This is a genomic window from Acinetobacter sp. YH12132 (assembly GCF_013418645.1).
GTDB classification, from domain to species: Bacteria; Pseudomonadota; Gammaproteobacteria; order Pseudomonadales; family Moraxellaceae; genus Acinetobacter; species Acinetobacter indicus.
Genome location: NZ_VPBR01000001.1, coordinates 1 through 57,671, shown reverse-complemented (window position 1 = coordinate 57,671; position 57,671 = coordinate 1). Strand labels below are relative to the sequence as shown.

At 46.1% G+C, this 57,671-nt stretch carries 46 protein-coding genes (1 of these 46 running past the window's edge); 28 read left to right on the top strand and 18 right to left on the bottom strand.

All coding sequences use genetic code 11. The features are described from left to right. The 6 genes from rpoD to FTU67_RS00200 form a co-directional block, all read left to right on the top strand. Positions 1-1,862, top strand: the 3' portion of a protein-coding gene (gene rpoD, locus FTU67_RS00225; RefSeq protein WP_180006803.1) for an RNA polymerase sigma factor RpoD. It extends 31 nt beyond the left edge of the window; the window shows 1,862 of its 1,893 coding nt (coding positions 32-1,893); its start codon lies off the left edge, out of view; the stop codon is at positions 1,860-1,862. Positions 1,863-1,961: 99 nt separating this feature from the next. Continuing rightward, entirely contained in the window at positions 1,962-2,249 is a 288-nt protein-coding gene (locus tag FTU67_RS00220; RefSeq protein WP_005176130.1) for a YbeD family protein, read from the top strand. 140 nt (positions 2,250-2,389) lie between these two features. Then, positions 2,390-3,049 carry a lipoyl(octanoyl) transferase LipB gene (gene lipB / locus FTU67_RS00215; protein WP_180006804.1) on the top strand — a complete coding sequence of 220 codons (660 nt, stop codon included), beginning with the start codon at positions 2,390-2,392 and terminating at the stop codon, positions 3,047-3,049. 81 nt (positions 3,050-3,130) lie between these two features. Then, complete coding sequence (locus FTU67_RS00210) at positions 3,131-3,664, top strand: hypothetical protein (protein WP_160241544.1); 534 nt, start codon at positions 3,131-3,133, stop codon at positions 3,662-3,664. A gap of 1 nt (position 3,665) precedes the next feature. Next, positions 3,666-4,850, top strand: a complete 1,185-nt coding sequence (locus FTU67_RS00205) for an iron-containing alcohol dehydrogenase (protein WP_005176121.1) — start codon at positions 3,666-3,668, stop codon at positions 4,848-4,850. Positions 4,851-5,120: 270 nt separating this feature from the next. Beyond that, the gene (locus FTU67_RS00200; RefSeq protein WP_005176119.1) at positions 5,121-6,518 is read left to right on the top strand and encodes an APC family permease; all 1,398 of its coding nucleotides are present in this window, start codon (positions 5,121-5,123) and stop codon (positions 6,516-6,518) included. Positions 6,519-6,674: 156 nt separating this feature from the next. On the opposite strand, the gene FTU67_RS00195 is transcribed toward FTU67_RS00200, so the two are convergent. The 7 genes from FTU67_RS00195 to rplU form a co-directional block, all read right to left on the bottom strand. Next, a complete protein-coding gene (locus tag FTU67_RS00195) occupies positions 6,675-7,154 on the bottom strand; it encodes a tRNA (cytidine(34)-2'-O)-methyltransferase (protein ID WP_005176117.1) in 480 nt (159 codons plus the stop codon). Positions 7,155-7,452: 298 nt separating this feature from the next. Further along, the gene (gene cysG / locus FTU67_RS00190; protein WP_180006805.1) at positions 7,453-8,835 is read right to left on the bottom strand and encodes a siroheme synthase CysG; all 1,383 of its coding nucleotides are present in this window, start codon (positions 8,833-8,835) and stop codon (positions 7,453-7,455) included. A gap of 81 nt (positions 8,836-8,916) precedes the next feature. After that, positions 8,917-10,188 (bottom strand): serine--tRNA ligase, encoded by a 1,272-nt coding sequence (serS, locus tag FTU67_RS00185; RefSeq protein WP_016659896.1) that lies wholly within the window; start codon positions 10,186-10,188, stop codon positions 8,917-8,919. Positions 10,189-10,307: 119 nt separating this feature from the next. Further along, positions 10,308-11,150, bottom strand: a complete 843-nt coding sequence (locus FTU67_RS00180) for an RsiV family protein (protein ID WP_180061304.1) — start codon at positions 11,148-11,150, stop codon at positions 10,308-10,310. Positions 11,151-11,732: 582 nt separating this feature from the next. Next, positions 11,733-12,425, bottom strand: a complete 693-nt coding sequence (gene lolA / locus FTU67_RS00175) for an outer membrane lipoprotein chaperone LolA (protein WP_005176107.1) — start codon at positions 12,423-12,425, stop codon at positions 11,733-11,735. Positions 12,426-12,643: 218 nt separating this feature from the next. Then, positions 12,644-12,895, bottom strand: coding sequence for a 50S ribosomal protein L27 (gene rpmA / locus FTU67_RS00170; protein ID WP_005176106.1), 252 nt, complete (start codon positions 12,893-12,895; stop codon positions 12,644-12,646). Positions 12,896-12,914: 19 nt separating this feature from the next. Further along, positions 12,915-13,226, bottom strand: coding sequence for a 50S ribosomal protein L21 (rplU, locus tag FTU67_RS00165; protein WP_005176105.1), 312 nt, complete (start codon positions 13,224-13,226; stop codon positions 12,915-12,917). Between the two features lie 445 nt (positions 13,227-13,671). On the opposite strand from rplU, the gene sdsA reads away from it, so the two are divergent. The 6 genes from sdsA to adeK all read left to right on the top strand — a co-directional run bounded on the left by sdsA (position 13,672) and on the right by adeK (position 23,431). Continuing rightward, positions 13,672-14,649 carry an All-trans-nonaprenyl-diphosphate synthase gene (gene sdsA, locus FTU67_RS00160; RefSeq protein WP_104472144.1) on the top strand — a complete coding sequence of 326 codons (978 nt, stop codon included), beginning with the start codon at positions 13,672-13,674 and terminating at the stop codon, positions 14,647-14,649. Positions 14,650-14,667: 18 nt separating this feature from the next. Next, positions 14,668-16,719, top strand: a complete 2,052-nt coding sequence (locus FTU67_RS00155; RefSeq protein ID WP_160241549.1) for a site-specific recombinase — start codon at positions 14,668-14,670, stop codon at positions 16,717-16,719. Positions 16,720-16,871: 152 nt separating this feature from the next. Further along, complete coding sequence (locus FTU67_RS00150; RefSeq protein ID WP_005176089.1) at positions 16,872-17,486, top strand: phosphatase PAP2 family protein; 615 nt, start codon at positions 16,872-16,874, stop codon at positions 17,484-17,486. A gap of 29 nt (positions 17,487-17,515) precedes the next feature. Next, entirely contained in the window at positions 17,516-18,781 is a 1,266-nt protein-coding gene (locus tag FTU67_RS00145) for an efflux RND transporter periplasmic adaptor subunit (protein WP_005176086.1), read from the top strand. A 13-nt stretch (positions 18,782-18,794) separates the two neighbouring features. Beyond that, a complete protein-coding gene (locus FTU67_RS00140; protein ID WP_016659891.1) occupies positions 18,795-21,974 on the top strand; it encodes an efflux RND transporter permease subunit in 3,180 nt (1,059 codons plus the stop codon). After that, complete coding sequence (adeK, locus tag FTU67_RS00135; protein ID WP_005176082.1) at positions 21,974-23,431, top strand: multidrug efflux RND transporter AdeIJK outer membrane channel subunit AdeK; 1,458 nt, start codon at positions 21,974-21,976, stop codon at positions 23,429-23,431. The genes FTU67_RS00140 and adeK overlap by 1 nt, the downstream gene beginning before the upstream one ends. Positions 23,432-23,457: 26 nt before the next feature. Here adeK and FTU67_RS00130 read toward each other — a convergent pair whose 3' ends face one another. Beyond that, a complete protein-coding gene (locus FTU67_RS00130; RefSeq protein ID WP_034597392.1) occupies positions 23,458-23,730 on the bottom strand; it encodes a hypothetical protein in 273 nt (90 codons plus the stop codon). Between the two features lie 3 nt (positions 23,731-23,733). Here FTU67_RS00130 and FTU67_RS00125 point away from each other — a divergent pair, with 3 nt between their 5' ends. Together FTU67_RS00125 and FTU67_RS00120 are read left to right on the top strand one after the other, a co-directional pair. Next, positions 23,734-24,090, top strand: a complete 357-nt coding sequence (locus tag FTU67_RS00125) for a YbjQ family protein (protein ID WP_005176080.1) — start codon at positions 23,734-23,736, stop codon at positions 24,088-24,090. Positions 24,091-24,093: 3 nt separating this feature from the next. Then, a complete protein-coding gene (locus FTU67_RS00120) occupies positions 24,094-24,528 on the top strand; it encodes a YbjQ family protein (protein ID WP_005176078.1) in 435 nt (144 codons plus the stop codon). A 47-nt stretch (positions 24,529-24,575) separates the two neighbouring features. On the opposite strand, the gene FTU67_RS00115 is transcribed toward FTU67_RS00120, so the two are convergent. Together FTU67_RS00115 and FTU67_RS00110 are read right to left on the bottom strand one after the other, a co-directional pair. Continuing rightward, on the bottom strand, positions 24,576-25,379 hold the full coding sequence (locus FTU67_RS00115; RefSeq protein WP_160241550.1) for an SDR family NAD(P)-dependent oxidoreductase: 804 nt from the start codon (positions 25,377-25,379) through the stop codon (positions 24,576-24,578). 20 nt (positions 25,380-25,399) lie between these two features. After that, on the bottom strand, positions 25,400-26,095 hold the full coding sequence (locus FTU67_RS00110) for a hypothetical protein (RefSeq protein WP_005176074.1): 696 nt from the start codon (positions 26,093-26,095) through the stop codon (positions 25,400-25,402). Between the two features lie 183 nt (positions 26,096-26,278). On the opposite strand from FTU67_RS00110, the gene FTU67_RS00105 reads away from it, so the two are divergent. After that, positions 26,279-29,173: a valine--tRNA ligase gene (locus tag FTU67_RS00105; protein ID WP_180006807.1), complete on the top strand. Its 2,895-nt coding sequence runs from the start codon at positions 26,279-26,281 to the stop codon at positions 29,171-29,173. Between the two features lie 49 nt (positions 29,174-29,222). Here FTU67_RS00105 and herA read toward each other — a convergent pair whose 3' ends face one another. From herA to FTU67_RS00090, 3 genes are all read right to left on the bottom strand, one after another. Beyond that, on the bottom strand, positions 29,223-30,971 hold the full coding sequence (gene herA, locus FTU67_RS00100; protein ID WP_180061303.1) for an anti-phage-associated helicase HerA: 1,749 nt from the start codon (positions 30,969-30,971) through the stop codon (positions 29,223-29,225). Further along, entirely contained in the window at positions 30,964-32,199 is a 1,236-nt protein-coding gene (locus tag FTU67_RS00095; RefSeq protein ID WP_045795824.1) for a DUF4297 family anti-phage-associated protein, read from the bottom strand. The genes herA and FTU67_RS00095 overlap by 8 nt, the downstream gene beginning before the upstream one ends. A gap of 99 nt (positions 32,200-32,298) precedes the next feature. Continuing rightward, a complete protein-coding gene (locus tag FTU67_RS00090; protein ID WP_180006840.1) occupies positions 32,299-33,330 on the bottom strand; it encodes a molecular chaperone DnaJ in 1,032 nt (343 codons plus the stop codon). A gap of 255 nt (positions 33,331-33,585) precedes the next feature. On the opposite strand from FTU67_RS00090, the gene FTU67_RS00085 reads away from it, so the two are divergent. The 5 genes from FTU67_RS00085 to FTU67_RS00065 all read left to right on the top strand — a co-directional run bounded on the left by FTU67_RS00085 (position 33,586) and on the right by FTU67_RS00065 (position 37,799). After that, on the top strand, positions 33,586-34,263 hold the full coding sequence (locus FTU67_RS00085) for a DUF421 domain-containing protein (RefSeq protein WP_160243482.1): 678 nt from the start codon (positions 33,586-33,588) through the stop codon (positions 34,261-34,263). Between the two features lie 361 nt (positions 34,264-34,624). After that, positions 34,625-35,569: a transporter substrate-binding domain-containing protein gene (locus tag FTU67_RS00080; protein ID WP_005176051.1), complete on the top strand. Its 945-nt coding sequence runs from the start codon at positions 34,625-34,627 to the stop codon at positions 35,567-35,569. Positions 35,570-35,632: 63 nt separating this feature from the next. Next, the gene (locus FTU67_RS00075) at positions 35,633-36,376 is read left to right on the top strand and encodes an amino acid ABC transporter permease (protein WP_005176049.1); all 744 of its coding nucleotides are present in this window, start codon (positions 35,633-35,635) and stop codon (positions 36,374-36,376) included. Next, positions 36,376-37,059, top strand: a complete 684-nt coding sequence (locus FTU67_RS00070; protein ID WP_005176046.1) for an ABC transporter permease subunit — start codon at positions 36,376-36,378, stop codon at positions 37,057-37,059. Before FTU67_RS00075 ends, FTU67_RS00070 begins: the two co-directional genes overlap by 1 nt. A gap of 14 nt (positions 37,060-37,073) precedes the next feature. Then, on the top strand, positions 37,074-37,799 hold the full coding sequence (locus tag FTU67_RS00065; protein ID WP_171249308.1) for an amino acid ABC transporter ATP-binding protein: 726 nt from the start codon (positions 37,074-37,076) through the stop codon (positions 37,797-37,799). Positions 37,800-37,864: 65 nt separating this feature from the next. Here FTU67_RS00065 and FTU67_RS00060 read toward each other — a convergent pair whose 3' ends face one another. After that, positions 37,865-38,602 (bottom strand): carbonic anhydrase, encoded by a 738-nt coding sequence (locus FTU67_RS00060; protein ID WP_180006841.1) that lies wholly within the window; start codon positions 38,600-38,602, stop codon positions 37,865-37,867. 920 nt (positions 38,603-39,522) lie between these two features. Next, positions 39,523-40,779 (bottom strand): MFS transporter, encoded by a 1,257-nt coding sequence (locus FTU67_RS00055; protein WP_180006842.1) that lies wholly within the window; start codon positions 40,777-40,779, stop codon positions 39,523-39,525. A gap of 154 nt (positions 40,780-40,933) precedes the next feature. Here FTU67_RS00055 and FTU67_RS00050 point away from each other — a divergent pair, with 154 nt between their 5' ends. The 5 genes from FTU67_RS00050 (at position 40,934) to putP (ending at position 45,695) form a co-directional block, all read left to right on the top strand. Next, positions 40,934-41,560 carry a 1-acyl-sn-glycerol-3-phosphate acyltransferase gene (locus FTU67_RS00050; protein ID WP_005176034.1) on the top strand — a complete coding sequence of 209 codons (627 nt, stop codon included), beginning with the start codon at positions 40,934-40,936 and terminating at the stop codon, positions 41,558-41,560. Between the two features lie 63 nt (positions 41,561-41,623). Then, entirely contained in the window at positions 41,624-42,541 is a 918-nt protein-coding gene (locus FTU67_RS00045) for a patatin-like phospholipase family protein (RefSeq protein ID WP_005176032.1), read from the top strand. A gap of 110 nt (positions 42,542-42,651) precedes the next feature. Beyond that, positions 42,652-43,131, top strand: a complete 480-nt coding sequence (locus FTU67_RS00040) for an NfeD family protein (RefSeq protein ID WP_005176030.1) — start codon at positions 42,652-42,654, stop codon at positions 43,129-43,131. Positions 43,132-43,141: 10 nt separating this feature from the next. Then, positions 43,142-43,996 carry an SPFH domain-containing protein gene (locus FTU67_RS00035; protein ID WP_005176027.1) on the top strand — a complete coding sequence of 285 codons (855 nt, stop codon included), beginning with the start codon at positions 43,142-43,144 and terminating at the stop codon, positions 43,994-43,996. Between the two features lie 205 nt (positions 43,997-44,201). Continuing rightward, positions 44,202-45,695: a sodium/proline symporter PutP gene (putP, locus tag FTU67_RS00030; RefSeq protein WP_075167564.1), complete on the top strand. Its 1,494-nt coding sequence runs from the start codon at positions 44,202-44,204 to the stop codon at positions 45,693-45,695. A 207-nt stretch (positions 45,696-45,902) separates the two neighbouring features. Here the strand turns inward: putP and bfmS are convergent, their stop codons facing one another. Both bfmS and bfmR read right to left on the bottom strand, forming a co-directional pair. Continuing rightward, on the bottom strand, positions 45,903-47,558 hold the full coding sequence (gene bfmS / locus FTU67_RS00025; protein ID WP_163146073.1) for a sensor histidine kinase BfmS: 1,656 nt from the start codon (positions 47,556-47,558) through the stop codon (positions 45,903-45,905). A 33-nt stretch (positions 47,559-47,591) separates the two neighbouring features. Then, positions 47,592-48,308: a response regulator transcription factor BfmR gene (gene bfmR / locus FTU67_RS00020; RefSeq protein ID WP_005176018.1), complete on the bottom strand. Its 717-nt coding sequence runs from the start codon at positions 48,306-48,308 to the stop codon at positions 47,592-47,594. Positions 48,309-48,903: 595 nt separating this feature from the next. Between bfmR and FTU67_RS00015 the strand changes: the two genes are divergently transcribed. The 3 genes from FTU67_RS00015 (at position 48,904) to FTU67_RS00010 (ending at position 53,443) form a co-directional block, all read left to right on the top strand. Continuing rightward, on the top strand, positions 48,904-51,738 hold the full coding sequence (locus FTU67_RS00015; RefSeq protein ID WP_016659875.1) for a ribonucleoside-diphosphate reductase subunit alpha: 2,835 nt from the start codon (positions 48,904-48,906) through the stop codon (positions 51,736-51,738). Positions 51,739-51,886: 148 nt separating this feature from the next. Further along, the gene (locus FTU67_RS14155) at positions 51,887-52,018 is read left to right on the top strand and encodes a preprotein translocase subunit YajC (RefSeq protein WP_081407111.1); all 132 of its coding nucleotides are present in this window, start codon (positions 51,887-51,889) and stop codon (positions 52,016-52,018) included. A gap of 141 nt (positions 52,019-52,159) precedes the next feature. Next, positions 52,160-53,443 (top strand): ribonucleotide-diphosphate reductase subunit beta, encoded by a 1,284-nt coding sequence (locus FTU67_RS00010; protein ID WP_180056927.1) that lies wholly within the window; start codon positions 52,160-52,162, stop codon positions 53,441-53,443. Between the two features lie 83 nt (positions 53,444-53,526). On the opposite strand, the gene FTU67_RS00005 is transcribed toward FTU67_RS00010, so the two are convergent. Beyond that, positions 53,527-57,671 (bottom strand): BapA/Bap/LapF family large adhesin (locus tag FTU67_RS00005; RefSeq protein WP_180061302.1); only part of this gene is annotated, 4,145 nt, incomplete at its 5' end.

Here is a 57,671-nt window from a genome sequence, read left to right as displayed (position 1 = left end):
TAGCGGCTCTGATTAGCCGAGGCAAAGAGCAAGGTTACCTAACTTATGCCGAGGTTAACGATCATCTCCCAGACTCAATCACGGAAAGCGAACAGATTGAAGACATCATCCAGATGCTTCAGGACGTGGGCATTCCTGTGCATGAACGTGCACCTGAATCTGATGATGCGATGTTCGAAGACACCACAGAAGCTGCAGATGAAGTCGCTGAAGAAGAAGCAGCGGCAGTACTGGCTTCTGTAGAAAATGAGCCTGGCCGTACCACGGACCCTGTGCGTATGTATATGCGTGAAATGGGGACCGTTGAGCTGTTAACGCGAGAAGGCGAAATTAGTATCGCGAAACGTATTGAAGAAGGCATCCGTGATGTGCTGCATTCAATTGCGTACTGGCCAAATGCCGTTGAAGTGGTTCTACAAGAATACAAAGATTATGAAAATGGCGAACGCCGCCTGGCCGATCTGCTTTCAGGTTACTTAGATCCTGAAACCGATGAAGAAATTCCGGAAGTGCTGGAAGATGAAGCCGTGCTCGACGATGAAGAAGAATCGAGCAGCAAGAGCACCAAAACCAAAGATGTCAAACTTGATGACGACGATGAAGAAGAAGAGTCAGAATCGGATGATGATTCTGAAGCGGATTCTGGTCCGGACCCTGAAATTGCCAAAGTACGTTTTGCCGAGCTGACTGAAGCCTGGAAAAACGCCAAAGACGTCATTGCAAAGCATGGCCGTAACAGCAAAGAAGCGGAAGCTGCGTTACAGGCTCTGGCCAGCGTGTTCATGATGTTCAAATTTGCGCCGCGCCTGTTTGATATTATTTCAGAAATGATTCGTGGCACGCATGACCAGATTCGTGCAGCAGAACGTGAAGTAATGCGTTATGCGGTACGTCGTGGCCGTATGGACCGTACCCAGTTCCGTACGACTTTCCCGGGTCAGGAATCTAATCCGGCATGGTTAGACGAACAGATTGCCAAAGCTCCTGCAGAGATGAAAGGCTACCTGGAAAAAGTGCGTCCTGACGTACTGGCCTTCCAGCAAAAAATTGCCGACATCGAAAAAGAGTTGGGTCTGAATGTTAAAGACATTAAAGACATTGCCAAACGTATGGCGGTGGGTGAAGCCAAAGCACGTCGCGCCAAGAAAGAAATGGTCGAAGCCAACTTGCGTCTGGTGATCTCGATTGCCAAGAAATACACCAACCGCGGCTTGCAGTTCCTGGATCTGATTCAGGAAGGTAACATCGGTCTGATGAAAGCGGTAGACAAGTTTGAATACCGTCGTGGTTACAAGTTCTCGACTTATGCGACTTGGTGGATTCGTCAGGCGATCACACGTTCGATTGCCGATCAGGCACGTACCATCCGTATTCCGGTACACATGATTGAAACCATTAACAAGATTAACCGTGTTTCTCGTCAGTTGCTGCAGGAAATGGGCCGCGAACCGACACCGGAAGAACTCGGTGAACGTCTGGAAATGGACGAAGTGAAGGTACGTAAAGTCCTGAAAATTGCCAAAGAGCCAATTTCCATGGAAACGCCAATTGGTGATGATGAAGATTCGCATTTGGGTGACTTCATTGAAGACAGCAACATCACCTCTCCGGTCGATGCTGCAACTTCAGAAGGCTTAAAAGAAGCGACACGTGAAGTGCTGGAAAACCTGACTGAACGTGAAGCCAAAGTCCTGAAAATGCGTTTTGGTATTGATATGCCAACCGATCATACTCTGGAAGAAGTCGGTAAGCAGTTTGATGTGACCCGTGAACGGATCCGTCAGATTGAAGCCAAAGCCTTACGTAAATTACGTCACCCTTCCCGCTCTGAACACCTGCGTTCATTCCTGGAAAACGACTAAGTCAGCAGCGGCTTGAATTGGGATCAATCCATCCCCATTTAAGTAGCAATGCCAAAACGCCTGCGCCTTGCAGGCGTTTTTCAATCTTTTGAGGTAATTATGATTGACCGCACTCCCTCTCGTGAATTACAAGAGCATCTTTGGGTTTTTCCGATGGATTACCCGATTAAACTGATTGGTCTGGCCGGTGCAGAGCTGCGTCAAGCGGTGAACGATATTTTCGTGAAACACTTCCCGGACTTTGATGGCGACAAAATGACCGTGACCCCGTCGCGTACCGGTAAATACCACTCGATTACCGCACAGCTGCGTTTCGAGGAGCTGGAACAGGTGCATGCGGTCTATGCCGATTTAGCTGCCTGCCCGCTGATTAAAACCGCGCTTTAAGTTTCAAAAAAAACACGCTTCATGCGTGTTTTTTTATGGCGTACCGTGCAACCGCAGTAATTTAAAGCAGGCACACTCCTATTCCTATTCTGAATCATTATAATTCACATCAGCAGATTTCATTTTTAAGGACGCAGCCTGTGACCGATGCGCTTCAAAAACCGACCCTCATTATTCGCCAGTATTCGCAATTAACACCGTATCAAGACCGCTTTTTAGAGATGAAGCAGTTGACTGAACAGCGTGATGCCAATACCCCCGATGAGCTCTGGATTTTGCAGCATCATGAGGTGCTGACCCAAGGTCAGGCCGGCAAGGCAGAACATATTCTGATTCCCAGCCATATTCCGGTGGTACAAACCGACCGTGGTGGACAGGTGACCTGGCATGGTCCGGGCCAGCTGGTGGCGTATTTCCTGTTTGACCTGAACCGTTTGGGCTGGAATGTCCGCACGCTGGTATCGTATGCCGAAAACCTGATGATTGCGCTGCTCAAAAAATATGGTATTGAAGCTTATGCCAAAGCAGATGCGCCGGGTGTCTATGTCGCGGAGCGTAAAATTGGCTCATTGGGCTTTAAAATCCGCAAAGGCCGTAGTTACCATGGACTAGCGCTGAATATTGACTGTGATTTGAGTGGTTTTCAAACCATTAACCCCTGTGGGTATGCCGGTCTGGAAATGGTGCGCATTCAGGATTTAGTCCAAGACTATCCATCGTTTGAAACTTTATGCCGAGATATCATTGAAACTTTAGAGCACAGTGGTTACTTTAGTGAGGTTCAAACCATTCAAGCCTAAATGACTTTACTTTTGAATAAGAAATAAATTAGAGTATTTACTCTAAACCCAATAATAGATGTTAACAAAGGGACTCAGCGAGTGATTTCAAGCAAAACCGTGAAGCCCGCTTTGCAACAGGCCTATGTCAAACTCATGATGGATGTGATTGGCAGAGGTCTGGTGATGGCAAGCCAGGTCGATCAAGAAATAAAACAGGAAGTTGCAAAGTTTCCCGCAAATTTTATCCTGTCCATGAAAGTGTTTCCCAATGGACCTGCGTTCATTGCCCGGGTGACTGAAGATCATCAGCTCGAACTGCTGCCTGAACTGGATGGCAAACCCGATCTGGTCATTACCTTCAAGCATCTGACCCATGCCTTTTTGGTGTTCTCGTTTCAGGAAAGTACGGCACAGGCCTTTGCCCATGACCGCATGATTGCCGATGGTGACCTGTCTTATGCCATTCGTCTGGTGCGTTGCCTGAACAAAATGGAAGCCCTGATTTTGCCTAAACTGCTGGCAGAGCTGGCCGTCAAACAATACCCATCCGAACTTAACTTAAAAGAAAAACTCAGCGGAGCTGCCCATATTTACCTGAAAGTGGCTCAGTCCTATTTCCAACGGAGTGCATAACATGGCGAAGCCTTATTACGAATTTTTTTGTCCAGTCAAAGTCATTGCCGGCAATGCCGCACTGGAACACATTCCGTTTGAATTGGTGACTTTAGGTGCGAAACGCCCGCTGATCATTACCGACAAAGGCGTCCGTGGTAACAACCTGCTGGCCCCGGTTGAAGCGGCTTTTGAATCGACCGATGCTGAAATTGGCTATATTTTTGATGATGTACCACAGGATTCAAGTCTGGACACGGTACGTAAAGCGGCGCAGCTGTATCGTGACCACAACTGTGATGCCATTATTGCTGTCGGCGGCGGTTCGGTGATTGACACCTCTAAAGCTACCAATATTCTGGTGACGGAAGGCGGCGATGACCTGCTGAAATATTCCGGTGCGCACAATCTGCCAAAACCATTAAAGCCCTTCTTCGTGATTCCGACCACTTCAGGCACCGGTTCAGAAGTCACCATGGTCGCGGTGGTGTCAGATACTGAAAAGAATGTCAAAATGCCATTCGCCTCTTATTACCTGATGCCGCATGCCGCGATTCTGGACCCGCGCATGACCCAGACCCTGCCACCGCATTTAACGGCAATGACAGCTATGGATGCCATGACCCATGCGGTTGAAGCTTATAGCTGCATGGCCTCGAATCCGATTTCGGATGCCTATGCCACCGCCGCAATCAAGAAAATCAGCAATAACCTGTTTAAAGTGCTGGACAATCCAAGCGATGCCTATGGCCGTCTGGAACTGGCACAGGCCTCGACCATGGCTGGTATTGCCTTCTCCAATTCGATGGTGGGTCTGGTACATTCCCTCGGTCATGCCTTAGGTGCAGTGGCGCATCTGCCGCATGGACTGTGCATGAACCTGTTCTTACCCTATGTGCTGGAATACAACAAAGATGTCAATGGCGACAAAATTGCCGAACTGCTGCTGCCATTGGCCGGCCCGGATATTTATGCCCAGACTCCGGCGCATCTGCGTGCCGATAAAGCCATTGCTACCCTGCTGACCATGCGCGACCGTCTGTATGCCATGACCAAATTGCCACGCACCTTGAGTGAAACCGGCAAGGTTACAGAAGCGCAGCTGGATGAAGTGGCCGAAAAAGCCCTGAACGATGGCTCGATCATTTACAACCCGAAAGAAGCCAGTCTGGAAGATTTGAAATCTATCTTAAAAAAGGCTTGGTAATTTCCAGCAAATAGGCGAATATAGCCAAAATTTCTAGAAGCCTGATGTTTTTTTAAACATCAGGCTTTTACTATACCCAAGAAAAAGTTCTTATTTATTCAGATGATTGGCATATTTTCTGCTAAAAATTTCTGAAAAAGTTACTGACAAAAGCAACCATTTTGGAGTAGATTGGCGGACTTTTGTTTTATTGATAGGGGGGATCGTTCGTCTCAAACGATCCTTAGGAACATGACTGATCCTTGATCAACGATTAAGAGGATAACGCCGTTGACAAATATCTCTGGGACTCAATCGGCAGCTAAACTGCAAAAAACGCTAGGGCTCTGGCACATCATTATTATTGGTTTAGCATATATTCAACCAATGACCTTATTTGACACTTTCGGTTTAGTATCGGAAGAAAGTCATTTTCATGTACCCACCTCGTATATTTTTGCCTTGGTTGCAATCTTGCTGACCTCGTTAAGCTATGGTCACATGATTCGCCGCTACCCATCTTCGGGTTCTGCCTATACTTATGCGCAGAAATCCATTCACCCCAATGTTGGCTTTATGGTGGGCTGGTCATCCTGGCTCGACTACCTGCTGTCGCCAATGGTGAATATTATTCTGGCCGTGATTTATCTGGAAGCGCTGTTCCCGGATGTTAATCATTGGGTCTGGGTCATTGTACTGACCGCGTTTATGACCGGCATCAACCTGCGTGGTGCGCGTTTTGTCGCCAACTTCAACAGTCTGATTGTATTTATCCAGCTTCTGGTCATCGCGATCTTTACCTGGATGGTATTTACCAAACTGCAGGCCGGTTTTAATGCCGATGGCCCGATTAGTGCCGAACAGCGTTATCAGCTCTGGAGCCTGGAACCGTTCTGGAATGAGCTGACCTCAGTCGGTGCGCTGATTACCGGTGCTACCTTACTGTGCTTCTCCTTCACCGGTTTTGACTCCTTAAGCTCGCTGGCAGAAGAAACAAAAGATACCGAAAAGACCCTGCCAAAAGCGATTTTCCTGACTGCGTTAATTGCCGGGATCATCTTTATTGTCAGCACCTACTTCATGCAGATTTACTTCCCGAATGAACCGGGCAGCTACTTCAAGAATATTGCTGAAACTCAGCCAGAAATTCTGATGCTGGTGGGTGGTTCACTGTTCCAGTCCTATGTACTGACCTTCGCAATTGTAACGGTGATGGCTTCGGGTATTTCTGCACATGCCGGTGTATCCCGTTTGATGTACGTGATGGGCCGTGATGGCGTGATTAACAAGAAAATCTTTGGTCATATCAGCCCACGTAACTTCACACCGTCTTATAACATTCTGATTGTCGGTGCGGTGGCCTTAACTGCAGGCTTTATGGATCTGGATTTCGTGATTTCCCTGATCAGCTTTGGTGCCCTGACTGCATTCAGTTTCGTCAATCTGTCAGTCATTTCACGCTATGCGCTGCGTGATGGACGTACCCGCAACGTTAAAGATATTCTGAACTTTGTGGTGGTGCCGCTTTGTGGTTTTATCGCGGTGTTTGCACTGTGGCTTGAGGTTGATGAAACATCATTGAAATATGGTTTATGGTGGGCAATGGCCGGTATTTTATACCTGGGTTATAAAACCAAAGGCTTTAAACACCCTGCGCCACAACACAATGAATTTGACGATAAACTCTAAGTTTAAGTCATTTAAAAAGGTGCTTCGGCACCTTTTTTTGTTTCTACGTTTCAGGTCAAGTTTTGACGGCTTGATCCTGCTCACTGAAAAAATAAATAGCGATAAAAAAACCAAGATCAGTGATCTTGGTTTTTTTATTCTTCGCAATGATCTGCCCTAGCTTAAAGGCTGGAAACCCTGCTGACGCCAAGCTTCATAGACAATGACCGCTGTGGCATTCGACAGGTTTAAACTGCGAGAATTTTCTGCCATCGGCAAGCGAATCCAGTGCTCTTGTGGGAACATCAAACGCACATGCTCAGGCAAACCGCGGGTTTCTGGTCCCATCAACAAGGCCACAGGACGGTTTAAATCCGAAGTATGCGGGGTTTCTGTACCCTTGGTGGTTAATGGATACACGGCATCCACGCCTATGCCTTTGCTGGCCAAATTGGCCAGACAGTCTTCAATTGAATCCCACAGTTGCATCCGTGCCCATTCGTGGTAATCCAGACCGGCACGTTTCAGCTTTTTATCATCCAGCTCAAAACCCAGGGGCTTGACCAGATGTAACTGAGCACCGGTATTGGCACAAAGCCGGATAATATTACCGGTATTGGCAGGAATTTCAGGCTCATATAACACAACGTGGATCACTTTTTACTCACTATCTGGTTGATTTAAGCAATTAAACTTTCTTGATGGGACAAGGATGCTGTCAGGGTTAAAGCGCTACGCAGTATTGCCCTTTTGCATCTCCGGCAACCATGATTCATCATAGCTGCCACTTGACAGGCGCAGCCTTCGTCTTGCGCTCGGGCAACACGTTGTGTTGCTTTATCCTCTTTACTTAGGCATAGCCTTCGTCTTGCGCTCGGGCAACACGTTGTGTTGCTTTATCCTCTTTACTCAGGCGCAGCCTTCGTCTTGCGCTCGGGCAACACGTTGTGTTGCTTTATCCTCGCTCATGCCATTGTAGTTGTTCGCGCAGCTTCACCACTTCACCAATAATGGTCAGAGTGGGTGCCTGAATTTGATGTTCAGTAACTTTAGATGCAATATCCGCCAAAGTCCCGACCACCACTTTCTGCTCCGGTGTGGTGCCTTTAGACACCAAGGCCACTGGCATATCCGGACGCTGGCCATGGGCAATCAGTTTCTGGCAGATTTTTTCCAGTCCCACCAGTCCCATATACAGCACCAGAGTCTGGTTTTCATAGACCAGCTCGCTCCACGGCAGTTCCGGTGAACCTTCTTTTAAATGCCCGGTCAGGAAACGTACGCTTTGTGCATAGTTGCGATGGGTTAAAGGAATGCCGGCATAAGCTGAACAACCCGAGGCTGCGGTAATGCCCGGCACCACCTGAAAAGCCACACCTGCAGCAAACAGTTCTTCAATTTCTTCACCGCCACGGCCAAAAATAAACGGATCCCCGCCTTTTAAACGGCAGACACGTTTACCTTCCTGCGCATACTTGACCAGCAAGGCATTAATGCCCTCTTGTGGCACGGCATGATTGGAGCGCGCTTTCCCAACATAGATCTTTTCAGCATCACGGCGGCACAGCTCCATAATCGGATCGGACACCAGACGGTCGTAAATCACCACATCGGCCTGCTGCATCAAGCGTAGTGCTTTTAAGGTCAACAGCTCCGGATCACCCGGACCGGCACCGACCAGATACACTTCACCTTTTGGCGTGGTCCATTCCTGCAAGGCCTGCTCAATCAAACGATTGGCTTCTTGCAGATTGTCATTAAAGACCTGCTCTTTAAGCGGACTGGCATACAGGTTTTCCCAGAAAATCCGGCGTTCATCCGGATTCTGGATTTTGGCCTTAACCGCAGCACGCCATTGACCGGAAAAACTCGCCAGTTTGCCCATGCCATGCGGAATACTGGTTTCCAATTGGGTGCGAATCTGGCGCGACAACACCGGCGATGCACCATTCGTGGCCACTGCAATCAGCAAAGGCGAACGGTCGACAATAGCCGGCACCATAAAGCGGCAATGTGGCGGATCATCCACACTATTGACCAGCACATTTTCAGCTTCACAAGCCTCAAACACCTGACGGTTGATTGCTGCATCATCGGTGGCGGCAATCACCAAACGATACTGGCGCAGCGGAATTTCAGTATTGAAGGCAGCAGCCTCATAGTGCCCCTGGCTCTGCTGGACCAGTTCCAGTAAAGCGGCATCAATGGCCGGCGCCACCACATCAATAATAGCGCCTGCTTTTTGCAGTAAACCGGCTTTACGGTAGGCAATATGTCCGCCACCGACAATCAGACAGCGTTGCTGTTGCAACTTTAACGAGATTGGAAAAATATCCACACACTACCTCAGTAATTTAGTTCTGATTGTCTTAAGCAAATTTTGTGCACAAATTGGTGCATTCTGTACATCAACCTGAATTTAGTCGATATATTCTGCACCACCCATGTACGGACGTAGCACTTCAGGCACTTCAATTGAGCCATCCGCGCGCTGATAGTTTTCCATCACGGCCAATAAGGTGCGTCCAACCGCCAGACCTGAACCATTCAAGGTATGGACAAATTCAGTTTTCTTCTGGTCAGCACGATAACGCGCTTTCATACGACGCGCCTGGAAATCCCCCATGTTAGAACACGAAGAAATTTCACGATAGGTATTTTGACTTGGCACCCACACTTCCAGGTCATAGGTTTTGGTCGCACCAAAGCCCATATCACCACCACACAGGATGATTTTACGGTACGGCAAGCCCAGCGCCTGCAAAATGCCTTCTGCATGACCGGTCAACTCTTCCAGTGCCTGCATAGAATCTTCAGGTTTAACGATTTGCACCATTTCTACTTTATCGAACTGGTGCTGACGGATTAAGCCACGCGTATCACGGCCATAAGAACCGGCTTCACTGCGGAAACATGGGGTATGCGCAGCATATTTCAGCGGTAAACGGTCCGCATCAATAATTTCGTCACGGACAAAGTTGGTGACTGGCACTTCCGCGGTTGGAATTAAATAGAACTCTTTTTCGCCCTGCAGCTTAAACAGGTCTTCTTCAAATTTTGGTAATTGACCGGTACCACGTAAAGAATCGGCATTGACCAGGTACGGCACATAGGCTTCGGTATAGCCATTTTTCAGGGTATGTGTATCCAGCATAAACTGGGTTAAAGCACGTTGCAGACGCGCCAATGGCCCTTTTAAAACGCTAAAGCGAGAACCGGTCAGCTTGGTCGCGGTTTCAAATTCTAGACCACCCATCCATTCGCCTAAGTCGGTATGATCTTTGATTTCAAAATCAAATTCGCGTGGTGTACCCCAGGTCAGGATTTCCACGTTATCGGCTTCATCTTTACCTTCCGGCACAGATTCATGTGGCAGGTTAGGAATAGTCAGTGATTTGGTTTCAATTTCCGCCTGTAATTCATTTAAAGCCACTTCGGCTGCTTTAATTTCATCACCAATGGCTGACATACGTGCCATGATTTCTGAAGCATCACCACCGGCTTTTTTAATCTGACCGACCTGTTTGGCACCGGCATTACGCTCGGCCTGTAGAGCTTCCGTTTTGGACTGGATTTCTTTACGGCGAGCTTCCAATGATGCCCATTCTTCTACATTGAGTTGCACACCACGTTTTGCCAAGGCTAAATTTACAGCCTCAATATTATTTCTGAGTAATTTCGGGTCGATCATAGCCAATCTTTTGTAAAGAAAAAAACTGGCTATAGTGTAAGCGCTTCGGGTTAAAAAATACAGTAATCCGCTTCACGGCTGGGGCTTATTACAGCAATCTGGCGCAGTTTTTTCACAATTTACTGGGCCGGATACTTCGGCAAACTTGGCAGATATTCAGCTTTAATCAGTTTGTCCACCGCATAATACGGCAGCTCCAGTTCCGGCATGCCTTCTGCATAGGAAGCCAGCTCATACAATGGATAGACAAACACCAGCCCATTGGCGCCATAATAAAAATTGTCACTCAGTCGCAGTTTGTCACGCTGGATGTCGTGCTCATTCAGCCAGTTGTAATTATGGTTAAACAGTTCTTGTACCAGTTTGGCTTCACTATTCGGCAGCAGAATATCCTGCAAGGCCAGACGTTTCTTGCTGTTTAAATCAAAGGTCACAAATTCCTGATGATGCATACCATGCGCCGCCCCGGCCGGATAACTATAGCTTTGCATGCTAAAGGTAGCCAGACGGCCATGCTGGCCAATATAACGTACATAGGTAGAACTCAGGCTAAGACGGTTAGGCTCCTCTGTGCTATTGGCCTCTGATGCTGACGATGCTGACGATGCTGACGATGCTGACGATGCTGACGATGCTGACGCAGTAGAAGCGGCATCTTCACTAAATGCAATCGGGTCAGCCTTTTTAATCCGCTGCATAAAATACGCATTGATCCACGGCACATTGGTATTGACCGTCTGAATATCGTATTCGGTACAGCCCTCTTCATCACAGCGCTGCTGCTGTTTCAATTCCACCGGCACCACTTTGGCCTGAATCATGGGAATGGCAGCTGCCTGAGTCTGACTTTGCTCGGCCTCCACCTGAGGTGCGGCATCCTGCTTCGGCTGACAGGCGCTTAACATTAATGCCGTGGTCAGTGCGATGGTCGTGGTGAGCAGATTTGATTTCAGATGTTGCATTGCATTTCCCCTATGTTCATGCTGCAATTTTCAGCAGTTTTCACCCCGCAAAGGCGTTGTATACGCTCAATTTAGCTATTTACCACTATATAAAACTCCTGCTGTTCGATCCTAGAGCAGTTCTGTAACCTGCGATAAAAAATGAAAAATCAACCAAAAACCATCCGCAGCGGTACATACCAAAATTTATAATATTCCATTAAAATTCATAATGATAATTTTAAAATAAAATCAAATCCTGACTGCACCCTAATCGTGCATCTGCGGCCCATTCAACGGGAAAAATAAATTATCCCAAGATTTATCCACAGAAATTGTGGATTCTTTCACAGAGCAAAAGCAGACAGATCAGCCGTGATTCTGGTTAACCCTTATTTTTGGTTAATTTTTAACCATTTTCAGGGAGGGCAATTTTTATTGCCATTTCATGCATGTCCGCATGGCTCAACTCGCTCAATTGACTTTCCGTTCAATCCTACCATTGGACGATTATTCACCTAAAAATAAAGGAGCCATTAAAATGGCTCCTCTATGTTTTTGCTTTCACAGATAAAATCTTTTTTAAGAAATGATCATCATCCCTTATTGATCAATAATATCTGTGCCTTTTGGCGGGGTGAAGTTAAAGGTCGAGTTGGCAATGTTCGGGTTCACCTTCACATTGTTAAAACGTACATAGGTGGTTTGACCTAAAGAATCTTCCAGAATCATCAGGCTTGGTGCTTTGTTGGCACCGAAACTGATGGTCAGACTCTGGAAAGCCCCTTCATCACTTTTTGGATACAGGGTGTAATAGGTTTTGCCTTTGTTCGGCTGGGTCACCCGGTATGACTGCATAATCTGGTTGGTATTGCCCGACAATAACAGTGCTGGTGTATTGGCAACCTGCTCATCCAGGTTTTGACGCACGGCCTGCTGCAAGTCCGGGTCATAAATCCAGACTGTTTTCCCTGAGGTCACAATGGTCTGTTTGGCCGGACTGGTGGTTTCCCAATAGAATTTACCCGGGCGCGCCACTTTCATTACGCCTTTAAACTCCTGATTCATATGCTGGGCAGTCAGGCCCTTGTTTTTAGGCGCTTTGCCGCTGGTTTTGGTGGTCTGCTCAAAGTTAGCGGTCATACTTTTAATATGACTCAATTGTTTGACCAGATTGGCAGTGGCTTGCTGCTCCGATGCTGCCACAGGCGCAGCATACACAGTCGTACTCATCACTGGTGCCAGCGTTGCAGCACCCAATGCCATAGCACACATGGTTTGACGAAGCATTTTCATAGATTCACCTTTTATTGTTGCATATCGCAATGTATTCATGGACTCATCTTAAACCAAATAAAGTGCCTAAATTTAGAGAAAATAAGAAGTTTTGTATGTTTATTAATATCAAATGTTCTTTTTTATCCATCATCATGAAGATCAGGGTTGCTCTCTTTCCCGATGCGACATGCATAAAAAAACCCACAGAAAACTGTGGGTTTTTGTTCTATTGAATCTTATTCAACAGATACGTAGCGACGGCCAAATTGACCTTTCACTTCGAATTTTACTACGCCGTCAGCAGTAGCAAATAAAGTATGGTCACGGCCCATACCTACATTTGCACCAGCGTGGAATTCTGTACCACGTTGACGAACGATGATGTTACCTGCAGTTACAGTTTGACCACCGTAAACTTTAACACCTAACATCTTAGGATTCGAATCACGACCGTTCTTAGTAGAACCACCGGCTTTTTTAGATGCCATGTCTCATTACTCCTAGTGATTAGCCTGAAATACCAGTAATTTTCAACTCGGTGAACCATTGACGGTGACCTTGTTGCTTACGGTAGTGCTTACGACGACGCATTTTGATGATGCGGATTTTGTCGTGACGGCCATGGCCAACCACTTCTGCAGTTACTTTAGCGCCAGCTACAACTGGAGCACCGATTTGAATGCTATCACCGTTTACAAGCATTAATACGTCATCAAACGTAATAGTTGCGCCAGTTTCAGCTTTCAATAATTCAACTTTAAGGGTTTCACCCTCAACTACACGGTGCTGTTTACCACCGCTTTGGATTACTGCGTACATAATGTACTCCAAACATGCCCGTGTCGTCGTGCCGGTAAAGGGATATACCGATCTTAAAACGAACGCCACTGGGGTTATACAAGGGCAGAGATTTTAAGGGATAACGCTGCAAACAACAAGAGATTTAGCCAAAATATTGCATCAGCCGGCTGTTTATTTTATAAACATGCAACGAAAAGCAACAAAAATGGTCAAAACCCTACATTTTTCATTGATCTAATCAAATTGCTTGTTAGAATCGAAAACGCCAGCATGCTGATGCTATCACCGCTGCCTGTCACCGGGAGGCCATCAGCGCCAGCACGAACAGGAAAGCAGACCATTGCTTCGTACTTCATAACGACAACCACAATGGCCGCACCGCAGATTGCAGATTTCCTGTCCAGACGTTTTTCATTGTTACACTATATCGTTGTTACTTGACACAATTGAGGTTCTCCTTCACATGACCATCGACTTTAAGCAAGATATTCTCGCGCCTGTTGCTTCCGATTTTGCCGCGATGGATCAGTTTATTAATGAAGGCATTACCTCAAAAGTCGCACTGGTTATGGCGGTCAGCAAGCATGTGGTGGAAGCCGGCGGCAAACGTATGCGTCCGATTATGTGCTTACTGGCGGCCAAAGCCTGCGGCGCAGAAGATCTGGAACAGGCGCGCAGACTGGCGGCGATTATTGAAATGCTGCATACCGCAACCCTGGTGCATGATGATGTGGTCGATGAATCCGGCTTGCGTCGTGGTCGTCCAACCGCCAATGCCACCTGGAATAACCAGACCGCCGTATTGGTCGGTGACTTCCTGATTTCACGTGCCTTTGACCTGCTGGTCGATTTAAACAACATGACCTTGCTAAAAGATTTCTCGACCGGTACCTGTGAAATTGCCGAAGGTGAAGTACTACAGTTGCAATCACAGCATCAACCGGACACCACCGAACAGACGTATTTAGATATTATTCACGGCAAAACCTCGCGCCTGTTTGAACTGGCCACCGAAGGTGCCGCCATTTTAACCGGCAAGCCGGAATACCGTGAACCGTTACGTGTCTTTGCCGGCCATTTTGGTAATGCCTTCCAGATCATTGACGATATTCTGGATTACACCTCAGATGCCGAAACCCTGGGTAAAAATATCGGCGATGACCTGATGGAAGGTAAACCGACCTTGCCTTTAATTGCCGCCCTGAAAAATACCACAGGTGCGCAACATGAAATTATCCGCCGCAGTATTGCTACGGGTGGAACCTCCGAATTGGCGCAGGTTATCGAGATTGTACAGACGTCAGGTGCATTGGATTATTGCCAGCAACGTGCCACGGAAGAAACCGAAGCCGCAATTGCGGCCTTAAATGCCTTGCCAGATACAATCTATCGTCAGGCCTTGGTCAATCTGGCCAAGCTGGCCCTGCACCGAATTCAATAAATAGCTTCATCCTTGCCTATGCATATAAAATTTTATGACCTATTCCTGAACATGCAGGATCAGCTGGAAACCACGCCCGCTGATCTTGACGAGCAACTGCTCATTGAGCTGGTCAACCGTATTCGACCAGCCAACACCGAAAATAGCGAAGAAATACAAGAAAAGTTTCAGGCCTTTTTACATGCCCTGCTGATTACGCCCAATGCCGCCAATACCTTACAAAGTTTTGTGCTCTGCTTAATCAGCCAGTACAAACAGACCAGCCTGTATGCCGATACCGGCATCCTGTCTTTAGATGGTTTCTGGAGCCAGCTGTTTCAGCGCCTAGGGGCGCATTTTTTACCGCTGATTAATGATCAGAGCCAGCTGCAGGACTTGCTGCGCCGCATTTTCCATCAGCGCAGTGATAAATACTGGCTGGATGATATTGAAGATCAGCAGTGGCAGCAGCTGTTTCGCCTGCTGAATCAGGGCCATCGTAATCAGGATGATAAAAAACTGATTCGTCAGGAAATCATTAAAGCCATTACCGTGCTGTCCTATCGGGTCAGCGGAATTGGTTTATATCCGGAATTTATTAATGCCCATCCGGAACTGACCGAATACGAATCACCATTTTTAGTGCAGAACCGTGAAATCAACGATTTCATTGTGCAATATAAAAACCTGCATCAAAGTGCCGACAAATTTGAAGCGGTAATTCCACCGGATGCCTCACAGGCGCTGGTGATGATTGACCAGTGCCGTAACGTCAGCCATAAAATTCGCCGGGCCACCAAACGGATTGGGGTCAGTGTCAGCCTGACCTATTTGCTGTCCTTACTGGAACAGTGTCTGGACCGGATTGAACTGCTGCTGAACCTGATTGTTGAAGAAGATGATGTGCGTTATAGCGCCATGGGCGAGCTACTGGTCGATATTACCACCGCGCTGTATAGCGAACGCAGTGTCCGCTCCCTGCTGGCTACCAACAGTGAATTGATGGCCTTGCAGGTGACTGAAAATGCCAGTAAAACCGGTGAACATTATGTAAGTACCGACAAGGCCGGCTTTCTGGAAATGTATAAATCGGCTGCCGGGGCCGGGGTCATTATTGCCACCATGGCCACCCTTAAGGTGCTGGCGGCACGTTTAACCTTGGCGCCGCTGATGCAGGCCTTTATTAACAGCATGAACTACTCGCTGGGCTTTATGCTGATTCATGTGCTGCACTTTACTGTGGCCACCAAACAGCCGGCGATGACCGCTGCCGCACTGGCTTCGACCGTACAGCATCGCAAAGGCTCGAAAATGGCGCAAATTGCCGAGCTGGCCGCGCTGATTATCAATATTATCCGGACCCAGTTTATTGCCATTCTGGGCAATATCTCGATTGCCATTCCGGTGGCCGCCCTAATTGCCTTTATGTGGGATGCGGCGTTGCATGAGCCTTTAATGAACCATGCCAAAGCCAGCAAAATGCTGCATGACCTGAATCCGTTTACCTCTCTGGCAATTCCACACGCAGCCATTGCCGGTGTGTGTCTGTTTTTATCGGGCCTGATTGCTGGTTACTTCGATAATATGGCGGTGTATCGCAAAGTCGGACCACGGCTACAGGCGCATGCCAAACTGAAAAAATGGATGAGTCAGGAACGGCTGGACCGTTTTGCCGCCTATATTGAACGGAACTTGGGCGCACTGGCCGGTAATTTCCTGTTCGGGGTTATGCTCGGCAGTATGGGCACAATTGGTTATATTCTGGGTCTGCCTTTAGATATCCGGCATATTGCCTTTGCCTCGGCCAACTTTATTCAGGGTTTGATGAACGTCAACGGTAGTCCGGAAATTGGCCTGATTATTGTGTCTTTCCTGGGTGTGCTGTTAATTGGCCTGACCAACTTATTTGTCAGCTTTACCCTCACCATTATTGTGGCCCTGCGCGCACGTCGGGTACGTTTTGAACAGTGGAAGCCATTGGCCAAACTGGTCATGACCCATTTCCTGACCCGGCCCAGTGACTTTTTCTGGCCACCGAAGCAACCTGTTGAAGTTGAAGAACAATCTGGCCCGGCCAAGGGTCATCATTAAGGAGTTTGTTAATTTATTTTGTCATGTGTTAAAAAGAATTGAAAAAGAAATTAGCATAATTTATACAGGCTTGAAATGAAGTGTACTGGCGAGTACACTTTAATCCATTACCGGACTGCGCTCGGATCAGCTAAACTAACCAGGATTTCGGCATGCCTAATTTTTTGCTTTATCTCGGTGGTTTGTTGTGTTTTTTCAGCGTGTTAATGCTTTATGTTCCAGCGCTCACTGCCCTTGATTCGGCAATTGTAGACTGGTTCAGCCAGCACCGTAACGAGATGTTGAATTCACTAATGACGGGATTATCTGTCGTTGGTGGCATGCCATTTGTATTATTTTTATCCAGTCTTTGGTGTCTGTATCTGGCCAGGCAGAAGGAATATGCAAATATCGTGCTGGTCAGCATTGGACTGATGGGGAGTTTTGCCACTGCCTGGATACTCAAGTATCTGATTGCAAGAGAGCGCCCGCCAGAAATGTATCATCTGGTCAATAGCTATGGTGCCTCATTTCCCAGCGCACACAGTTTTTATGCCGCAACGCTGGGCTGTCTTGCAATTTATGTGTCAATGCAACATCCCGCACATAAAGCCATTGTAATATGTGCTGTTATGTGGATGTTGCTGATGGGAATTTCAAGAGTGTATCTTGGCGTACATTTTCCCTCAGATGTCCTGTCAGGCTGGAGCATAAGTTTTATCTGGATCACGCTGCTCTATCTGATCTTGATCAAGTACAGCCAGCGCAAACCAATGAATAATTTTTAGATAGATAAAAATCTAATTGAGGTGGAAGAATGATGTCTGCAAAGCTTTGGGCCCCTGCCCTCACTGCTTGCGCATTGGCCACAAGCATCGCGCTTGTGGGTTGTAGCAAAGATCCAAATGATGCGCAGCAAGCTGCAGCCCAGCAGCAAATGCCTCCAACAGAAGTTGGGGTCATTGTTGTACAGCCACAAAGTGTCGAGCAGTCTGTTGAACTTTCCGGCCGTACCACTGCCTTTGAAATTTCTGAAGTTCGCCCGCAAACCAGCGGTGTGGTGCAGAAACGTCTGTTTACCGAAGGTAGCTATGTACGTGAAGGTCAGGCCTTATATGAAATTGATTCACGGACCAACCGTGCATCGGTAGATAGTGCCCGTGCAGCATTGGCACGTCAGCAGGCCAATCTGAACGTTTTACGTGTCAAAGAAGGCCGTTATCGTCAATTGGTGGGCAGCAATGCCATTTCCAAACAGGAATATGATGACATTGTGGCGCAGGTGAAACTGGCAGAAGCAGATGTCGCGGCCACCCGTGCCGAACTGCGCAATGCAGAAATTAACCTGGGTTACTCAACCGTACGTGCACCAATTTCAGGTCAGACCAACCGTTCTACCGTGACGGCAGGTGCATTAGTGACTGCCAGCCAGCAGGAACCGTTAGTGACCATTCAGCGTCTGGACCCGATTTATGTGGATATCAACCAGTCGAGTGCTGAACTGCTACGTTTACGCCAGCAGCTGAGTAAAGGTGATTTAAACAGCAGTAACAACACCACAGTCAAGCTGAAACTGGAAGATGGTAGCTATTATCCGGTTGAAGGCCGTCTGGCATTCTCCGATGCCAGCGTTAATCCGGATACGGGTACCGTGACTTTACGTGCAGTATTCCCGAATCCAAACCATCTGTTATTGCCAGGCATGTTTGCCACTGCACAGATTGTGCAAGGGGTAATTCCAAATGCCGTGCTGATTCCACAAGCTGCCATTACCCGTACCCCAACCGGTCAGGCCATGGCGATGCTGGTCAATGCCAAAGGTGTGGTTGAACCACGTCCAGTGACCACAGCCGGTATTCAGGGTAAAGACTGGATTGTGACTGAAGGTCTGCAAACTGGCGATAAAGTTATTGTAGAAGGTATTGCCAAAGTCAAGCCGGAACAGAAAGTGGTAGCCAAACCATATCAACCGCAAGCTGCCGCGCCACAAGGTGCCCAGCAACCTGCTGCATCAGATAAAGCAAAACAACCAGCAGATCAGGCGGATGCTCAAGCTGAACAAAAAGCTACTTCAAATACATAAGGGGTAGACTTCAATGGCTCAATTTTTTATTCATCGCCCGATTTTTGCATGGGTGATTGCACTGGTGATCATGTTGGCGGGTATTCTAACCCTATCCAATATGCCCATTGCCCAGTATCCGACCATTGCGCCGCCAACGGTCACCATTTCTGCGACCTATCCGGGTGCTTCGGCTGAAACTGTTGAAAACACAGTAACCCAGATTATTGAACAGCAGATGAATGGTCTCGATGGCTTGCGTTATATTTCATCGAACAGTGCCGGTAACGGTTCTGCGTCTATTGCGCTGAACTTTGAACAAGGCGTCGATCCTGACATTGCCCAGGTTCAGGTACAGAACAAATTACAGTCTGCCACCGCCCTGCTGCCGGAAGATGTCCAGCGTCAAGGGGTGAGGGTCACCAAATCAGGCGCCAGCTTCCTGCAAGTTCTGGCCTTCTATTCGCCTGATGGCAGCATGTCAGCAAATGACATCAAAGACTATGTTAACTCCAATATTTCTGAACCCTTAAGCCGTGTGGCGGGGGTCGGTGAAGTTCAGGTGTTTGGTGGTTCCTATGCAATGCGCATCTGGCTGGACCCAGCCAAAATGGCCAGCCTGCAAGTCACCCCAAGTGATATTGCCACAGCCATTCGTACCCAGAATGCCCAGGTCGCTGTCGGTCAGTTAGGTGGTGCACCCGCCATAGAAGGTCAGGTGCTCAACGCAACCGTAACGGCACAAAGCCTGCTGCAAACCCCAGAACAGTTCAGCAATATCTTCCTGAAAAATACTGCTTCAGGTGCACAGGTGCGTCTGGGTGATGTAGCTCGTGTAGAACTCGGTGCAGACAACTATCAGTTTGATTCCAAATTCAACGGCAAACCTGCCGGTGGTGTTGCGATTAAACTGGCAACTGGTGCCAACGCGCTGGATACCGCCCAAGCCGTTGAAGAGCGCTTAAAGCTGTTACGTCCAAACTACCCGCAAGGGATGGTCGATCAGCTGGCCTTTGACACCACACCATTTATTGAATTGTCGATTAAGAGTGTTGTTAAAACCTTAATTGAAGCGATTATTCTGGTATTCCTGGTGATGTTCCTGTTCCTGCAGAACTGGCGCGCCACTATTATTCCAACCATGGCCGTACCGGTGGTGGTCTTGGGGACCTTTGCCGTCATCAACATGTTCGGCTTCTCGATTAACACCCTGACCATGTTTGCGATGGTTCTGGCGATTGGTTTGCTGGTCGATGACGCGATTGTCGTGGTGGAAAACGTGGAACGTGTCATGGTCGAAGAACATCTCGACCCTGTGGCAGCCACTGAAAAGTCAATGAAACAGATTTCTGGCGCGTTAATCGGGATTACCTCGGTGCTGTCTGCGGTATTCGTACCAATGGCATTCTTCGGTGGTACGACCGGGGTGATTTATCGTCAGTTCTCGGTGACCCTGGTCACGGCAATGGTACTGTCGCTGATTGTAGCCTTAACCTTTACCCCTGCCCTGTGTGCGACCATGCTGAAACAGCATGATCCGAACAAGCCAGAAAGCAACGGTCTGTTTGCGCGCTTCTTCCGCTGGTTTAACCGCAGCTTTGACAAGCTGTCGGTGAAATATCAGGGCGGTGTGAACCGTATGACCCACAGCAAGATTTTCTCCGGAATTATTTACGGTGCAGTGCTGGTTGTGATTGTGCTGTTATTCCAGAAACTGCCATCTTCATTCCTGCCGGATGAAGACCAAGGTGTGGTGATGACACTGGTGCAATTGCCACCAAATGCCAGTCTGGAACGGACTGACAAAGTCGTCAGCACCATGACCAACTACTTCCTGGAAAATGAGAAAGAGCATGTCGAGTCTGTGTTTAGTGTGGCCGGCTTCTCCTTCACCGGGGTTGGACAAAACGCAGGTCTGGCCTTCATTAAGCTGAAAGACTGGTCAGAACGTACTTCGCCAGAATCTCAGGTCGGTGCGATTATCCAGCGTGGTATGGCACTGAACATGATTGTTAAAGATGCTTCTTACATCATGCCACTGCAATTGCCTGCTATGCCTGAACTGGGCGTGAGTGCCGGCTTTAACCTGCAGCTGAAAGATGCCAGCGGTCAGGGTCATGAAAAACTGACCATGGCACGTAACATCATTTTAGGTGAAGCAGCCAAAGATCCACGTCTGGCCGGGGTTCGTCCAAATGGTCAGGAAGATACACCACAGTACCGCGTGATTGTGGACCATGCGCAGGCCGGTGCCTTGGGCGTGAGTATTGCTGAAATTAACAGCACCATGGGCATGGCCTGGGGTGGTTCGTACATCAATGACTTTATCGACCGCGGTCGTGTCAAGAAAGTCTATGTTCAGGGTGAAGCAGGCTCACGTATGATGCCGGAAGACCTCGATCAATGGTATGTACGTAATAACCGCGGCGAAATGGTACCATTCTCGGCCTTTGCAACCGGTGAATGGACTTATGGTTCACCACGTTTAGAGCGTTATAACGGCGTATCCTCCATGAACATTCAGGGTACACCAGCGCCTGGCGTCAGCTCGGGTGATGCGATGGTGGCCATGGAAGAAATTATTGCCAAGCTGCCAGACATGGGCTTGCAAGGTTTCGACTATGAATGGACCGGTCTGTCACTGGAAGAACGTGAATCGGGTGATCAGGCACCATTCCTGTATGCCCTGTCATTGTTAATTGTCTTCCTGTGTCTGGCAGCGCTGTATGAAAGCTGGTCAATTCCGTTCTCGGTATTACTGGTCGTACCATTAGGTATTGTCGGTGCCCTGTTCCTGACCTTCAGCGGGATGGTGCTGTTCCAGAACCCGAACCTGTCGAATAACATCTACTTCCAGGTGGCGATTATTGCGGTGATTGGTCTGTCTGCGAAAAACGCGATCCTGATTGTCGAATTCGCCAAAGAGTTGCAGGAAAAAGGTGAAGACCTGTTTGAAGCCACTTTACATGCGGCAAAAATGCGTTTACGTCCAATTATCATGACCACTTTAGCCTTCGGTTTTGGTGTACTGCCGCTGGCCCTGTCTTCAGGTGCAGGTGCAGGTAGCCAGCACTCGGTCGGTTATGGTGTTCTGGGCGGCGTAATCAGTTCGACCTTGTTGGGTATCTTCTTTATCCCGGTATTCTACGTGTGGATTCGAAGTATCTTTAAATACAAACCAAAACAACAAAATCATCAGGAGCATGTATCGTGATGCAAAACTTATGGTCTCTTACAGGCCGTGGTATTGCGGTTTCTGCCCTTGCGCTTGCTTTGACAGCCTGTCAGAGTATGCGCGGGCCAGAGCCGGTTGCTCAGGCGAATATTCCGAGCAGCTATAGCAATGCTTCCGGAAGCTCTGTTGCAGAACAGGGTTATAAAGATTTCTTTGCCGATCAGCGCCTGCTACAGGTGCTGGATCTGGCCTTGACCAATAACCGTGATTTACGTACTGCGGCGCTGAACATCCAGCGTGCCCAGCAACAGTACCAGATTACTGAAAATAACCAGTTACCGACCATTGGCGCCAGTGGCAGCGTGTTACGTCAGGACACCATGAGCAATCAGGGTCGTGGCCCAAGCACCTCCTATAACGTAGGTTTAGGGGTCACCGCCTATGAGCTGGATTTCTGGGGTCGGGTCCGTAGCCTGCGTGACAATGCACTGGATAATTTCCTGGCCACCCAGAGCGCCCGTGATGCCACGCAAATTGCCCTGATTGGTCAGGTATCTCAGGCCTGGCTCAGCTATTCCTTTGCCAATGCCAACCTGAAACTGGCCGAGCAAACTTTAAAGGCCCAGCTTGAATCGTATAACCTGAACAAAAAACGTTTTGACGTTGGCATCGACAGCGAACTACCGGTACGTCAGGCGCAAATTTCAGTCGAAACCGCGCGTAATGATGTAGCTAACTATAAGACTCAGGTGGCGCAGGCACAAAACCTGCTGAATCTGCTGGTGGGTCAACCGGTTCCGGCCAATCTGCTGCCGGCACAGCGTATTACCCGCATTACCTCCAATACTGCAATTGGTGCCGGCTTACCAAGTGATCTGCTGGTAAACCGTCCCGATGTTCGTGCAGCGGAATACCGTCTGTCTGCCGCAGGTGCCAATATTGCCGCAGCGCGTGCCCGTCTGTTCCCGACCATCAGCCTGACCGGTTCCGCCGGTTATGCCTCGGCCGATTTAAGTGACCTGTTCAAATCAGGTAACTTTGTCTGGTCAATTGGTCCAAGTCTGGATATTCCAATCTTTGACTGGGGCACACGTCAGGCCAATATCCGCATTTCAGAAACCGATCAGCAGATTGCGCTGTCAGATTATGAAAAGTCGATTCAGACCGCTTTCCGTGAAGTGAATGATGCCTTGGCAGTGCGTGAAAATATTGGTGACCGGATTGCCGCACAGCGCCGTCTGGTTGAAGCCACCAATACCACCTATCGTCTGTCGGAAGCCCGTTTCCGTGCCGGCATTGACAGCTATCTGACCGTACTGGATGCACAGCGTGCCTCTTATGCAGCCGAGCAAGGGCTGTTATTGCTGGAACAGGCCAATTTGAACAATCAGGTGGAACTGTACAAAACCTTGGGTGGCGGCCTGAAAGCCAACACTTCAGATCAAGTGACCCAGCAGCCGTCTGTGGCAGAACAACGCCGCGCTGCTCAGCAATAAGATTGTCTGAGTTGCAGCGTCAAGCATCAGGGTGATTTCATTCTTATCGCTTGATAATCAAGCCAGTGAGCCTCGCGCTGACTGGCTTTTTCTTTGCCTGATGATGTGCCTGGATCATCCATTAAATAAAAGTAGCTCGATAGAGTGATGAGCAAAGCAAAGAAATCCTGTTTTGCTTGTAGTGACTCGCCAAAGGACTGGATGCACATCTGCCCGTATAAAACTGTAAAAGAGATGTTTTGATTGCATTTTGCCCGCAGTTTTTCTATCTTCATCAGCAATCTATTGTTATTGGTCATCACATGTTACTGAGTAATTTGGAATCTGTACCCGGACACACCATTCGCCAGCAAATTGATGTGGTATATGGCAGCACGGTACGCAGCAAGCATGTCGGCCGTGACCTGCTGGCCGGATTGAAAAATATTGTCGGTGGTGAGCTGACAGCCTATACCGAACTGCTGGAAGAATCGCGTCAGGAAGCCATGAACCGGATGATCGACAAAGCGCGCAGCATGGGTGCCAATGCCATTGTCGGAATCCGTTTTTCTACTTCCAACATTGCCCAGGGTGCATCTGAACTGTTCGTTTATGGCACGGCGGTGATTGTCGATCCAATCATGCCAAAACTGCCTGATCCCTTCCCTGCACAGGACTAAGTCATGGATGGATTGCTTCTGCAGCTGCTGATTTTTGCGGTACTGTTTGCCGTTGGCTTCGGTTTTGGCCGCTATAACGAACGCAAGCATTTTCAATATCTGGCCGAACAGGAACAGCGACTGGCCTATATCCAGCTCGACAGCAGCCGCTTTAAAAGCACCGACCTACCCGGCCAACTGGTCAGCAGCAATGTGGTAATTTCACATGATTACTTTAAATATGCAATTGCCAATGTGCAGAATTTACTCGGTGGCCGCCTGACCAGTTATGAAAGTGTGGTGGAACGTGCGCGCCGCGAAGCAATTGTACGCTTAAAGCTGGAAGCCGAGAAAATGGGCGCCACCCAGATTTTAGGTCTGCGTTTAAGCACCACCGAACTGGGGATGCAAGGTGGGATGGTGGAAGTGTTTGCGTATGGGACGGCCATCAAGAAATAAGCTGATGGCCTGATCTGTCTTCATCTCGTCAAATGCTCTGGAACGTATTACTTCACCTTCATTTTACGGATCATTTTATACAGCGTACTTGGCGACAGACGCGACACCCAAACCCCCAGTTTTTCCTTGGCGCCACCGACCACAATATATTCCTCACCCGCCAGCAAGGCACTGACCGTGGTCTGGGCAAACAGGTCCGGCTCCAGACCGTTTTCAATCGCTTCATCCTGATGGCCCTGCGGTTTGCCTTCGCCATTTAAGGCATTAAAAGATACATTGGTTTTGACAAAGCCCGGGAAAATTACCGAAACCTCGACGCCATCTTGCGCCACTTCCGCACGCAAACTGTTGGCCCACATATGAATTGCGGCTTTGGCCGCCGAATAAGAGGCACGGTACTGGGTGCCGAGCAAACCGGCGACACTAGAGACAAAGGCAATCCGTCCCGATTTCTGGGCAATAAAGGTCGGTAACACGGTTTTGGTCAGGAACACCTGCGAGAAATAATCGACTTCCATAATGGCACGTTCTGTCTGCATGGTGGTGTCCTGAATCAGCGCGCGCTGGCTAAGACCGGCATTGTTAATCAGCCAGTCTATCCGGCCTTTGGCCGCTAACACCTGCGCATAAGCATGCCGTACCTGTGATTCATCGGTAATATCGGCACAAACTGACACATGGCGTTCCGGGTTCAGTAAAGTCACGCGCACCTTTTCCAGTTCTTCATAACGGCGTGCGGTCAGAATGACGTCGGCACCTTGCAAGGCACATTCTTTGGCCAAGGCTTTGCCCAATCCGGAAGATGCCCCGGTAATCCACACCACTTTCCCTGTTAAATCCTGCTTGGCCATGAATCTGTCCCTCTATACGTTCATTTGTTGTGATGAATATCAGTGTAACCGCGCTCTGGCTGCGGGTCATTGCCCACAAAGCCCAGAAAATGATTGAAATACTGTTCCGTTATGCGGGTATCAAACTGGGTGCCGAGTTTTTCCAGCCGCTTATAGCCAAGCTGGGTGGTCAGCTGAATCACCCCGGTCAGGGTTTTATCGACCATAAAATTAAACTTCAGCATTTTCTTTGGCTCGCGGACCAGACTGGTCACGCCCTGATCGACAATCTGGGTAAAAGCCCGAAAGGCTGGCTGGATATAGGCACTATTGCCCTGCCGGATTTGTTCGACACAACCCAAGGTTTCTTTAATCAGCACATTATCGACCGGATAGGCCACATAGGCCTGCCCCTCTTTTTCATAGGTTTTCTGCTGCAGATAATTCACCATCGGCACCAGACGGTCATTGCCAAAAAAGGACACCGACCACGGCATATATTTTTGCACGGTGTCCATCACCTGCTGCACAATCTTTTCCGATTCACGGTCGGGCGAGCTGCTGGTCCGGGCAATTTCACCAAACACCTGATCGACAATTTCACAGGAAATATGTGACAGCACCTCGCCTAAAGGCTTGGCCAGACTGTGCGGATTACCCTGGTTAAACTGTTGATGTAACTGCTGAAAACGCTGATAGGTAGCTGGGCTTAATTTTAGTGCGATTGAATAGGTCATTGTTGTTCTCGCTTTTTTCGTCGTTGTTCTGCGAACTTTGCGCATTGTTATTTGCCTACATCATACGACGAGTAAGTGCAGATGCCAATTGCTTAAACAAGCCAATGATTCAGGCTGCCTAAGTCGCCATTTTTTTTGCTACAATAGATGCAATTTTTTATCTACTTTTGATCTGTTCGAACTATGACTGATTCAGCGCAAAATATTGCTACAACTTACGATCCGACCGCGATCGAGAAAAAATGGTACCAAACGTGGGAAGAGCGCGGTTACTTCAAGCCGTCTGAAAAAGGCGAGTCTTTCTGTATCATGATTCCGCCACCAAACGTCACCGGTAGCTTGCACATGGGTCATGGTTTTAACAATGCCATCATGGATGCATTAACCCGTTATAACCGTATGTCAGGTAAAAATACCTTATGGCAACCGGGGACTGACCACGCCGGTATTGCAACACAAATGGTGGTAGAGCGTCAGCTCGGTGCGCAAGGCATTAGCCGTCATGACTTGGGCCGTGAAAAGTTCATCGAAAAAGTATGGGAATGGAAAGAACAATCTGGCGGTAACATTACCCGTCAAATCCGTCGCCTCGGTTCTTCTGTCGACTGGTCACGTGAACGCTTCACCATGGATGAAGGTTTATCCAACGCAGTGAAAGAAGTGTTTGTAAAACTTCACGAAGAAGGCTTGATTTACCGCGGTAAACGCCTGGTGAACTGGGACCCTAAACTGCAAACTGCCCTTTCTGACTTAGAAGTTGAGTCTGATAAAGAAGAACAAGGTTCACTTTGGCACTTCAAATATTTCTTTGAAGATAAGTCACTTCGCACGCACGATGGTAAAGATCACATCGTGGTTGCAACCACGCGTCCTGAAACATTGTTGGGTGATACAGCGGTTGCGGTTGCCCTTGATGATGAACGTTATGCGCACCTTGTCGGTCAAAACATTATCCTGCCAATTACAGGTCGTGCGGTTCCTATCGTTAAAGACGAATACGTTGATAAAGAATTCGGTACAGGCTGTGTAAAAATCACCCCTGCCCACGACTTCAATGACTATGAAGTAGGTAAACGCTGCGAGTTGCCAATCATCAACATCTTCAACAAAAATGCTGAAGTGTTGGCCGAGTTTGAATACATCGCAAAAGCGGGTGAGCAAATTTCTAAAACCATTCCTGCCCCAGCGAACTACATTGGTTTAGAGCGTTTTGAAGCACGTAAAAAGTTAGTCGAACAAGCAGAAGCTGAAGGCTGGTTAGACCAAATTCAACCGTACACATTGAAACCACCTCGCGGTGACCGTTCAGGTGTGATCGTTGAGCCATTATTAACAGACCAATGGTATGTGAAGATTGCACCGCTTGCGAAACCTGCAATTGAAGCAGTTCAAGACGGTCGTATCAAATTCGTACCTGAGCAATACAGCAACATGTACATGGCGTGGATGAACAACATTCAAGATTGGTGTATCTCTCGTCAATTGTGGTGGGGTCACCGTATCCCTGCTTGGTACGATGCAGAAGGTAATGTTTACGTTGGACGCTCTGAGGAAGAAGTTCGTGCGAAAAACGGTATTGCCCCTGAAGTTGAATTGAACCAAGACGAAGACGTATTGGATACATGGTTCTCTTCTGGTCTTTGGACATTCTCAACTTTAGGTTGGACAGGTGACGAAGCGAAAGACAAAGAAAACTATTTCTTAAATACTTTCCACCCGACTGATGTATTGGTGACAGGTTTTGACATCATCTTCTTCTGGGTTGCTCGTATGATCATGCTTACGATGCACTTCATGAAAAATGAAGATGGCACACCACAAGTACCATTCAAAACTGTGTATGTACACGGTTTGGTACGTGATGGCGAAGGTCAGAAGATGTCTAAATCTAAGGGTAACGTGCTTGACCCATTAGATTTGATTGACGGTGTTGATCTTGAAACTTTAGTACAAAAACGTACCACAGGTTTGATGAATCCGAAACAAGCAGCGAAGATTGAAAAATCGACCCGTAAAGAATTCCCTGAAGGGATTCAATCTTACGGTACAGATGCAGTTCGTTTCACCTTCTGTGCGCTTGCCAACACAGGTCGTGACATTAAGTTCGACATGAAACGTGTTGAAGGTTACCGTAACTTCGCCAACAAAATCTGGAACGCAACCCGTTTCGTGATGATGAACTGCGAAGAGCAAGTGATTGGTCAAGACGTTCGTCAAGACCTTTGGGAATTGCCTGAGCAGTGGATTGTCAGCCGTCTACAAAAAGCGGAAGCTGCGGTTCAACAAGCCTTTGCGACCTATCGTTTAGACTTGGCTGCACAAGCGATTTACGAGTTCATTTGGAATGAATACTGTGACTGGTATGTCGAGCTGACGAAACCGGTTCTGAATGACGAAAACGTATCGGTTGAACGTAAAGCTGAAGTGCGTCGTGTGCTTCTTTCTGTAATGGAAGCCTCTTTACGTTTGGCACATCCGTTGATGCCTTACTTAACAGAAGAAATCTGGCAAACACTTGCGCCGAAACTCAACATTTCTGGCGAAACGATTATGCTCGCACAGTACCCTGTTGCTGACCAAGCATTAGTGAATGAACAAGCTGAAGCAGATATGCAATGGCTGCAAGGTTTGATTGGTGCGGTACGTAACATCCGTGGTGAAATGGGCCTAGGTAATGCGCGTTTGTTGCCTGTTCTTCTTCAAAACACAACGGATAGCGAGAAAGCACAAATCGCACGTATTGAACCGTTGTTTAAAGCATTGGCGAAAGTTGAAAGCATTACTTTCCTTGCAGATGCTGAACAACCGCCATTGTCTTCATCATCTGTAGTTGGACATGTGTCTGTATTCGTTCCTATGAAGGGTTTAATTGACCCGAAAGCGGAATTGGGTCGTCTACAAAAAGACTTAGACAAGGTTCAAAAACAGCATGACCAAATTGCAACTAAACTTTCGAATGAAGGTTTTGTGGCAAAAGCACCTGCGGCTGTGGTTGAAGGCGAGAAAGTAAAACTTGCTGAGTTTGCGGATCAGTTAGCGAAGATTAAAGCGAATATGGAGCAAATTGCAGCGCTTTAAGGTGTTGTTAGTTTGGTTCAAAAAAATCCCCTCTTCGTGAGGGGATTTTTTATTTCCATTTTTGGCAAATGTCTTCAAATGCAACGTCTTTCCATTGCTCTTTCCATAACGTCCAATATGGAATATCACTAGAAGATGGCTCAGGATTACAACGATCTATAGTAACGATAGATGGGAGTACTATTGAATCTCCTACTAGCAATGCATCACCTTGATGCAAGCTAGGCAAAATATCGATAATACCACCAAGCGAATCGGGTAAAAGTTTTCTTACATAGTTTTGATCGACAGGGTTTGTAAGTCGCATCGAAATAAAATTATTACATTGAGCAAAAATAGTTTCAGAAATTTCTGATGGTCTTTGACTAGATAACATTAATGTTATCCCATACTTTCTTCCTTCTTTAGCAATTCGCTCGATTGCAATTTTAGATGCTCGATACTTTGTTAGTTCACTGTTAGGAACATACTTATGTGCTTCTTTGTAAACCATTAAAATAGGAACATCATTATTAATTTTCTCTTCAGCATTAAGCTCAAATCTATGTCTTTTATAAAAATATCCATAATCGAATATTAATCTAGAAATTACTGAAACAGTAATTGTCAGCACTTCAAATGGAACATCACTTAAATCAATTACAGTAATATTAGATTCTTTATCTTTTTCAAAGCCTAAAATTTGTTTAAGAACATTCACAAACTCTATATCTTTAAGGTCGTTATTAAACATAAAACTTAAACGATCTTGTCTAATTTTTTCACTCAAACGATTATAGAATTTATCTAATGTTCCATCAGCATACATACCCTTATTAACATACGAATTTTTCGTAGGTAAAAACTTTAATTGCCTATCAAAAAAATAATTGATTTTTTCATCATCATTTTGAAAATAATAACCAACATCCTTATCAATATTTGCATCATCAATCATGCAATTATCTGGATTTTTAGAACTTTTAGTTTCATTTTTTAAATTAAAAATAGCATTAATAACTTCGTTTAAATCAAATTTTATTGGAGTATCATAAAAAATATTAGATATATCAGGGTTATGCTTTTTCTTATTAAGTGTAACTATTTTCCTAAATATTGAAGACTGATTATAATTATCACGTTCACCTGTATCCAATAAAATTTCTTCTAACTCATCACTATTAAGTAACCAATATGGTATTTCCAACGTATTAATATCTAAAAAATTAGCATTCGGAAATGCATTTTTATATTCAGAGTGAATATCAAAAATAATAATATGAGAATTATTCAGACTAAACTTACCACTTTTTGCAGATACTGCTGTTTGTAGAATTTTAGATAACGTATGTGACTTTCCTGAGCCTGTTGAACCCAAAATGGCAATATGTTTATTAAAGAACTTATTACCATCTATTGGTATTAGAACATTTTTATTAGTACTTAATTTACAAAAATTTAAACGTTTATCCTCTGAAATTGAATTATAAATCGCTCTAATATCCTCTAATGTAGCTGGTTGCACTAACTTAGGTGGAATTGCAATTGTGTCGCCACCTCTTGTAAATTCACCATCTTCCAATACACCTAATGGTAATGCTTCTATTAGATAAATTCTTTGGGTATTGTGATCAATTCCAATTGTAAAATTTTCAATAACAGCAATCAGTATGGCATCATCATTATTAGTCACTCTAATGTATGATCCAACTTTTAATGATTCATTAGGCAGCTTAAAATCTTCAAGATTTGTAACCTGCACAATAATTTTATTAGGTTTTACTGATATTACTTCTGCTAAACATCCTGTATCACTCACAAATCATTCTCCTCAAACAATCTAAATTTGAAAAATAAATATCAAAAGAATCATCAATATCTATAAATGGATTTTTTGAATACATTTGGTAAATATATTTATTTGAAATTTTTTCTTGATGTAATTGATTAAAATCATCAAGATCATTAATAATTTTCAAAAAAACTCTATAAGGATTACCATAATCTACAACATCTCGTATAAATAATTTAGGATCAAAACTACTTCCTTTATAGTAATAACCATCTTCTATTAAAAAATTTTCACTTATCAATTCTTTTTTAATTTTGCACAGATCTTCATCTTTAAAATTATGTAAATATACATAAGGACAAAATTTTTCAACTTGTCTTACAGCATGTTGATTTGACCATTTATGACTAATACTCTTTAAAAGATTTTTTATTTCATAAAAATCGATACCTGATGCATCTATCAAAAAAAACCTATTAAATTTAGACTGAGTATTATTAAAATATCTTTTTCTTATTGACTTAGAGTACCTTTCTCCACTTATTCTTTCCAAATACCAATGATCAAAAATCATTTTTTTAGAATACTTGAGATCACCAATGAATCGACTTTTCGTAATTTTTCTTTCGGTTTCCAATTGGTTTTTGGCTAAATTTCGTATGATATAGATACTTTTTGCATAAAAAAACTCTGCATCACCACTAGAACATATATTTAGTTCAGATAGTTTTTGCAGTATGGACTCATGCTGTTGATCTAAAGATTGACCATCAATATTAAGAGTTAACTTACTTAAAAATAGTTCTAAATTTTCATCATTTAAACTTAACTCTTCATGAATTTTCGTGGTTACACTCGGTTTATCTTCTTTTTCTTGTGTTTTACTTGTTAAAAGGCTCTCTTTAAGATAAGCAATACTAATAGGAAGTAGGATTTTATCTTGTCCACTTTTATAATGACCAAATAATTTATATTGTATTAATTCTTTACCGTCTTTAACTCTTTTTGAAAAATCTTTAACCATCCAAACTATAGCTTCTTTAATTTTTGATGGCGTAAAATCGCTTTTTTCATAATATTTACATTGTATGGCAACTGTTTCACAGCCTATCTGCTCAATATCAATATCTTCAATACCTTCAACAGTAAAACTAGCATTTTCATCTTCATGGTTCAGGATTTGCAGAATCGTATTATCAAACTGATATAAATAGCCCCTAATTGTATCTATCGCCTGTCTATTTGGCTCAGACATTTTCACCCCTATAGAAATAAAAATTAAAAAAATAATTGATTATTCTATATTCAGTTCAAAAAATTATCTAATATTTTTATACACTTATTTCCTTCTCGGTTAAAGCACCCCATGCTCCAACAACATCTCCAACCCACTCTCTTTTCCCATATACATGAGTCTTTGTTTTTCCGCTTTAAGCTGTTGCTTTACCGCAGACACATCCGCATCAATCTGTTTATACAACTGCTCAATATTGAGTTGCCCTTTGGACTTTTGCACCGCAATTTTGGCTTTATTTGACCATACAAGCGAGTTAATCAATTCCTGCATCTGCTGTTTTAAGGACTGGCTTTGTGCTTCTAACGCCTGTTGGTAAAACTTGAATTGTTCTGTGCTTAAACCTTTGTTTGAACCGTTTTTACTTTGCTCAACTTCAAGCTGAAGTTTCAGTAAAAAGAATAAATCTTCCTGTTCGTATGCTTCATTGGCACGTTGTAAAAGCTCGGTCTTTTCCTCTTTTTTAGCTTCATCGGGCTCACGATCAGGGTGAATGATGGAAGCAATCTTGAGATACACAGTTTTGAGTGATTGATTCACCATCTTTTCAGCTTGCGCTTGTTTTTCTTGCTGACGTTTTAACTTGGCTTGCTCACGTGCTTGTTGGTATTGATCATTATTCCAATCTTCAAATACATCATCGGCTTGGACTGTTTCAGTTTCAGGCTCATCAAAAGTGTCTATATTTTTCTTCTTGTTTTTTTTCTTGCTGTATTCATCTGCCTGCTGATAATAGACATGCATTTTTTCCACTTCATCTAACTGCTTTTGACTCAGCAAATGTGAACCTTGTAGTAACCGTGCTAAAGTTTGGATTTTATCTTCCACCAATGCTGTATTTGATTTCGTGAAACTATAACTACTTAGACCATTCCAAAGTGTCTTCATCTGTTCATACAAAGTGCTATATAACTCACGATACGCAGGCATCAGCGCCTTTTGACTATAGGCACGAATGTCATCTTGGGCATGTTGCCATGCAAGCAATAACTGTTTCTGCTGTTCAATCTCATCAATTAAACGATTCAGCTTTTGATGCTGTGGTGAGACTTCAAGCACCATGTTTGGCATGGTTTTCAGCGCAAAAGGCATAGGGAAGATAAAAGCAAAAGAGAAATTATACCTGATTTATGTGAAAGTATTTTTTGACTCATCTCAGTAAAACTGAAGCAAAGCAAAATCCTGAGCAAATAAGCCTTAACATTACATGGCTTCAGATCAGGTAATTTTTTGAATTAACCAAGTCACTCAAATCATTGCAGTTTATTACGCAACTATAAACATTCAGCCGCCGCAATTCATGCATAGTATCAACAAAGACCAACAGATTATAAAAAGGACATTCACATGGATTGGGCCAGTATTTTTATTCATGACACCACCTGGGCTTTTGCTGCTGAAATTAGCGTGCGTGCCATCCTTATGTTCAGCATGATCATTATCTTTTTACGCCTGACCGGCAAACGGGGGGTGCGCCAGCTGTCAATTTTTGAACTGGCGATTATTCTGTCGCTGGGTTCAATTGCCGGCGACCCGATGTTCACCGAAGATCTGCCGCTGATTCAGGCCCTGCTAATCATGAGCATCGTGATTTTCCTGTATCGTCTGGTGACCTGGTTAATGATGAAATACCAGCCCTTTGAAGATCTGCTGGAAGGCAAGTCACTGTATATTGTCGAAGATGGCGAGCTGGTCTTAGAAAAGATTAAACGCGGTAAAATGTCGCACGATGAATTCTTTGCCGAAATGCGCCAGCAAGGGGTCGAACATCTGGGACAGGTACGGGTCGGTTTACTCGAAAATGATGGCAAGTTCAGCATCCTGTTTTTCTCCAATGATCAGGTGCGGTACGGTTTACCCCTGTTTCCCAAAGCCTGTCAGGAAATCACCGACGTTAAACCGCATACCCATTACGCCTGCGTATACTGTGGCTATACCGATTTTTTGCAACGTGCCGAGCAGATCTGCCCGCGTTGTGACAGCTGTCACTGGACTGAAGCCATCAATACCTTACGGGTAGATTAATCGCGTGTTTTAAATCTCTGTGCCGGTTCATCCACCTTCGCCCAACCGTTTTATCTCAACTTTGGTCATATCTTGGTCTTTAATGGCCCAAGACTGGCACAGTTCCTGCTGTATTTTATTCATGCTTTTTGCTGCTATTTATCTAAAAAGTGGTTATTTCATAACGATTTATCATTAACAAAACGGTTAAAAATTTCGCTTGAGCAATGCTGGAAATCTCGCTTAAGATGAAGCTATGCCGTTGTGCAGAGATAATTAAAACAATCTCATTTGCTTCATTACCTGATAAATCAGTTCCAGGATTGGAATTGCCATGAATAACAGCAAATGACCAATAATCAATACAAAAGGAGTTTTGTACATGACCTCTAAACGCACCCTCACCTCCCTGTTTTGTGCCAGCGCATTCATGCTTGGCCTCAGTGCTTGTAGTGACAATAAAGCTCCAGCTGATGCCAATAGCAACACCAATGCCGCTGCCTCGAGTTCGGGCACCTTAGAGAAAATCAAAAAGTCCGGCACCATTGTGCTGGGTTATCGTGACTCATCCATTCCCTTCTCCTATATTGCCGATACGCCAAATCAGCCGGTCGGTTATGCGCATGACCTGCAACTAAAAGTGGTGGAAGCGCTAAAACAGAAACTGGAGATGCCAGATCTGAAAATCCGCTATAACCTGGTTACCAGCCAGAACCGGATTCCACTGGTCTCTAACGGGACGGTCGATTTAGAGTGTGGCTCGACCACCAACAATCAGGAACGCCAGCAGCAAGTGGCTTTCTCGGTCGGTTTCTTCCAGGTGGGTTCACGTTTACTTACGGCCAAAGATTCCGGCATTCAGGATTTTGCTGACTTAAAAGGCAAAAAACTGGTCACCACCGCCGGTACCACTTCTGAACGTTATATCCGCCAGCATGAAAAAGAACTCGGTATTGGCGAAATTATTTCAGCCAAAGACCATGCCGAATCGTTCCTGATGCTACAAAGTGGCCGTGCGGCTGCCTTTATGATGGATGATATTCTGCTGGCCGGTGAAAAATCCAAAGCCACCGATCCAGACAAATGGGTAATTGTCGGCACGGCGCCAATTCAGGAAATTTACGGCTGTATGCTGCGTAAAGGCGATGCTGAATTTAAACAGGTGGTGGATGATGCCATTAAAGCCACCTATAGCTCGGGTGAAATTAACCAGATGTATAACAAATGGTTCCAACAGCCAATTCCTCCAAAGAACATCAACTTGAACTTTGAAATGTCCGATCAGCTGAAAGACCTGATTGCCAATCCGCACGATCGTGATCAGTAACACTCCAACATAAACCGACTCAGGTAAACACGGATGCTTTACCTGAGTTTTTGAGGAGGACGTATGAATTATAGTTGGAACTGGGGTGTCCTGTTTCAGTCGACCGGCATTGGCGACAGTACCTATCTGCACTGGATTCTCGCCGGGCTGGGCTGGCTGCTGGTGATTGCCATTGTGGCCTGGAGTATTGCCATGCTACTGGGCAGCATTTTGGGGATTATGCGAACCCTGCCCAGCAAAACCGCCCGCACGATTGGCACCGCCTATGTCACCATTTTCCGTAATGTACCGCTGCTGATCCAGCTGTTTATCTGGTTCTATGTGGTGCCCAATTTCCTGCCAGCACCCATCAAAAGCTGGTGGATGAATGATCTAGGCGCGCATACTTCGGCACTGATTTCAGCCAGTATCGGGCTAGGACTGTTTACCGCGGCGCGGGTCTGTGAACAGGTGCGCACCGGTATTGAAGCCCTGCCACGCGGACAGATCAATGCCGGTTATGCCATGGGTTTTAGTACCGCGCAGTTATATCGCTATGTAATTTTGCCGCAGTCATTCCGCACTATTTTGCCGCCGTTAAGCTCGGAGCTGACCAACTGCGTTAAAAACACCTCGGTCGCCTCTCTGGTCGGGGTGGCGGAAATTATCTCGCAAATGAAAACCATCAGTGAGTACACGCAAAACACCATTGAAATTTATACCATTGTCACCGTTATTTTTATTGTGATTAATATTTGCCTGATTCAGGGCATGAACCTGCTGGAAAAACGTTTACGTGTTCCCGGCCTGATTGCAGGAGAAAAATAATGGAATGGCTCACTGCATTTTTAAATGATTTACAACTGTCGGGGCCAGCGCTATGGCATGGTTTTACCATTACCTTAAAAGTGCTGGTCATGGCGACCATTGGCGGTATTCTAATTGGCACCCTGCTGGCGTTAATGCGCCTGTCTTCTATTCGCGTACTGAATCTGTTTGCACAAGGCTATGTCAATCTGTTCCGCTCGATTCCCTTGCTGCTGGTGCTAATGTGGTTCTATTTTGCGGTACCATTTTTCTACACCGCCCTCACCGGGAATTACCTGACCATTGATACTGCACTGGTGTCGAGTATCGTGGCCTTTATGCTGTTTGAGGCGGCCTACTTTTCTGAAATTGTCCGTGCCGGGATTCAGTCCATTCCCAAAGGCCAGACTGCGGCTGCCTATGCGCTGGGCATGACTTATGGCCAGTCGATGCGGCTGATTATCTTACCGCAGGCCTTTCGCAAAATGACCCCGCTGCTGTTACAGCAGACCATCATCCTGTTTCAGGACTCCACCATGGTTTATGCCATTGGCCTGCTGGATTTCTTCCGTACCAATTATGTCCGCGGCGATTTAATGGCGCTGCTGACCCAATATATTCTATTTGCCGGGCTGGTGTATTTTAGCGTGAGTTTAATCGCCACCTATGCAGTGAAAAAACTACAAAGGAGGCTGACGGTATGACCGAACCCAAGATTATGATTGACCTCCAGAATGTCAGCAAATGGTATAAGGATTTTCAGGTCCTGACCGATTGCAGCACCCAGATTCGTCAGGGAGAAGTGGTGGTGGTGTGTGGACCATCGGGTTCGGGAAAATCGACCTTGATTAAAACCGTAAATGGTCTGGAACCGTTTCAAAAAGGCCAGATTCTGGTTGATGGGATTTCGATTAGCGATCCGAAAACCAATCTGAACAAACTGCGTAGCCGTGTTGGCATGGTGTTCCAGCATTTCGAGCTGTTTCCGCATTTAAGCATTACCGAAAACCTGACCATTGCCCAGATCAAGGTACTGGGCCGCTCGGAAACTGAAGCCAAACAGAAAGGGCTGGCCTATCTGGATCGGGTTGGTTTAAGTTCACAGGCCAACAAGTTTCCGGCGCAACTCTCTGGTGGGCAGCAGCAGCGGGTTGCCATTGCCCGCGCCTTAAGTATGGACCCGATTGCCATGCTGTTTGATGAACCAACCTCGGCGCTGGACCCGGAAATGATTACCGAAGTACTGGACGTAATGGTCGAGCTGGCGCGTGAAGGCATGACCATGATGTGTGTGACCCATGAAATGGGCTTTGCCCGCCAGGTCGCCAACCGGGTGATTTTTATGGATCAGGGTAAAATTGTCGAAGACTGCACCAAAGATGAATTCTTTAATACCCAGCGCGGTGAACGTGCCCAGCAGTTCCTAGATAAAATCCTGCATTAATCCATACAACCAAACATCCCAAATTAAGAAGCAGATCAGATGATCTGCTTTTTTTTCGTATTCGATTACTCCAGCACCAGACGCGCATTGGTCGGCTGTACCGGCCGGTTATTCGGATGTTCCATCAGCTGTGAAAAAGCCTGAATCTGCTGTCTCGAGGCCTGCTGAATCTGTTTGAAGACAATCCAGCGCACGCCTTCGGTACACGGCGGCGTAGTTAAAGAGCCGTTAAAACGATAATAATCCCGTTGCTCCGGTAAAAATGCTGCTGCCACATCCTGATGGTTTAATGTAATGGCCTCACCGGCCTGCTGCGGTAATTCCTGCCACAGCTGTTTCAGCTTCGGATTTTCCTGACCTTCTTGAAACATGATTGCCAGCACCGCCAGCTCACCGGCAGGTGTAGCATGTACCAGATGCATCTCCATCGCAAAACTTTGCCCCTGAATGGTGTTTTCACTTGGACTATGCAAATGGAACTGCTTGAGTTCAAAGATTTTCTGGTCCAGTTCTAAATGGCTACCCTGCTCAAAATTGACCTGAACCGTGCGCTGGTTATTCACAATGGTTTTGGCCTTGGCCGCATAGTTCAGTTTTAACGGCGGCAACTGTGCCGGTGTGGTCTGGGCAATATTAATGGGCGCCTGATTCATGCCCGCGCAGGCCTGATATTCCGGTTTTAACTGGCTCCATTTATCCGGCGCAATCTGTGCCGCATAGCTCCAGTCAAAATGACTGCCCTCGGCAGCAAAAGCCATATTCATACTCAAAAGTGCAGTCGCTGCAAAAATACTCCGTTTCATTCTTCAACCTTGAAAACACATCATCAAAAGAGCCTTGATCATCCGTAACCTGCGCCGGCAGGACAAAACCAAATCTTCCAACTGTTTATTGCTTTTGTATCTGATTGGAGCGGTTTTTGAGCGTTATAATTCAGCCTGATGGCCTGATAATGACTTGTTCGATTCTCCGACTTATCAAGTTGTACTGATCAATCACGGCGTTGCCGCCCAAACCCACCTTGGTTTCCAGTTCGATGGTGATGCTTTTTTATAAGTCCGGTACTAACAGTTTTCTGGCTGCTGGAGCAGCGACTTATAAAACTGATGACGCTTTGCTTAAATCAACCGGCAACAACATGGGGTATTGAAGAAGTAGATCAGCGATTCTGCTGGCGCTGGCCGATTTTTTAGCTCAGCTTTAGCATGGAATTTTCGCGGTCTTACTAGGTATGTTAAGTTTTCTACCGGGATGGATTGGCCTCGAATTTTAGCTGCACCAGCATGAAGCATGATTGACGTTGTGATTTAGCCAACGCCACTTGTCATTGACGAGTTGATCACAGGATTCATCACTAAAAATGGAATATCTAAACCAAACCAGCTGATGAGTATCTTGCTTATTCAAAAGTCAGTCTTTCTGATCAGGAGCATCGATCTATGAATGGATTGAACAGGAATTCGACAGTCTGCACGTCAGCGCCTGCATCTGTCTTAAATATGTCATAAACAGCCACTACACTGCTTGTCATCGGGATCGCACACCACTCCCTGCCCATATTCAGGGTCAATTCCAAGAAAGTGCCTCCTCACTGCATAACATCAGCACAGCCACTATTCATCCAGCAAACGGCTGTGGGTCAAGGTGGAAGGCCATTATTTTTTATAAACCAGTTACGACTCCAGCGATTCCCTCCAGGATCGCTTTTTTTCTTTTGAAGGGTTTATTGGTGCTGAAGCGCCTCATCTTTTGGCAGGCTTCTGGCCCAGACCAGAATCGGAAGCAGACACAGCAGCGCAATCCCGCTAATCATCATTAAATAGCGTGCATAACCAAGCTGATCGCCCAGTATGCCGCTGAGGCTATACAGCCCACCACTGACAGTAGCCATCAGTGCCACCTGAAAGGTAAAATCGGTGCCGGCCAGCTGTTTGCGGCTATAGTGCATCACCAAAGTGAGCATCACCACCAGCAGCATCGCCGAAATACCATCTTCCAGCGCATTAATCAGATAAATCAGCCACAGTGCTACCGCCTGCTGCTGTTCATACTGATAGGCCAGCCAGCTATAGGCGGCTAAAGCCAGTACTTTCAACACTGAAAACAGCACTAAAGCCTGAGCACGTGACATCACCCTGAGCAATAAGCCTGCCACACCTGCACCCAGTAACGCGGCAAACGCCCCCAGCATGGTCACATAAATACCAATCTGGGAAAAGCTCAGGCCCAAATCGACCATTAACGGTTTGAGTAATGGGCCAGACAGACCATCGGCAATTTTAAAACTGAGCAGCACCCATAACCACAGTGCCAAGCTGCGGCTCTGGCGAAAATAACCCAGATACTGGCGCACGACCTGCCAGGAAAAAGGCGTGGTCTTCTGCGCTGTTTTGGCTGCATGTTGCGGTTCACGATACAGTAAAATTGGCAAGGTATTTAAAAATACCAGTAGCGCCAGCATCAGAAACGTGGCCTGCCAGTGCAGCCAGTCCAAAGCCCAGAGCATGGCGCCCCCACCAACAATAAAGCCCAGCCGTGAACCAATCACCTGAAAGGTATTGCCCCAGTGCTGCTGCTGGCCAGTTAAAATATTCACCGCCAGTCCATCGGTGGCGATATCCTGCGTGGCCCCAACCAGATTCATCAGCAACAGCCCGAAAAAAAAGCCAAACAAATACAGCGGTTCATTCAGGGCCTGAATCGGGATAAATGACAGCCCGATTAACACCACGACACTCAGCAACTGAGTCGGAATAATCCAGGAACGGTAATGGCCCTGAGTGCTGCGGCCAAAGCGATCCACCCACGGCGCCCAGAAAATTTTAATCGACCAGGGCAACATTAACAGGCCAAAACCGCCAATATGCGCCAGCGATACCCCTTGCGCCCTTAAGATCACCGGCAAGGCATGGGTCATAAAGCCCACCGGCAGACCTTGCGCCCAATACAGGGAAAACAGCAACAGATAAAGATTCGGCATAGCAGCGGACATTCCTTTTTATTTCAGGCCAAGCGGATGGCTCCAGGCAAAACTGCTCAAACAAAAGCGTATTTTTGCTCTGCTTCCCCATTGAATAAAGTCGCAATATTTTGTAAAACTTGGCTGAGTTTCAGTAGGATAATACATAAAAACAATGACCAAGCAATTTCCTGTTTTACCTGATCAAGTACCTGGCCGCGGCAGCGCCCTGAGTCGAGGCTTTTTTAAATCGCTCTTTTTGGCCCAAGGCTGGCAGCTGAAAGGCGAATTTCCCAACCTTCCCAAAGCGGTGGCAATTATATCCCCACATACCTCCAATATTGATGCCTGGCATGGCTTCGCTGCTTTGCTCGGACTGGGGCTAAAAGTCACCATTTTTGGCAAACATACCCTGTTTAATACACCGTTAAAACCGCTGCTGGAGTGGATTGGGGTGGTGCCGGTAATTCGCCATGCGCCGCAGGGCCATACCCAGCAGATTATTGAAATTATCCGGCAACGTGAACAGATCTGGGTCGGGATGGCGCCGGAAGGCACGCGCAAACAGGCCGAGCAGATTCGCAGCGGTTTTTATCATATTGCCTATGGCGCACAAATTCCGATTGTGATGTTCTCTTTTGATTATGCGCATAAGACCATTCATATTCTTGGTGTGTTTCATCCGACTGGGCATTATGAACAGGATTTAGACGCGATTTATCAGCATTATGAAGGCAAGTTTTCTGCCAAAAATCCGCACTGGCTGGCCAAGCCGTTACAAAAACGCTGGCCCAAAGACTAGCCAAAACCGTATTTTTTTGCTGAGATGTGCGCATATTTTGTTGAATTAATCTCCTATCGAATCATGAAATTACTGCAATTTTCGACCGCCGGCCTGTTATTGCTGGCACTTTCCGGCTGTGATCGGGCGGTACAAACCCCAGTGACTCCAACGCCTATTCAGGCCCGTGAACCGGTGGTGGCCATTGCCCTAGGCGGTGGCGGTGCCAAAGGATTTGCCCATATTGGCGTACTGAAAGTTTTAGAATCACACGGCATTAAACCGAAAATTGTAACCGGCACCAGTGCCGGCAGTTTTGTCGGCAGTCTGTATGCCAGCGGTAAATCACCGTATCAGTTACAGCAACTGGCCCTGAACTTTAAAGAATCCGATATTCGCGATTTAACCCTGAACCGTCAGGGCTTTGTACTGGGCCAGAAACTACAGGACTATGTCAATCAGCAGGTCGGTAACAAAGCCATCCAGCAGTTCCCGATCCGCTTTGCTGCGGTCGCCACCCGTCTGGACAATGGCCGTAAAGCCGACTTTATTAAAGGCAATGCCGGTCAGGCGGTACGTGCCTCCTGCAGTATTCCGAATGTGTTTGTGCCGGCGACTATTGGCGGCACCAAATATGTCGATGGCGGTCTGGTCAGCCCGATTCCGGTCAAAACCGCCAAAGATATGGGCGCCGATCTGGTCATTGCAGTGGATATTTCCGCGCGTCCAACCGGCAATACGCCTATGAATATGTGGGGCCTGCTCGATCAGACCATCAACATTATGGGCCAGCAGAGTATTCATGAAGAACTGCGCCAGGCCAATGTGGTGATTCAGCCTAAAGTTGGTCATATTGGCACACTGGATTTAAAAGCCAGCAACCAGACCATTTTAGAAGGTGAAAAAGCTGCCCAGCTGAAAATCCGCGCCATTGAAAAAGCCATCAGCGATTTTAAAAAATCTCCGGCCGCTTTGGCACCACCACCCAAAGCCAAATTTTAACATCGGGGATTTTTTCATATCCAAGTCGGTTGTCATCTGCTACATTGAACAGCATACAGATTGATCTATATCAATGATTCTTTTTACAATCATTCGCGACGAGTCGATGTATGGAATTTGTTCTTGAACCCTGGCACTGGTTTGTTTTAGGCATTTTGCTGATTCTTTCCGAGCTGCTGCTGCCGGCTTTTGCTGCACTCTGGTTTGGCGTGGGCGCGCTGATGGTGGGCGTTTTATATCTGCTGTTCCCGATGATGGGCACCACCACGCAGCTGGTGATGTGGATCATTTTATCGGTGCTGTGTACCCTGCTCTGGTTTAAATTTATTAAACCACTGTCGATTGATAAAACCAAAGCCGGCCTGTCACGGGAAGCCACCATCGGCCAGATTGGTATGGTCATCCAGACCAATCTGGAGCATGATGAAGTGAAAGTCCGTTTTCCGATGCCGGTGCTCGGTTCTGATGAATGGAACTGCCGCACTCTAAGTCCGGTGCAGGTCGGTGATCGTGTGCGTGTGGTCGATATTCTTGGCAATGATCTGGTTGTGCAGTTGCATAGCCTGCAGAATGACAACGAAAAACAGTGAGTAATATAAAATGAATGCTGGCTCCATTATTGTTTTAGCCCTGCTGGCCTTTGTGGCCATCACCATTTTTAAAGGGGTGCGTATTGTTCCACAAGGCTATAAATGGATTGTGCAACGTTTGGGTAAATACCACACCACCCTAAGTCCGGGTCTGAACTTCGTAATTCCCTATGTCGATGAAGTGGCCTATAAAGTCACCACCAAAGACATTGTGCTGGACATTCCGTCTCAGGAAGTCATCAGCCGCGATAACGCCGTCCTGCTGATGAACGCGGTGGCCTACATTAACCTGACCACGCCAGAAAAAGCGGTGTACGGGATTGAAAACTATTCTTGGGCCATTCAGAACCTGGTACAAACCTCGTTGCGTTCTATTGTCGGTGAAATGGATCTGGATGATGCGCTGTCCTCACGTGACCATATTAAGGCACGTTTAAAAGCCTCGATTTCAGATGATATTGCGGACTGGGGTATTACCCTTAAAACCGTTGAAATTCAAGATATTAAACCATCCAACACAATGCAGTCAGCAATGGAAGAACAGGCGGCAGCAGAACGTCAGCGTCGTGCCACCGTAACCAAAGCCGATGGTGAAAAACAGGCAGCCATTCTGGAAGCCGAAGGCCGTCTTGAAGCTTCACGCCGTGATGCCGAAGCACAAGTGGTGCTGGCCGAAGCTTCGCAACGTGCTATTGAAATGGTCACGACAGCAGTCGGCGATAAAGAAATTCCGGTGGCCTATCTGCTTGGTGAACAATATGTGAAAGCCATGCAGGATATGTCGAAGTCGCCAAATGCCAAGACGGTGGTATTACCGGCCGATATTCTGAATACCATTCGTGGGGTCATGGGCCGACAAAACTAAGCACCTTTTTAGCCAAAAATAGACAGCCTGGATGCTGTCTATTTTTATTGCCTGAAAGAAAAATCAGTATTTCATGCAAAATTATGGTTAAATTTCGCCTTCATTTTTTGAATCTTTCAGGACTTGTGAGTATCCATCAAGAATTTGCATGGAACGCATTGAGGCCATAAGTCCTTTACTGTCCAACATACTATATGGATACCGTATGAGCTCCCTAAATCCGACCTTAATCACCTTTCTGTTTTATATTGTCGCCATGATCGCGATTGGTCTGATGGCCTATCGCGCAACCACCAACTTTTCAGACTATATTCTGGGTGGCCGCCGTTTAGGCAGCTTTGTCACGGCCCTGTCTGCTGGCGCATCGGATATGAGTGGCTGGTTATTGATGGGTTTACCGGGGGCAATTTATCTGTCCGGTTTATCTGAGGTGTGGATTGCCATTGGTCTGATTATTGGTGCCTGGCTAAACTGGTTACTGGTTGCGGGCCGCTTACGGGTACATACCGAAGTACAGCACAATGCCCTGACCTTACCAGATTATTTCTCCAATCGTTTTAATGACCAGAAAAAAGTGCTGCGTATTGTATCCGCCTTTGTGATTCTGATTTTCTTTGCGATTTACTGTGCCTCTGGCATGGTGGCCGGTGCGCGCTTGTTCGAAAGTATGTTTGAAATGTCGTATAGCACGGCCTTATGGATCAGTGCCATTGCCACCATCAGCTATGTTTTTATTGGCGGCTTCTTGGCAGTGTCCTGGACAGACACCATTCAGGCTGGCCTGATGATCTTTGCCTTAATCCTGACGCCTATTGTCACCCTGCTGACCTTTTCTGATTTATCCCAAGTGACGCTGGCACTGGAAGCTGCGCGTCCACAAGCCATGAATCTGGTCGGTGATTTAAGTATTGTTGCGATTATCTCGTTACTGGCCTGGGGCCTGGGTTATTTCGGTCAGCCCCACATTCTGGTGCGCTTCATGGCGGCAGATTCGGTGAAGTCAATTCCAAATGCACGCCGTATTGGCATGACCTGGATGATCCTGTGTTTAGGTGGTGCGGTGGCGGCCGGTTTCTTTGGTATTGCCTACTTCCAGCAACATCCGGAACTGGCCGGGGTGGTGAATGCCAACCCTGAAACCGTGTTTATGGAGCTGACCAAAATCCTGTTTAACCCGTGGGTGGCTGGTATTGTACTGGCGGCAATTCTGGCTGCGGTGATGAGTACCCTAAGCTGTCAGCTGCTGGTGTGTTCAAGTACTCTGACTGAAGACTTTTATAAATCGTTCCTGCGAAAATCTGCCTCACAAAAAGAGCTGGTCTGGGTTGGCCGTTTAATGGTATTACTGATTGCCCTGCTGGCAATATGGATGGCCGGTAATCCTGAGTCGAAAGTTCTTGGCCTGGTGGCTTATGCCTGGGCAGGTTTTGGTGCCGCCTTTGGTCCACTGATTATTTTGTCTTTATTCTGGAAACGCATGACTTTAAATGGCGCGCTAGCCGGCATGATCGTGGGTGCGGTGATGGTGATTCTCTGGAAAAATGTCTGGGGCGATACCGGTATCTATGAAATTATTCCGGGCTTTGTCTGCTCGTTTATTGCCATTATTGTGGTGAGCTTGCTGGGCAAAGCGCCAAGCAGCAGCATTACTGAGCGTTTTGATGAAGCAGACCGCTTGTACAAACAACAGACTCAATAATTGCTCCATGCAAAAACAAAATAGCCAGTGACATCACTGGCTATTTTTTTAGCAACTTAATTGATCAATTCAAAGACTGGACAGTAAGAGAGTACGCGGACCATTTTGGATGGTGACAATGGCTGACAATCTCTGACCCAACTCTCCCACCAAAGAACAGCAAACGCCCCTTGCTGCTGTTCTTTAGCTGAATCTTTGAAGCAGCGTTTAAGATTCCAGCCCTTCTTTATTACCCTGCTTTTTACGCGACTTGCTAAAGCGCTGCGCCGGCCAGGACATAATAAAACGTGCACCGCCCAAAGTGGTGCTCTGATCCACCTCAATCTTGCCGCCAAACCAGTAGGCAATCCGGCTGACAATCGACAGGCCGAGACCATACCCCCCAGAGGCACGGGTACGGCTATCATCTAAACGGGCAAAGGCTTCAAATACGCGGCTCCGGTCTTCTTCTGGAATGCCCGGCCCATCATCTTCCACACAGACATAAGCCACGCCTTGTGCAGTCACGCCACCGCTGACCAGTACCTTGTGGTCACAATAACGCACCGCATTCCCGACCAAGTTCTGCACCACGCGGTGTAAATAACGGCGCTCGGCATCGACTTCCAGACTGGTCGACATGGTTTGCAGCTGGATGTCCTTACCGGTTTTCAGCGCATTAGTTTCATTGACCACCTGATCCAGCACATCAAACAGCACCACTTTTTCAATTTCTAACGATGGCATGCCCTGCTCCAGTTTGGCATAGGTCATGATCTCGTCAATCAGGGTATTCAGCGCTTCAATGTCTTTATCAATCATGTCCAGCTGCTGAATCCGGTATTCATAATCATCTTCTTCGGCCAGCATTTCCATCCCGAAACGAATCCGCGCCACCGGGGTACGCAGTTCATGCGATACCGCGCGCATCAGCTCGCGCTGGGCTTCAATCAGACGCTGGATATGATCGGACATGCTGTTATAGCTGGAGGCCAGACTAGCCATTTCATCTGAACCGTCAATGGGTAAACGCAGGTTTAAATCGCCGGTTTTCATACGGTTCAAGGCGAAATTTACTTCACGGATTTTGCGCTGCATCGGCAGAATCAGGCCATAAATGCCCAGACTCAGAATAAACAGACTCAGCAAGGTAATCCCGGCCGCCAGCTGGAATGGCATCCAGTTAAACAGCGGTACCGGACCAAGTACCAGCACCTCGGACGGTGAGTTCGGCATTGGCGAAATAATGGAGATGGTGGTGCCACGTACGCTGGCATTATCCCGATACAGGATAATGCTGTGGTCCAGCCTTAAACGGCCAATTTGCTCGGAGTCGAGCGGTAAATCAGCAATGTTCTGAATGTCGATAGGATAAGAGAACTGATCCTGGATACGGGCCAGATATTCTTTTTCCTGTCCCGGGAAATAGACCAGATAATCCAGAATAAAGATCGGCAATGCCTTCATTTGCCGTTCGGTAATTTCATCGGCCTTGATATACAGATAATGTTCCGGGTCATTTTTCAGGCCCATAATAATATAGGCTGTGGTCGTTTCTGCATCGTAACGTACCGCAGCCTTGCGCTCTTTAATCCGTTTCAGTTCGGCCCGTGACAGCTCGACCTTATCGGCAGCAATATAATAGATAGGCAGTTCCAGCAAATCTGAGGCATCTGAAATCCAGTCCTGCTTTTGCTGCTCATTGGGTTGTCGCGCCACCCCTTCACTAATGATATAAGCCATACCATCGGTCAGGGATTCACGATATTCTTGCGCGCGCTGATAGTTAATGATCTGAACCAGCAGATAGCCAAACACGGCCACCAATGCCACCAGAATCACCAATCCTGCATAAATCCGCAAGAATATGCTGTGTTTGAACACGAAAAACCGTCCTATCTCAGATACGCGCGACGATTATATACCATTCGTTTCTTTGACGAATAAGTATCCTTTGCTGCGTACAGTTTTAATACGCTTTGGATTTTCCGGGTCATCGCCAATTTTTGGACGGATGCGCGAAATACGTACGTCAATTGAACGGTCCTGACCGTCATATTCAATCCCGCGCAGGCGCTCGAAAATATCTTCACGCGACAGGATACGGCCAGCATTCGAAGCCAGTAACCAGAGCAGGTCATATTCTGCGCTGGTGAAATCGACCAGTTCACCATTCAAGGTTACTGAGCGGCCACCATTGTCGATGACCAGGTCATCAAATTCGATACGCTGTGCCACTTCATCTTCAGGGGCTTTGTCAGTACGGCGCAGCAAGGCACGAATACGCGCCAGCAGAACACGTGGCTGAACCGGCTTGGCGACATAGTCATCTGCACCCATTTCCAGACCCAGAACCTGGTCCATATCTTCGGTACGTGCAGTGAGCATCAGAATCGGTTGATGATAATGTGGACGAACCTCGCGGCAAATGGTCAAACCGTCTGCACCCGGCAGCATTACATCCAGCACCACTAAATCTGGCTGCTCCGCGATAATACGGCGGATGGCACGGTTCCCATCTGGCTCAACACCCACTTCCAGTCCGTTACGGATCAGGTATTCCTGGGTTAAACGTGCCAGACGCTCATCATCTTCAACAATTAAAATTTTTGGTAACTTTTCTTCTTGGCTCATGAACTGCCCCTTTATTTGATTAAACGTATTCTATCCTTTTAAAATCCGGGAGATACGTCGAAATATATTCTGCAATATACACACGTTTACATTGTAAACAAGATGCTATTCACTAAACTGATACATCAAAGTAGCTTTTTGTTATATTTTTATTAATTATTGAATTCCTTATACTTTTCTCTTTTTAACTGAATTCCATGAATTCAACAACATAAATCTTTTTAAAATGTACAATTTTTTTGCAGCTTTTGGCCATTGATCAGAATGTGACTGACTGTTCAAAGAGATTTTTAGTTATCCACAAGTTTATCTATAAGCAGATTATACCGGCTTTGTTATGCTATGCCCTTGTCCGATAAGGCTTATAGCCGAATGGACAAATCGGGGATTTTTTTGCAAAAGATTTTATCCAAAAAACGCCAAAAATTTTAAAGAAAAGTCAATATTGATCTACCCTAAAATTTCCCGTATCTTGTGTTCAATTCAATTTTAAACCACTAAGTCTTGTGTTTATTCCTCAAACACTGTGGCCTATTTTTTGCCCGGTTCAATGGTCTATAAACATAACAATAGATGACAATGGAGCTATGCTGACATGAGCGTAATCACATCCACACCCGGTCAACTTCAGGTGATTAAACGCACCGGTGAAGTGGCCCCTTTCGATGCAGAAAAAATCTCTGTAGCGATTGGTAAAGCTTTCCTGGCGGTTGAAGGTCAGCAAAGCGCCGATTCCAGCCGTATTCATGACCGTATCGAACAACTGACTGAAATGGTTCTGAACACGTTTAAGCGTCGTTTACCATCAGGCGGCACCATTCACATTGAAGAAATTCAGGACCAGGTTGAGCTTGCGCTTATGCGTACAGGCGAACAGAAAGTTGCTCGTGCTTATGTCATCTATCGCGAACAACGTTCTGAAGCACGTAAGCAGATGGGTGCCAACCATCACCCGACCTTACAGATCACTGACAGCCAGGGCCAGTTAAAGCCACTGGATTTAAGTGCATTGACAGCAACCGTCACCACTGCAGCTGAAGGTCTTGAAGGCATTGATGTTCAGGCCATTGTCGATGAAACCGTGAAAAACCTGTACAACGGCGTAAAAGAGTCAGACATCTCAACCACCATGATGATGGCGACGCGTACCCGTATTGAACAGGAACCAAACTATACTTATGTTACTGCACGCCTGCTGTGTAATGACTTAGTGGCAACAGGCCTGGAGTTCCTGGGTCTACCAGTAGAAACCCCTGAAGGTGAAGCTCTGGAAACCTTCCTGAAAAAAGGTATCGAGCTGGAGCTGCTGTCAGAAGACCTACTGAACTTCGATCTGGCAAAACTGGCCGCTGCCATTCAGCCAGAACGTTCTAACCAGTTTACGTATCTTGGTTTACAGACGTTATTCGACCGTTACTTCATCCATAAAGATGGTATCCGTTTCGAATTGCCGCAATTGTTCTTCATGCGCGTTTCTATGGGTCTGGCGCTGAACGAAGACAACAAAGAAGAACGTGCAATTGAGTTCTATAACTTGTTGTCTAGCTTCGACTACATGGCTTCTACGCCTACCCTGTTTAACTCAGGTACGCTACGTCCGCAGTTATCTAGCTGTTACCTCACCACCATTGGTGATGACCTGTACGATATTTATGGCGCAATGCGTGATAACGCAATGCTGTCTAAATGGGCAGGCGGTTTAGGTAATGACTGGACTCCAGTTCGTGCCCTGAACTCTTACATCAAAGGGACCAACGGTAAATCACAAGGTGTGGTACCGTTCCTGAAAGTCGCAAACGATACTGCGGTTGCGGTGAACCAGGGTGGTAAGCGTAAAGGTGCGGTGTGTGCCTACCTTGAAACCTGGCACTTAGACATCGAAGAATTCCTGGAACTGCGTAAGAACACCGGTGATGACCGTCGTCGTACCCATGACATGAACACAGCCAACTGGGTTCCTGACTTATTCATGCAACGTGTGTTTGAAGATGCAGAATGGACCCTGTTCACGCCATCTGAAACACCAGACCTGCATGATCTGACTGGCCAGGCCTTCACTGAGCGCTATACGCATTACGAAGCGGTGGCGAAAGAACAGAACCTGCTGCACAAGAAAGTACGTGCCAAAGACTTATGGCGCAAAATGCTGTCGATGCTGTTCGAAACCGGCCATCCGTGGATTACATTCAAAGACGTATGTAACCTGCGTTCACCACAACAACACGTAGGCGTGGTGCACTCATCTAACTTGTGTACAGAAATTACCCTGAACACCAGCAAAGATGAAATCGCGGTCTGTAACCTGGGTTCAATTAACCTGGTACAGCACGTTCAAGGCGGCAAGCTGGATCATGAAAAACTGGCACGTACCATCAAAACTGCGGTACGTATGCTCGACAACGTGATCGACATCAACTACTACGCGGTACCACAGGCGAAAAACTCGAACCTGCGTCACCGTCCGGTAGGTATGGGGATCATGGGCTTCCAGGATGCACTGTACGAAATGGGTATTGCCTACGGTTCTGATGCAGCAGTTGATTTTGCTGATGAATCAATGGAAGTGATTTCTTACTACGCAATTCAAACCTCAAGTGATCTGGCGGTTGAACGTGGTACCTATGAAACCTTCAAAGGTTCATTATGGGATCAGGGTATTTTACCAATCGACTCTTTAGAGCTGGTAGCGAAAACCCGTCCTGAGCGCATGTTTGAAGTTGATCGTACCCAACGTCTGGACTGGGACACTTTACGTGCCAAAGTTCAAAAAGACGGTATGCGTAACTCGAACGTGATGGCCATTGCACCAACAGCAACTATTTCTAACATCTGTGGCGTGTCTCAATCGATTGAGCCAACCTTCCAGAACCTGTATGTGAAATCGAACCTGTCTGGTGAGTTCACTGTGATCAACCCTTACCTGGTACGTGCATTGAAAGAACGCGGCCTATGGGATGCGGTAATGGTCAACGACCTGAAACATTTCGAAGGTTCTGTTCAGAAGATTTCTCGTATTCCTGAAGAATTAAAAGCGATCTTTGCGACTGCGTTTGAAGTTGAGCCACGCTGGATTGTAGATGCTGCGTCACGTCGTCAGAAATGGATTGATCAGGCACAGTCACTGAACCTTTATATCTCTGGTGCAAATGGTAAGAAACTGGACATCACTTATAAGATGGCTTGGTTACGTGGTCTGAAAACCACTTACTACCTACGTGCTTTAGGTGCAACATCGGCTGAGAAATCAACCATTAATACTGGTGCATTGAATGCAGTTAAACCTGCAACCGTTGCGGCTCCTGTAGTTGCAGCGCCAGTGGTTGAAGAGAAAAAACCTGAAGCGCCTGTAGAGGAAGAAGGTTTCACTCAAGCAGCACCAGTGCCACAAGCATGTTCAATTGATAATCCTGATTGTGAAGCTTGCCAGTAAGCCTCGCTTGATAAAAATCCCCCTAAATCCCCCTTTTCCAAAGGGGGACTTCCCAAAATCAGATTCGATATGCGGGAAGGCCTTTCTTTATTAAAGGAGGGGTTTGGGGAGGATTGCAAAGTATTTGAAAATAACACAGGAAAAGACCATGCCTCATATGACTCATAACTATATGTTAGGACTCGCGGTTCTGGTCTTTTCCTTTATTTTCTTTTACACGCCGATGGTCTATGCCTTTTTGGCCATTCGCAAACAGAAGCGAAAACAAAATAAGTCTTGAGGATCGTGTTCTACGTACATTTTTAGAACAAGCATCGGCAAAACTTAATTTTGCTTTCACAAATTAAGCGTATAGTAAGACATCTCCCCTTCGTCGTGAGATGTCCAATAAAAGATATAAAGCAACGAAGAGAGAATTGATATGTCTATCCTAAGTTGGGACGATTTCGAAGATGATTCGCAAAAACCGGCTGCTCCTGAACACCAGCCTACGCCCGTCGAACCGCAAAAAGCGACTAATCCGCAAGTGGTACCTGCTGCAGAGCAACCACAGACGCATGTGGCAGCTGCACAACCCGCTGCAACCCCTCGAAGCGGATCAGCAAATTCAACCGATTCGCTGGCAAGAGCATCTGCTTCCCTAGAACAGCTTGACGTGGCGCCTGGCCTGGAAGAGCTGGAAATGGGTGCAGGACGCGTACAGGTTGATGACAAACGTATGATCAACTGCCGCGCTGACTTAAACCAGCTGGTGCCGTTCAAATACGAATGGGCTTGGCAAAAATATCTGGATGGTTGTGCCAACCACTGGATGCCACAAGAAATTAACATGAACCACGACATCGCGTTGTGGAAGTCTGAAAATGGCTTGACTGAAGATGAACGTACCATCGTGATGCGCTCACTGGGCTTCTTCTCGACTGCTGACTCACTGGTGGCCAATAACCTGGTTCTGGCGATCTACCGTCACATCACTAACCCGGAATGCCGTCAGTACATCTTGCGTCAATCGTTTGAAGAAGCGATTCACACGCATGCTTATCAGTACTGTATCGAATCTTTAGGCATGGATGAAGGCGAAGTCTTCAACATGTACCGTGAAGTACCATCAGTCGCACGTAAAGCAGCTTGGGGCCTGAAATACACCCAATCCTTAAGCGACCCGACTTTCAAAACCGGTACCCCTGAAAACGACCAGATTTTGCTGCGTAACCTGATTGCATTCTACTGCGTACTTGAAGGCATCTTCTTCTACTGCGGTTTCACGCAAATCCTGTCAATGGGCCGTCGTAACAAGATGAATGGTGTGGCGGAACAGTTCCAGTACATCCTGCGTGATGAATCAATGCACTTGAACTTCGGTATCGACATGATCAACCAGATCAAGATCGAGAACCCGCACTTGTGGACCGCTGAGTTCCAGCAAGAAGTGATTCAAATGATTCTTGAAGGCACCATGCTTGAGATTGAATATGCGCGTGACACCATGCCACGTGGCGTATTGGGTATGAATGCTGGCATGATGGAAGAATATCTGAAGTTCATCTGTAACCGCCGTTTAAGCCAGTTGGGCTTACCTGAGCAGTTTAGCGGTGTGACCAACCCGTTTGCCTGGATGTCTGAGATGATGGACCTGCGTAAAGAGAAGAATTTCTTCGAGACGCGTGTAACGGATTATCAGACGGGCGGTGCGTTGAGCTGGTAAGCGAAAGATTTAAAAAATCCCGCTCTTGAGCGGGATTTTTTTGCAATCTAAAGGAGGATTCAAAAATCCTCCTGATTCATAATTTAAATTTGGTTGTACTTAATTAAATCATCCAACACCAAATTAGATGCCGTCGTATTTTCAAGTATAATCAAATCCGTTTTTGCATATGTAGTATCTGTCGCAGAACCATCCCGATCAATCGTAACGACGGTATGCTCTCCACGTTGCTCTAGGGTCACAAAATTTCCTAAAGTTTCGCTTGTAACACTTTGTTCACCAAGTAGTGCTGAGATATCAATACTATCCCCTTCAGTAGCATTAAAGTCGGTCCAGGTATCTGTTCCATTTCCGCCGGTTGCATCTGTTTCTGCACCTTCAAGTACATTATAAATAACAGTATCTGCTACGCCTCCATAGCTTGAATAACTATCATCATAACGGCTGCCTGTAATTGAAGCGCCTATTCCAATATTCAGGTTCGCAGTATCAGATAAACCACCCACATCATTTACAGTATAAGTAAAGCTCTCTTTTTGACCAATACCGCTACCATCTTGCGTTGTGTAAGTGTATTTACCACTTGCATCAACATTTAATATTCCATAAGTACCAGTAATATTTACAGAATCCTGATTCTGCAGCAAAACATCATTCTGATAGATATGTCCATTTTCAAAGCGATATGTCTCTGCTCCTTGTTGAATGGTGAAAGTCGCTACATTAGAAACAATATCTTCTTCCAGTAAATTACCCTCTTCACTATATATACCCTCTATAGTTGTAAAGTCATTTAATGAAGTTTCAATCACTGAAAGTGTCGTATCAACTGTAAACTCACCATTATTTGCAGGCGTTGCCCCGAACGCGCCTGTATTAGTGGTTATATTTTCCACATTAACATTAAGGATATATTCGCCCGCAATTAAATCGTTAAGTGGAATACTTACCGTATAATAGCCATCCACTACTTGGGTACTGTCAGTTAAAGTTAATATACCGGTTGTCACTTCACCACTTTGACCGATAATTGTGTAGGTCGCAGTAACCTCGCCCCAATCCTCAGTTACAGAAGTATTCAATGCTGTACCTAGTAATTCAGCCGTAATAGTTAATGTTCCATTAGCTACAGTATTTTCTGTAATGTTAAAGCTTTCTGAAAGTGTATAAGTATTTGTCCAAGTTGTATTAGTAACCACTGACCCTGTAATCGGTCCATTAGTTCCTGTAGCCTGAGCATCGACAACTTGTACTTTTGGTAATAACTCACTGACACTATTTGTTTGCGCGATCTTAACCGTTGCATCGTCATCAACTGCATCTACAGTAATCACACCATCAGCTTGAAGATCATTTTCATCCCAATCAATAGTTGATCCTTCAGCATCAGTACGGATATTGAGATAAGCTTGTGAAGTATTACCAGCTGCATCAGCTACTGTATAAGTGAATGTATCAACTTTACCCACATCATTAATATTCCCATTACTTACATAGCGATAAGAACCATCAGCTTGCATATACAAAATACCGTAATTACCAGATATCGCGGTTTCTGTATTATCTGTAGCAATTGGTGTATTCACAGCATGTGTAGTTTCAGCAGAAATGACTTGTGTCACTGTCAGACCTTCACCAATATCTGCTACATCTGTATCTACACCATTCCCTAAAATATTACCTGTTGCATCTGCTGTTGAGTACTGAGTTGATGTTTCTATACTAATATTCACACCACTAAGAAGCCCTACATCAGCAATTGCTCTTAATAATTGACTTAGAGCTCCATCTCCTGACGGACTCGAGAAAGCAATCGTATAATTGCCTTCTGGTATATCAGTAAATTCAATATTTTCTGCTGTCATTACCGTGGTCAATAATGCTGGTGTTAACTGAAGAGCATTTTCAACTGTTGTAACAATCTCACCTGTATCAAGATTCACCAACATCAAATCAGCAGAAAGAGTTTGACCAAGTAATGCCCCTATTGAGTTAACTAATGCGCTAAGATCTATACCTGTTGTACCATTTACATCTATCAAAACATCTTGAGTGGTATCAGGAGCAACAGTAAAATTAAAGCCACCTGCACTTAAGTCAATCTCTGCTAATTCTGATAATACATTTGCACCAGCTAGTCCAAAAATAAAACCACTGTCGGTCAGATTATTTTCGATAACCGTGTCAAGTACATTCACATTATTTAAATCGTCATTGGCAAATAGAACTGCCTCAACAACTAAACTGTCTGTAATTGTGCTTTCATTGCCTGCTGCATCAATAGCTTGCACAGTAACGTTATAACTACCATCAGCTAACTCTGGAAGCTGGCCATCGGCAAGTGTCCATGTACCATCACCATTATTCACTGCGGTATAATTAATACTATCCACAGTCACAACAACTGTTGCTGTCGGATCATCAATTGTACCTTGTAAAGTTGGCGTACTATCACCCGTTGTATTTGTCACAAGAGTTGTTATTGGTGCTTGGGCATCAACGCTTGTACTTGCGGCTTGAGAAGGGTTACCAGCAGCATCAATTGCTATAACATTAAGTACTGCCCCGTCTGTTAAGCCTGGATTTGTAATTGACCACAAACCATCAGCTCTTACGACTGTTCTGCCAATTTCATTGTTGTTGTCATCAGTTACAACCACTGTTGAGCCCGCTTCTGCCGTACCTGTAATATCTCCTGTAGCACTTACAGGATTAATCACAGGAACATCCGGTGCATAATCATCCAAAATATTAATAGTTAAAGTTGCGCTATCAGTCGTTACTCCATCCGCACCTAATATTGTATAAGTAAATACTTCTGATTTTCCGATAGATTCAAAATCACCATTTCCAATATATTCATATGAACCATCAGCGAAAATTGTTAAAACACCATACTCTCCGTTAATGCTTACACCGCCCGTAGTCACCTCTTGCGCTGCACCGTCTCCAAATTGAATATGAGTAACTGTTGCTAGCTCAGGATTTTCATCATTGGTTAAAACATTATTATCGACAGAGTAATTTTCAAATATCGTTGAAGTCACTTGGGTAGTAATGCTAGTTTCCTGCAATAAAGTCAGGGTATTTGAAAGTAGTGCGGTTGCTGCTGCATCAACAATCGTATCTAACAAACCGGTTACACTGAAGCCAAGTAAAGAAATTGCATCAGCATTACTTAATAAACTGTCGTTTAATGCGCCAACAAGTTCATCTACAGGTAGGCCATTCACTAATGTAAGTACAGGCGGTAAGATAACCTCTGTGACTAATGCTGCAATAGCACCACCACCTAAAGCATTATTTACAGCATCAAGAACAACTTGTTGATTATCGGCACCTAATAACACGCCTGCATCACCGAGTTCTTGAAGTGAAATACCACCACCATCAGTATCAAGTAGATTAGTTAAGGCACCCGCATCATTACTGACTACAACACGATAAGTACCTGCTGGCAAATCAGATACTGTTGCAGTTAAGGTATTATCTCCTGTAATCCCTAATATCCCCAGCCCAGCTACATCACCAACTAATTCAGAGTCTTGGGTGACTGCTGAATACACAATATTGCCATTTTCATCTAAAACATCAACACGATACGCATCAGCTACTGCAAGTAATGATGTTTGTGAAATTGAAATTGCAAGGCTATTTATAGAGCCAGAAAGTACCACTTCTGTTCCTGCATCCGCACCGCCAGTTGATTCAAGCAAATTAATCACTTGAACATTCTCATCAACAACAGCTGGCTCGGTTGTTGTGATTTCATTCCCCATATCTAGATTTACATTGTCATCTAGAGCAATCTGGACTACTGGTGCAGTTAATGGGATCAAGTCATCTAGTCGATCTTGTAACCCGTCTTTCTCAACTTGTACTTCTGTCGGTAAGGCATTTACTGCATTTTGTGCGATGGCTTTTAGTTCGGCAGCCTCATCAATCGCAGCCTGGGCAACTGCCTGCTCTGCTGGTGTGATGAGACCATTGCCATCTGTATCCGCATCAGCAATCGCTTGCTCGGCCTCGGCATAAGCCGCTTCCGCTGCTGCTACTGCAGCTTCTGCATCCGCGATTAAGCTGTCCGTTGCATCGTCAATACCATTGCCGTCTTGGTCATTCACCGCTGGAACTTCAAGATCCGTCAAGGCATCCAGACGATCTTGCAGACCATCTTTGTCTGTACTTTCTGGTAACGCAGTCACAGCGTCTTGTGCCGTTTGTTCAG

What these genes read in the sequence shown, in the direction of transcription:
- FTU67_RS00220 (WP_005176130.1), top strand. Translation starts at nt 1,962, where the DNA reads ATGATTGACCGCACTCCCTCTCGTGAATTACAAGAGCATCTTTGGGTT.
- FTU67_RS00205 (WP_005176121.1), top strand. Translation starts at nt 3,666, where the DNA reads ATGGCGAAGCCTTATTACGAATTTTTTTGTCCAGTCAAAGTCATTGCC.
- serS (WP_016659896.1), bottom strand. Translation starts at nt 10,188, where the DNA reads ATGATCGACCCGAAATTACTCAGAAATAATATTGAGGCTGTAAATTTA.
- FTU67_RS00180 (WP_180061304.1), bottom strand. Translation starts at nt 11,150, where the DNA reads ATGCAACATCTGAAATCAAATCTGCTCACCACGACCATCGCACTGACC.
- lolA (WP_005176107.1), bottom strand. Translation starts at nt 12,425, where the DNA reads ATGAAAATGCTTCGTCAAACCATGTGTGCTATGGCATTGGGTGCTGCA.
- rpmA (WP_005176106.1), bottom strand. Translation starts at nt 12,895, where the DNA reads ATGGCATCTAAAAAAGCCGGTGGTTCTACTAAGAACGGTCGTGATTCG.
- rplU (WP_005176105.1), bottom strand. Translation starts at nt 13,226, where the DNA reads ATGTACGCAGTAATCCAAAGCGGTGGTAAACAGCACCGTGTAGTTGAG.
- sdsA (WP_104472144.1), top strand. Translation starts at nt 13,672, where the DNA reads ATGACCATCGACTTTAAGCAAGATATTCTCGCGCCTGTTGCTTCCGAT.
- FTU67_RS00155 (WP_160241549.1), top strand. Translation starts at nt 14,668, where the DNA reads ATGCATATAAAATTTTATGACCTATTCCTGAACATGCAGGATCAGCTG.
- FTU67_RS00150 (WP_005176089.1), top strand. Translation starts at nt 16,872, where the DNA reads ATGCCTAATTTTTTGCTTTATCTCGGTGGTTTGTTGTGTTTTTTCAGC.
- FTU67_RS00145 (WP_005176086.1), top strand. Translation starts at nt 17,516, where the DNA reads ATGATGTCTGCAAAGCTTTGGGCCCCTGCCCTCACTGCTTGCGCATTG.
- FTU67_RS00140 (WP_016659891.1), top strand. Translation starts at nt 18,795, where the DNA reads ATGGCTCAATTTTTTATTCATCGCCCGATTTTTGCATGGGTGATTGCA.
- adeK (WP_005176082.1), top strand. Translation starts at nt 21,974, where the DNA reads ATGCAAAACTTATGGTCTCTTACAGGCCGTGGTATTGCGGTTTCTGCC.
- FTU67_RS00130 (WP_034597392.1), bottom strand. Translation starts at nt 23,730, where the DNA reads ATGACCAATAACAATAGATTGCTGATGAAGATAGAAAAACTGCGGGCA.
- FTU67_RS00125 (WP_005176080.1), top strand. Translation starts at nt 23,734, where the DNA reads ATGTTACTGAGTAATTTGGAATCTGTACCCGGACACACCATTCGCCAG.
- FTU67_RS00120 (WP_005176078.1), top strand. Translation starts at nt 24,094, where the DNA reads ATGGATGGATTGCTTCTGCAGCTGCTGATTTTTGCGGTACTGTTTGCC.
- FTU67_RS00115 (WP_160241550.1), bottom strand. Translation starts at nt 25,379, where the DNA reads ATGGCCAAGCAGGATTTAACAGGGAAAGTGGTGTGGATTACCGGGGCA.
- FTU67_RS00110 (WP_005176074.1), bottom strand. Translation starts at nt 26,095, where the DNA reads ATGACCTATTCAATCGCACTAAAATTAAGCCCAGCTACCTATCAGCGT.
- FTU67_RS00105 (WP_180006807.1), top strand. Translation starts at nt 26,279, where the DNA reads ATGACTGATTCAGCGCAAAATATTGCTACAACTTACGATCCGACCGCG.
- FTU67_RS00095 (WP_045795824.1), bottom strand. Translation starts at nt 32,199, where the DNA reads ATGTCTGAGCCAAATAGACAGGCGATAGATACAATTAGGGGCTATTTA.
- FTU67_RS00090 (WP_180006840.1), bottom strand. Translation starts at nt 33,330, where the DNA reads ATGCCTTTTGCGCTGAAAACCATGCCAAACATGGTGCTTGAAGTCTCA.
- FTU67_RS00085 (WP_160243482.1), top strand. Translation starts at nt 33,586, where the DNA reads ATGGATTGGGCCAGTATTTTTATTCATGACACCACCTGGGCTTTTGCT.
- FTU67_RS00080 (WP_005176051.1), top strand. Translation starts at nt 34,625, where the DNA reads ATGACCTCTAAACGCACCCTCACCTCCCTGTTTTGTGCCAGCGCATTC.
- FTU67_RS00075 (WP_005176049.1), top strand. Translation starts at nt 35,633, where the DNA reads ATGAATTATAGTTGGAACTGGGGTGTCCTGTTTCAGTCGACCGGCATT.
- FTU67_RS00070 (WP_005176046.1), top strand. Translation starts at nt 36,376, where the DNA reads ATGGAATGGCTCACTGCATTTTTAAATGATTTACAACTGTCGGGGCCA.
- FTU67_RS00065 (WP_171249308.1), top strand. Translation starts at nt 37,074, where the DNA reads ATGATTGACCTCCAGAATGTCAGCAAATGGTATAAGGATTTTCAGGTC.
- FTU67_RS00060 (WP_180006841.1), bottom strand. Translation starts at nt 38,602, where the DNA reads ATGAAACGGAGTATTTTTGCAGCGACTGCACTTTTGAGTATGAATATG.
- FTU67_RS00055 (WP_180006842.1), bottom strand. Translation starts at nt 40,779, where the DNA reads ATGCCGAATCTTTATCTGTTGCTGTTTTCCCTGTATTGGGCGCAAGGT.
- FTU67_RS00050 (WP_005176034.1), top strand. Translation starts at nt 40,934, where the DNA reads ATGACCAAGCAATTTCCTGTTTTACCTGATCAAGTACCTGGCCGCGGC.
- FTU67_RS00045 (WP_005176032.1), top strand. Translation starts at nt 41,624, where the DNA reads ATGAAATTACTGCAATTTTCGACCGCCGGCCTGTTATTGCTGGCACTT.
- FTU67_RS00040 (WP_005176030.1), top strand. Translation starts at nt 42,652, where the DNA reads ATGGAATTTGTTCTTGAACCCTGGCACTGGTTTGTTTTAGGCATTTTG.
- FTU67_RS00035 (WP_005176027.1), top strand. Translation starts at nt 43,142, where the DNA reads ATGAATGCTGGCTCCATTATTGTTTTAGCCCTGCTGGCCTTTGTGGCC.
- putP (WP_075167564.1), top strand. Translation starts at nt 44,202, where the DNA reads ATGAGCTCCCTAAATCCGACCTTAATCACCTTTCTGTTTTATATTGTC.
- bfmR (WP_005176018.1), bottom strand. Translation starts at nt 48,308, where the DNA reads ATGAGCCAAGAAGAAAAGTTACCAAAAATTTTAATTGTTGAAGATGAT.
- FTU67_RS00015 (WP_016659875.1), top strand. Translation starts at nt 48,904, where the DNA reads ATGAGCGTAATCACATCCACACCCGGTCAACTTCAGGTGATTAAACGC.
- FTU67_RS14155 (WP_081407111.1), top strand. Translation starts at nt 51,887, where the DNA reads ATGCCTCATATGACTCATAACTATATGTTAGGACTCGCGGTTCTGGTC.
- FTU67_RS00010 (WP_180056927.1), top strand. Translation starts at nt 52,160, where the DNA reads ATGTCTATCCTAAGTTGGGACGATTTCGAAGATGATTCGCAAAAACCG.